The sequence below is a fragment of the Agrobacterium sp. CCNWLW155 genome (genome assembly GCF_036888815.1).
GTDB lineage: Bacteria > Pseudomonadota > Alphaproteobacteria > Rhizobiales > Rhizobiaceae > Agrobacterium > Agrobacterium radiobacter.
Map to the genome: position 1 here is coordinate 114,456 of NZ_JBAKFW010000010.1, position 56,781 is coordinate 171,236.

Annotated in this window: 54 protein-coding genes (2 of these 54 running past the window's edge); 22 read left to right on the forward strand and 32 right to left on the reverse strand. The window is 58.2% G+C overall.

The genetic code is table 11. From position 1 onward, the window contains the following. The 3 genes from V6S97_RS23180 to htpX all read right to left on the reverse strand — a co-directional run. Positions 1-922: the 5' portion of a heparinase II/III family protein gene (locus V6S97_RS23180; protein WP_161974182.1), read on the reverse strand. Its footprint begins 746 nt before the window's first position; only the first 922 of its 1,668 coding nucleotides appear in the window; it begins with the start codon at positions 920-922; the stop codon falls past the left edge of the window. A 125-nt stretch (positions 923-1,047) separates the two neighbouring features. Continuing rightward, positions 1,048-2,433 (reverse strand): RsmB/NOP family class I SAM-dependent RNA methyltransferase, encoded by a 1,386-nt coding sequence (locus V6S97_RS23185; RefSeq protein ID WP_003505318.1) that lies wholly within the window; start codon positions 2,431-2,433, stop codon positions 1,048-1,050. Then, positions 2,430-3,395, reverse strand: a complete 966-nt coding sequence (gene htpX / locus V6S97_RS23190; RefSeq protein WP_003505319.1) for a zinc metalloprotease HtpX — start codon at positions 3,393-3,395, stop codon at positions 2,430-2,432. The genes V6S97_RS23185 and htpX overlap by 4 nt, the downstream gene beginning before the upstream one ends. A 116-nt stretch (positions 3,396-3,511) precedes the next feature. On the opposite strand from htpX, the gene V6S97_RS23195 reads away from it, so the two are divergent. After that, a complete protein-coding gene (locus V6S97_RS23195; RefSeq protein WP_003505320.1) occupies positions 3,512-3,721 on the forward strand; it encodes a DUF1674 domain-containing protein in 210 nt (69 codons plus the stop codon). 59 nt (positions 3,722-3,780) lie between these two features. On the opposite strand, the gene V6S97_RS23200 is transcribed toward V6S97_RS23195, so the two are convergent. From V6S97_RS23200 to hemE, 8 genes are all read right to left on the reverse strand, one after another. Next, positions 3,781-4,662, reverse strand: coding sequence for a ParB/RepB/Spo0J family partition protein (locus V6S97_RS23200; RefSeq protein ID WP_334427796.1), 882 nt, complete (start codon positions 4,660-4,662; stop codon positions 3,781-3,783). A gap of 30 nt (positions 4,663-4,692) precedes the next feature. After that, positions 4,693-5,487 (reverse strand): ParA family protein, encoded by a 795-nt coding sequence (locus V6S97_RS23205; RefSeq protein WP_003505322.1) that lies wholly within the window; start codon positions 5,485-5,487, stop codon positions 4,693-4,695. A 19-nt stretch (positions 5,488-5,506) separates the two neighbouring features. Further along, complete coding sequence (gene rsmG, locus V6S97_RS23210; RefSeq protein ID WP_003505323.1) at positions 5,507-6,124, reverse strand: 16S rRNA (guanine(527)-N(7))-methyltransferase RsmG; 618 nt, start codon at positions 6,122-6,124, stop codon at positions 5,507-5,509. Positions 6,125-6,138: 14 nt separating this feature from the next. Continuing rightward, entirely contained in the window at positions 6,139-8,019 is a 1,881-nt protein-coding gene (gene mnmG / locus V6S97_RS23215; RefSeq protein WP_334427798.1) for a tRNA uridine-5-carboxymethylaminomethyl(34) synthesis enzyme MnmG, read from the reverse strand. A 63-nt stretch (positions 8,020-8,082) separates the two neighbouring features. Next, positions 8,083-9,414 carry a tRNA uridine-5-carboxymethylaminomethyl(34) synthesis GTPase MnmE gene (mnmE, locus tag V6S97_RS23220; RefSeq protein WP_334427799.1) on the reverse strand — a complete coding sequence of 444 codons (1,332 nt, stop codon included), beginning with the start codon at positions 9,412-9,414 and terminating at the stop codon, positions 8,083-8,085. An 87-nt stretch (positions 9,415-9,501) separates the two neighbouring features. Then, entirely contained in the window at positions 9,502-10,767 is a 1,266-nt protein-coding gene (gene rho / locus V6S97_RS23225) for a transcription termination factor Rho (protein ID WP_004444236.1), read from the reverse strand. Between the two features lie 185 nt (positions 10,768-10,952). Further along, positions 10,953-11,498: a protoporphyrinogen oxidase HemJ gene (hemJ, locus tag V6S97_RS23230; RefSeq protein ID WP_020809711.1), complete on the reverse strand. Its 546-nt coding sequence runs from the start codon at positions 11,496-11,498 to the stop codon at positions 10,953-10,955. Further along, a complete protein-coding gene (gene hemE / locus V6S97_RS23235; RefSeq protein ID WP_031233715.1) occupies positions 11,495-12,529 on the reverse strand; it encodes a uroporphyrinogen decarboxylase in 1,035 nt (344 codons plus the stop codon). The genes hemJ and hemE overlap by 4 nt, the downstream gene beginning before the upstream one ends. A 409-nt stretch (positions 12,530-12,938) precedes the next feature. On the opposite strand from hemE, the gene V6S97_RS23240 reads away from it, so the two are divergent. From V6S97_RS23240 to dnaQ, 5 genes are read left to right on the forward strand one after another with little or no spacing between them, the layout of a single operon-like run. After that, the gene (locus V6S97_RS23240; protein WP_003505331.1) at positions 12,939-13,760 is read left to right on the forward strand and encodes a pyruvate, water dikinase regulatory protein; all 822 of its coding nucleotides are present in this window, start codon (positions 12,939-12,941) and stop codon (positions 13,758-13,760) included. 31 nt (positions 13,761-13,791) lie between these two features. Beyond that, entirely contained in the window at positions 13,792-14,391 is a 600-nt protein-coding gene (locus V6S97_RS23245) for a Maf-like protein (RefSeq protein WP_020809712.1), read from the forward strand. Beyond that, positions 14,384-15,244: a shikimate dehydrogenase gene (locus tag V6S97_RS23250; RefSeq protein WP_031233717.1), complete on the forward strand. Its 861-nt coding sequence runs from the start codon at positions 14,384-14,386 to the stop codon at positions 15,242-15,244. The genes V6S97_RS23245 and V6S97_RS23250 overlap by 8 nt, the downstream gene beginning before the upstream one ends. Further along, a complete protein-coding gene (coaE, locus tag V6S97_RS23255) occupies positions 15,244-15,852 on the forward strand; it encodes a dephospho-CoA kinase (protein WP_020809714.1) in 609 nt (202 codons plus the stop codon). The genes V6S97_RS23250 and coaE overlap by 1 nt, the downstream gene beginning before the upstream one ends. Next, on the forward strand, positions 15,845-16,543 hold the full coding sequence (gene dnaQ / locus V6S97_RS23260) for a DNA polymerase III subunit epsilon (protein ID WP_020010703.1): 699 nt from the start codon (positions 15,845-15,847) through the stop codon (positions 16,541-16,543). The genes coaE and dnaQ overlap by 8 nt, the downstream gene beginning before the upstream one ends. 96 nt (positions 16,544-16,639) lie before the next feature. Here the strand turns inward: dnaQ and secB are convergent, their stop codons facing one another. Beyond that, entirely contained in the window at positions 16,640-17,122 is a 483-nt protein-coding gene (gene secB / locus V6S97_RS23265) for a protein-export chaperone SecB (protein WP_004444254.1), read from the reverse strand. 102 nt (positions 17,123-17,224) lie between these two features. Next, positions 17,225-17,773: an FxsA family protein gene (locus V6S97_RS23270; RefSeq protein WP_003505340.1), complete on the reverse strand. Its 549-nt coding sequence runs from the start codon at positions 17,771-17,773 to the stop codon at positions 17,225-17,227. A 140-nt stretch (positions 17,774-17,913) separates the two neighbouring features. On the opposite strand from V6S97_RS23270, the gene V6S97_RS23275 reads away from it, so the two are divergent. The 5 genes from V6S97_RS23275 (at position 17,914) to gyrB (ending at position 23,241) form a co-directional block, all read left to right on the forward strand. Then, positions 17,914-18,612 carry a Tim44/TimA family putative adaptor protein gene (locus tag V6S97_RS23275; RefSeq protein ID WP_003505341.1) on the forward strand — a complete coding sequence of 233 codons (699 nt, stop codon included), beginning with the start codon at positions 17,914-17,916 and terminating at the stop codon, positions 18,610-18,612. Continuing rightward, a complete protein-coding gene (gene mltA / locus V6S97_RS23280) occupies positions 18,609-19,718 on the forward strand; it encodes a murein transglycosylase A (RefSeq protein WP_003505343.1) in 1,110 nt (369 codons plus the stop codon). The genes V6S97_RS23275 and mltA overlap by 4 nt, the downstream gene beginning before the upstream one ends. Further along, positions 19,718-20,287, forward strand: a complete 570-nt coding sequence (locus V6S97_RS23285; protein WP_003505344.1) for a Smr/MutS family protein — start codon at positions 19,718-19,720, stop codon at positions 20,285-20,287. Before mltA ends, V6S97_RS23285 begins: the two co-directional genes overlap by 1 nt. Continuing rightward, positions 20,284-20,649 (forward strand): helix-turn-helix domain-containing protein, encoded by a 366-nt coding sequence (locus tag V6S97_RS23290; RefSeq protein WP_003505345.1) that lies wholly within the window; start codon positions 20,284-20,286, stop codon positions 20,647-20,649. The genes V6S97_RS23285 and V6S97_RS23290 overlap by 4 nt, the downstream gene beginning before the upstream one ends. Before the next feature lie 156 nt (positions 20,650-20,805). Then, the gene (gene gyrB / locus V6S97_RS23295; RefSeq protein WP_003505346.1) at positions 20,806-23,241 is read left to right on the forward strand and encodes a DNA topoisomerase (ATP-hydrolyzing) subunit B; all 2,436 of its coding nucleotides are present in this window, start codon (positions 20,806-20,808) and stop codon (positions 23,239-23,241) included. Positions 23,242-23,346: 105 nt separating this feature from the next. Here gyrB and V6S97_RS23300 read toward each other — a convergent pair whose 3' ends face one another. After that, positions 23,347-23,949, reverse strand: a complete 603-nt coding sequence (locus tag V6S97_RS23300; RefSeq protein WP_334427801.1) for a nitroreductase family protein — start codon at positions 23,947-23,949, stop codon at positions 23,347-23,349. Between the two features lie 128 nt (positions 23,950-24,077). Between V6S97_RS23300 and V6S97_RS23305 the strand changes: the two genes are divergently transcribed. From V6S97_RS23305 to V6S97_RS23340, 8 genes are all read left to right on the forward strand, one after another. Next, on the forward strand, positions 24,078-24,920 hold the full coding sequence (locus V6S97_RS23305; RefSeq protein ID WP_003505348.1) for a fumarylacetoacetate hydrolase family protein: 843 nt from the start codon (positions 24,078-24,080) through the stop codon (positions 24,918-24,920). A gap of 124 nt (positions 24,921-25,044) precedes the next feature. Beyond that, entirely contained in the window at positions 25,045-26,277 is a 1,233-nt protein-coding gene (locus V6S97_RS23310; RefSeq protein ID WP_233282912.1) for a polyhydroxyalkanoate depolymerase, read from the forward strand. A gap of 68 nt (positions 26,278-26,345) precedes the next feature. Further along, entirely contained in the window at positions 26,346-27,113 is a 768-nt protein-coding gene (locus tag V6S97_RS23315; RefSeq protein WP_003505351.1) for a M48 family metallopeptidase, read from the forward strand. Positions 27,114-27,215: 102 nt separating this feature from the next. Continuing rightward, positions 27,216-27,878: a phosphoribosylanthranilate isomerase gene (locus tag V6S97_RS23320; RefSeq protein WP_334427802.1), complete on the forward strand. Its 663-nt coding sequence runs from the start codon at positions 27,216-27,218 to the stop codon at positions 27,876-27,878. Between the two features lies 1 nt (position 27,879). Next, positions 27,880-29,100: a tryptophan synthase subunit beta gene (gene trpB / locus V6S97_RS23325; RefSeq protein ID WP_003505353.1), complete on the forward strand. Its 1,221-nt coding sequence runs from the start codon at positions 27,880-27,882 to the stop codon at positions 29,098-29,100. A gap of 4 nt (positions 29,101-29,104) precedes the next feature. Beyond that, positions 29,105-29,944, forward strand: a complete 840-nt coding sequence (trpA, locus tag V6S97_RS23330; RefSeq protein WP_003505355.1) for a tryptophan synthase subunit alpha — start codon at positions 29,105-29,107, stop codon at positions 29,942-29,944. Between the two features lie 27 nt (positions 29,945-29,971). Then, positions 29,972-30,868: an acetyl-CoA carboxylase, carboxyltransferase subunit beta gene (accD, locus tag V6S97_RS23335; protein WP_003505356.1), complete on the forward strand. Its 897-nt coding sequence runs from the start codon at positions 29,972-29,974 to the stop codon at positions 30,866-30,868. 86 nt (positions 30,869-30,954) lie between these two features. Continuing rightward, entirely contained in the window at positions 30,955-32,334 is a 1,380-nt protein-coding gene (locus V6S97_RS23340) for a bifunctional folylpolyglutamate synthase/dihydrofolate synthase (protein WP_434057874.1), read from the forward strand. A gap of 47 nt (positions 32,335-32,381) precedes the next feature. On the opposite strand, the gene trxA is transcribed toward V6S97_RS23340, so the two are convergent. From trxA to chvI, 12 genes are all read right to left on the reverse strand, one after another. Further along, positions 32,382-32,702 carry a thioredoxin gene (trxA, locus tag V6S97_RS23345; protein WP_003505361.1) on the reverse strand — a complete coding sequence of 107 codons (321 nt, stop codon included), beginning with the start codon at positions 32,700-32,702 and terminating at the stop codon, positions 32,382-32,384. Positions 32,703-32,779: 77 nt separating this feature from the next. Next, the gene (gene addA, locus V6S97_RS23350) at positions 32,780-36,337 is read right to left on the reverse strand and encodes a double-strand break repair helicase AddA (protein ID WP_334427803.1); all 3,558 of its coding nucleotides are present in this window, start codon (positions 36,335-36,337) and stop codon (positions 32,780-32,782) included. Continuing rightward, positions 36,327-39,512: a double-strand break repair protein AddB gene (gene addB / locus V6S97_RS23355; protein WP_003505364.1), complete on the reverse strand. Its 3,186-nt coding sequence runs from the start codon at positions 39,510-39,512 to the stop codon at positions 36,327-36,329. The genes addA and addB overlap by 11 nt, the downstream gene beginning before the upstream one ends. Then, a complete protein-coding gene (locus V6S97_RS23360) occupies positions 39,509-40,246 on the reverse strand; it encodes a nucleotidyltransferase family protein (protein WP_035212847.1) in 738 nt (245 codons plus the stop codon). Before V6S97_RS23360 ends, addB begins: the two co-directional genes overlap by 4 nt. Positions 40,247-40,262: 16 nt before the next feature. Then, entirely contained in the window at positions 40,263-41,771 is a 1,509-nt protein-coding gene (locus V6S97_RS23365; RefSeq protein WP_003505366.1) for a bifunctional tRNA (adenosine(37)-N6)-threonylcarbamoyltransferase complex ATPase subunit type 1 TsaE/phosphotransferase, read from the reverse strand. Further along, positions 41,768-44,350 (reverse strand): sensor histidine kinase, encoded by a 2,583-nt coding sequence (locus V6S97_RS23370; RefSeq protein ID WP_334427804.1) that lies wholly within the window; start codon positions 44,348-44,350, stop codon positions 41,768-41,770. The genes V6S97_RS23365 and V6S97_RS23370 overlap by 4 nt, the downstream gene beginning before the upstream one ends. A 208-nt stretch (positions 44,351-44,558) precedes the next feature. Beyond that, complete coding sequence (gene ahcY / locus V6S97_RS23375; protein WP_003505370.1) at positions 44,559-45,959, reverse strand: adenosylhomocysteinase; 1,401 nt, start codon at positions 45,957-45,959, stop codon at positions 44,559-44,561. Positions 45,960-46,087: 128 nt separating this feature from the next. Next, complete coding sequence (locus tag V6S97_RS23380; RefSeq protein WP_003505372.1) at positions 46,088-46,363, reverse strand: HPr family phosphocarrier protein; 276 nt, start codon at positions 46,361-46,363, stop codon at positions 46,088-46,090. 11 nt (positions 46,364-46,374) lie between these two features. Beyond that, positions 46,375-46,776, reverse strand: a complete 402-nt coding sequence (locus tag V6S97_RS23385) for a PTS sugar transporter subunit IIA (protein WP_003505374.1) — start codon at positions 46,774-46,776, stop codon at positions 46,375-46,377. Positions 46,777-46,901: 125 nt separating this feature from the next. Then, positions 46,902-47,366 (reverse strand): HPr kinase/phosphorylase, encoded by a 465-nt coding sequence (locus V6S97_RS23390; RefSeq protein ID WP_003505375.1) that lies wholly within the window; start codon positions 47,364-47,366, stop codon positions 46,902-46,904. Further along, on the reverse strand, positions 47,356-49,146 hold the full coding sequence (gene chvG / locus V6S97_RS23395; RefSeq protein ID WP_334427805.1) for a two-component system sensor histidine kinase ChvG: 1,791 nt from the start codon (positions 49,144-49,146) through the stop codon (positions 47,356-47,358). The genes V6S97_RS23390 and chvG overlap by 11 nt, the downstream gene beginning before the upstream one ends. 56 nt (positions 49,147-49,202) lie before the next feature. Beyond that, positions 49,203-49,928: a two-component system response regulator ChvI gene (chvI, locus tag V6S97_RS23400; protein WP_003505377.1), complete on the reverse strand. Its 726-nt coding sequence runs from the start codon at positions 49,926-49,928 to the stop codon at positions 49,203-49,205. A gap of 339 nt (positions 49,929-50,267) precedes the next feature. On the opposite strand from chvI, the gene V6S97_RS23405 reads away from it, so the two are divergent. From V6S97_RS23405 to lysM, 3 genes are all read left to right on the forward strand, one after another. Then, a complete protein-coding gene (locus V6S97_RS23405) occupies positions 50,268-51,878 on the forward strand; it encodes a phosphoenolpyruvate carboxykinase (RefSeq protein ID WP_003505378.1) in 1,611 nt (536 codons plus the stop codon). A gap of 112 nt (positions 51,879-51,990) precedes the next feature. After that, a complete protein-coding gene (gene arfB, locus V6S97_RS23410; RefSeq protein WP_003505379.1) occupies positions 51,991-52,425 on the forward strand; it encodes an alternative ribosome rescue aminoacyl-tRNA hydrolase ArfB in 435 nt (144 codons plus the stop codon). A 75-nt stretch (positions 52,426-52,500) separates the two neighbouring features. Then, positions 52,501-52,950, forward strand: coding sequence for a peptidoglycan-binding protein LysM (gene lysM / locus V6S97_RS23415; protein ID WP_020010677.1), 450 nt, complete (start codon positions 52,501-52,503; stop codon positions 52,948-52,950). A 49-nt stretch (positions 52,951-52,999) separates the two neighbouring features. On the opposite strand, the gene coaA is transcribed toward lysM, so the two are convergent. The 6 genes in view from coaA to V6S97_RS23445 are tightly spaced (at most 15 nt apart) and all read right to left on the reverse strand, a layout consistent with a single transcriptional unit that may run on beyond the window. Continuing rightward, the gene (gene coaA / locus V6S97_RS23420; RefSeq protein WP_020010676.1) at positions 53,000-54,001 is read right to left on the reverse strand and encodes a type I pantothenate kinase; all 1,002 of its coding nucleotides are present in this window, start codon (positions 53,999-54,001) and stop codon (positions 53,000-53,002) included. After that, positions 53,998-54,321, reverse strand: coding sequence for a phosphoribosyl-ATP diphosphatase (locus tag V6S97_RS23425; RefSeq protein WP_003505383.1), 324 nt, complete (start codon positions 54,319-54,321; stop codon positions 53,998-54,000). The genes coaA and V6S97_RS23425 overlap by 4 nt, the downstream gene beginning before the upstream one ends. 15 nt (positions 54,322-54,336) lie before the next feature. Continuing rightward, positions 54,337-55,113 (reverse strand): imidazole glycerol phosphate synthase subunit HisF, encoded by a 777-nt coding sequence (gene hisF / locus V6S97_RS23430; protein WP_003505384.1) that lies wholly within the window; start codon positions 55,111-55,113, stop codon positions 54,337-54,339. After that, positions 55,110-55,853 carry a 1-(5-phosphoribosyl)-5-[(5-phosphoribosylamino)methylideneamino]imidazole-4-carboxamide isomerase gene (gene hisA / locus V6S97_RS23435; RefSeq protein ID WP_003505385.1) on the reverse strand — a complete coding sequence of 248 codons (744 nt, stop codon included), beginning with the start codon at positions 55,851-55,853 and terminating at the stop codon, positions 55,110-55,112. Before hisA ends, hisF begins: the two co-directional genes overlap by 4 nt. 1 nt (position 55,854) lies before the next feature. Beyond that, positions 55,855-56,505, reverse strand: a complete 651-nt coding sequence (gene hisH / locus V6S97_RS23440; protein WP_003505386.1) for an imidazole glycerol phosphate synthase subunit HisH — start codon at positions 56,503-56,505, stop codon at positions 55,855-55,857. Between the two features lies 1 nt (position 56,506). Further along, on the reverse strand, positions 56,507-56,781 hold the 3' portion of the coding sequence (locus V6S97_RS23445; RefSeq protein WP_003505387.1) for a DUF2628 domain-containing protein. It continues 220 nt past the right edge of the window; the window shows 275 of its 495 coding nt (coding positions 221-495); its start codon lies off the right edge, out of view — the gene reads right to left on this strand; the stop codon is at positions 56,507-56,509.

Below are 56,781 nucleotides of genomic sequence, written 5' to 3' on the forward strand. Positions count from 1 at the left end.
AGGGCCTGCCAGCCGTTTCGTCGTAGCGCAGCACGGAAACAAGCTCATTGGCCAGTGTGGCCGTGGCGCCATTGAACAGCGCGAGATCGCCGCCCTGATGCCGGAAGAACCGAATCGCCGGAAACATGCGGTCTATCGCCGGCACCAGACCGGAGGGGAGATCATGGCCCAGATTGATATAACTTTGTCGCAGCGGCAGGAGATCGAGCAGCAAATCCAGCATGACCCGTGGGTTACGGGAAACATGCCCGCCATCGGGCAGAATCTGGCGTTCCATTTCCTGAGCCAGCTTCATTCCGTTCCGGTTGATGCGCGACAGGCGGGTAGGCATGGCGATAGAGGCCATGGCAAGCGCGATCCTAACCCTCAGCCGCGCTTCGCCGTCAGGCGCATGTCTGACGATTCTTTCGAGATACCGCACGTGAAAGGTAAGGCTTTTCAGGAAACGGCGGTAAAAACCGGCATCAGCCTCGTATAAAACCACGGGAGAGTGCGAGAGCCAGGCTATCAACCTCTGCGCCGCGATTTCCGGCGACCAGGCGATACCCGCAAGCCGTCTGCCATGGATCACCATCCATTCGGCGACGATGCGGCGAGCCCGCTTGCAGGCCTCGCTCGATTTATCGGATCGAATATGACGCAGCCAAGTGAATGCATGCAGCCGTTCTTCGAAAACCGCCGAGGGGTAGTCCACCTGAAAGGGCGAAGCCCCGCCGGTTTCGACGACACGCCCGGCCAACGCGATGCGGCCCCGCAACAATTCCTCGGCGAAATAGGGATCGATCGCTCTGAGATCGGTCGGCGCCGCCACCAGACCATCGGGCACACGATTGGCAAATCGCGACACATGCAGGCGCAAAGGCGTAAGGCCGACACACAAATGACGATACGCCATCCGCGACAGAAGACCGGCGGCATTCATGCTGCCTGCAAAGGACCCTAACAAGCTGTGTTTCCCGTTTCACATGTTTTGTTTTTATCAGTGAACCGCGACGACCGGAACGTTTTCGATAAATATCTAATGATTCGCGAGAGCTTGGCTTTTTTCTACTTCTTACGCAAGACACTGCTAAAAAACCCATCGACGCCGCCGAACATATCAGGCGTCGTACGAAGATCGCCATCGGCGCTGATAGCCGCTTCCATTCCGGGCCAATCCTCGCGGCGGACGGCAACACGCTCCACGCCGGGATTTTCCGCCAGAACCTCGGCAATCATCTCCTCCCCTTCGGAAGGATCAAGCGAGCAATTGGAGAAGACCACGAGACCGCCGGGACCAACAAGGGTCAGCGCCTGCCGCAGCATCTGGCCCTGAAGAGCGGCCAATTTGGCGATATCGTTCTCATCCTTGGTCCAGCAGACATCAGGATGTTTGCGAAGTGTCCCGGTGGAAGAACATGGCGCATCAAGGAGAACCGCGTCAAAAAGCTGTTCCGGCTGGTACTTCAGCATATTCGCCTCCACCGTCTCGGCATTTAGGCCAAGTCGATCGAGATTTTCCCTGAGGCGACGAAGACGGTTGCCGGACTGATCCAGCGCCGTCACCCTGGCGCCCGCCAGCGCAAGCTGGGCGGTCTTGCCGCCCGGGGCCGCGCAGAGATCGGCGACACGCTTGCCGGAGATATCGCCCAGTAACCTGACAGGCATGCTCGCCGCAAGATCCTGCACCCACCATGCACCCTCGGCAAAACCCTCGAGCGATGGGATTTGTCCCTCGAATTCACCCAGTCGCACGCTGCCGTTCGGCATGAGCGTACCGCCCAGTTTCTCCGCCCAAAGAGCGGGATCCGCCTTGATCGTGAGATCAATGGAGGAGGGTGTCAGCTGCGCCTGCGAAATCCTTTGAGCTGCTTCATTTCCGTAAGCCGAAACAAGCCGCGCATAGAACCAGTCCGGCAGCACGGGAACATCGGCGACAGCCTTTTCGATCTCCGCTTTTTCACGACCGAGCCTTCTGAGAACGGCATTCACCAGCTTGACGAAACGCTTGTTGCGCGGATCACGGTGAGCCTGCTCCACGGCGAGGTCGACAGCGGAATGATCCGGCACATCGAGGTAGAGCATTTGGGCTGCACCGACGACAAGGACGTGGTGCAGCGATCGCGCGCCCTGCGGCAGCGGCCCATCGAGCAGCATCGACAATGCCGTTTCAATCCGGGGCAGGTGGCGAAGCGCGCTGTTGACGATGGCCCTTACCAGCGCCCGGTCGGCAAGCGACAGGGCTCGATAGACGGGATTGCCGTTTTCGTTATCAAGCATCCCGTCCAGCGAGGTCTTCTTTTCCAGAACGGCCGCCAGAATGCGGGTGGCGGCAATGCGCGCGGCAAGGCCTGGCTTATCCTGGAAAGACGAAGGGCCGTCTTCACGGCCCCTCCCATTTGCAGGTCTCGGTTTTCTGGACCGCGCCGGCTTATTCTGAATATCGGATGTCAAGACCACGGCCCCTTGCGCTCGTTTTCATTGCCTCGTCCCCAGCCTGTTTTGGGAACAGAGCCTGATTTGCGCAGAGGTCTATCACCCGAGGACGGCGGCGTCGATCCTCGCGGAGAAAACTCCTGCGCCATGGCGTGCAGCGCCGCCACGCGGTTTTCCGTGTTCGGATGCGTGGAAAAGAGATTGTCCATGCGCTCGCCGGAAAGCGGATTGATGATGAACATATGCGCCGTCGCCGGGTTGCGCTCGGCATCATCATTGTGAATGCGCTGCGCCATGCCCGAAATCTTCTGCAGGGCGGAGGCAAGCCAGAGCGGGTTGCCACAGATTTCCGCGCCGCGGCGGTCGGCGGAATATTCACGCGTGCGGCTGATCGCCATCTGCACCAGCATTGCCGCCAGCGGCGCGACAATCATCGCGACCAGCACACCGATAAAGCCCAACGGGTTGTTGTTGTTCTCCCGGTTGCCGCCGAAGAAGAAGGCAAAATTGCCGAGCATGGAAATGGCACCCGCCAGCGTGGCGGTGATTGTCATGGTCAGCGTATCCCGGTTCTGCACATGTGCGAGTTCATGCGCCATGACACCGGCCACTTCCTCAGGAGTTAGCCGCTCCAGCAATCCGGTGGAAGCCGCAACAGCGGCGTTCTGCGGATTTCGTCCAGTCGCGAAGGCATTGGGCTGCGGGCTGTCGTAAATATAGACCTTTGGCATTGGTAGACCGGCATTCTGCGACAGATCGCGGATCATATGAAAAAACTCAGGCGCATTGGCCTCATCAATCTCCCGCGCATGATAGGCGGCGAGGACCATCTTGTCAGAATTCCAGTAGGAGAAAAGATTCATACCGGCCGCAATAAGCAGCGCAATCATCATGCCGCCCTTGCCGCCAATCAGAAAACCGACACCCATGAACAATGCGGTCATGAAGGCCAGAAGCATTGCCGTGCGCATCATGTTCATCCGTTAAACTCTCCTTCTCACTCACCGGGAATATTCCGGGGTTTATAAAGCCCATCAGATTATATAATCTGGTAAGCGGCAAACGTATTTCAATATCCCGTCATAGGGAGGATTTCATGCAGAATGCGGATAATGACAATGCCACGGACGGCGCAGAAAGGGCCAAGCAGCTTTCGCCGGCGGCGCAACGGGCTTTGAAGGAAGCAGAAGAACGGCGCAGACAACAGGCCGATCTGCAATTGCCGCCGGAAACCGGCGGTCGCGGTGGCGCTGAACCTGTGCGTTTCGGTGATTACGAAATAAAAGGCCGGGCCATCGATTTTTGAGTCCACAAATAAAAATACCCGCCTTTGGCGGGTATTTTATAATTAAAAACAATTAGTTACTACTTCTTCTCCAGAAGGCGGCATACCGCTTCAAGCTGCTCCAACGTCCGGTAACCGATGCGGATTTGCCCGGATCCACCTTTGTGGCTGATCTTCACATCGAGTCCGAGAGCATCGGACAGGCTGCGTTCGAGCGCGATCGTGTCGGAATCCTTTTCCGCAGCAGGTCGCTTCTCCGCGACATCACCCTGCGACTTGATATCGTTCTGCGCCAGGCGCTCGGCATCACGCACCGAAAGTCCCTTGGACACGATTGTTTTTGCAAGCGTCGCCGGATCGGATGTGGAAACAAGCGCACGCGCGTGACCTGCGGAAAGCGAACCATCCGCCAGCATATCACGTACCGGATCTGGAAGCTTGAGAAGCCGAAGGCTATTGGCAACGTGGCTTCGGCTCTTGCCGATGATTTCGCCGAGATCATTTTGCGTATAGCCGTGTTCGGCGATCAGCTGTTCATATCCCATCGCTTCTTCGAGCGGATTGAGGTCTGAACGCTGTACGTTTTCGACAATCGCTAATTCCAGCGCCGTGCGATCATCCACGTCGCGAACGATGACAGGGACATCGGTAAAGCCCGCCAGCTGCGCCGCGCGCCAGCGTCTTTCACCCGCAATAATCTCGTAGCGGTTGACTCCAACTGTTCTCACGACCACAGGCTGAACAATTCCGTGCTGACGAATGGAGGCGGCCAGATCCTGCAGCTCATTCTCATCGAAATGACGACGGGGGTTTCTCTGGCTGCGAGCGATGAATTCGATCGGAATGGTACGGTCAGCATTAACAGCGCGCTGAGGCTCACCCACCGGCACTGGTTGATCCATTTCTCCGATCAATGCAGCAAGACCGCGCCCCAGCCGACGCTTGGAAAGATCATCACTCATAAGATATTACTCCATACATTCCGGCAAACGTCAGGCGGCTTTACGCAGACGCTCTCTCTGGATCACTTCGGACGCCAGCTGCAAATAGGCCTGGCTGCCGGCGCATTTCAGATCGTAAAGAATTGCCGGTTTACCATAAGAAGGCGCTTCGGAAACACGCACGTTGCGTGGAATGAGCGTGTGGTAAACCTTTTCTCCAAGATGCGTGCGCACATCTGACACAACCTGTTGCGCAAGATTGTTCCGCGCATCGAACATCGTCAGAACGATGCCCTGTATATCAAGCTGCGGATTGACCGACCCTCGAATCTGACTGACCGTGTCCAGCAGCTGACTAAGGCCCTCCAGCGCAAAGAACTCGCATTGCAGTGGCACGAGTACAGAATGCGCCGCCGTCATCGCATTCATGGTCAGAAGATTGAAAGAAGGGGGGCAATCAACAAGAATATAGGAATAGCCTCTGGCTTCCTGTGTTTCCATGGCTGCGCGCAACAGAAAAACGCGGTTGGAAACATTCGCGACCTGCATCTCGAAACCGAGCAGATCCATCGTGGAAGGCACGATATCGAGATTGGGAACTGCCGTGGGAACAGCAACTTCCGCGACTCCATGATCTCCCACCAGAAGATCATAAGACGAAAGCTTGCGCTCCTTGCGGTCGATTCCAAGGCCGGTACTCGCATTACCCTGCGGGTCCAGATCCACGATCAGCACCCGCTCACCAATAGCCGCCAGCGCGGTAGCCAGATTAATGGCGGTGGTTGTTTTACCAACGCCGCCTTTCTGGTTAGCAACTGCGATAATCCGGTTTTTTTCAAAAGTCATACCGCACCTGGCCAGTTCGTCAGCGCCTCAAAACGAGGTTGCTGATTTCAAGAACAACAGAATCTGCCTCAATGGCACTCTGATGTTTTACCAGATCAAACTCCCAGCGACCATGTGCTTTCTGCACTTCGGAATCATAATCCCGGCCTTTATTAAAATAGGCCTTCAGATTTGGATTTTTCTGCGCCCAGGGGTGAATATAATCGAAAAGCAGGTCCAGTTCGGCGAGCGCGCGTGCTGAAACGACGTCGCAATTCTTGATGACTTCAGGTGCCGTCTCGATTCTGACAGGATGTACTGCACCTCTTGCACCGGTTTCCTTCAGTGCAATTCGCAGGAATGCCGCTTTTTTATTGTTGCTTTCAACGAGATCGACCCAGCCATCGCCAAGCTCAGCCAGAAAAATTGCAGTGACGACACCAGGGAATCCGCCGCCGCTTCCAAGATCAATCCATTTTTTCGGCCGAGGAGAAAGCTGAAATATCTGCGCGCTGTCGGCGACATGCCGGCTCCAAAGCTCAGTGAGAGTGGAGGGCGCGACCAGATTTGTGGTTCTGTTCCACTTCTTAAAAAGCTCGACAAAATGTTCGAGCCTTTCCTGTGTTTCACGTGAAACACTCTGGCCGTTTATCTTCATAATCCGACTCGCTATTAGTGCATGCGCAATTTTTCATTTCGCGTTGCGGAGTCCTTCCGCAGAAGCGCGAGCAGCAGCGATATCGCAGCCGGTGTCATGCCGTCAACACGGGCGGCCTGCGCAATATTTTCGGGACGGGCCTTTTCCAGCTTTTGTTTAAGCTCATTGGAGAGGCCGGAGAGGTCCTTAAAGTCGAAATCGTCGGGAATTTTCCTGTCTTCATCCCGTTTGATATCAACGATATCAGCGCTCTGCCTCTGCATATAGACCGCATAGCTCGCTTCGATCTGCAAGACTTCGGCGACTTTCCTGCCAAGCGCGCCCAATTCAGGCCAATGTCCGGTGAGGGTCTCCAACGTCATATCAGGATAGGCGAGTAATTCATAAACGGAACGGCGCTGGCCGTCCTGATTGAGTTTCAATCCCTGTTTTGCCGCCTGGGACGGACTGATGGAGATTGCCTTCATCAACTCACGACCACGATCCAGATCGGAAATGAACTTTGCAAAGCGTTCCTGCCGCTCACGACCGACAATGCCCACCATCTGGCCGACTGGTGTAAGTCGCAGATCCGCATTATCCACGCGCAGCGAGAGGCGATACTCCGCTCTTGATGTAAACATCCGGTAGGGTTCACTGACACCCTTTGACGTCAGGTCATCGATCATGACACCGATATAGGACTCGGTGCGGCTGAAATAGACTGGATCAGCATCGCCCGCATAAAGCGAAGCGTTCAGACCAGCCACGAGGCCCTGGGCACCCGCTTCTTCATAACCGGTCGTGCCGTTGATCTGGCCGGCAAGAAACAGCCCCGGAATCTTGCGGCATTCCAGAGACGGCTTCAGCTCGCGCGGATCGACATAATCATATTCGATCGCATAACCAGGCTGGAGAATTGTAACCTGTTCAAGCCCGGGTATCGTCCTGATAAATTGCTCCTGCACGGAAGCGGGCAGGGAAGTCGATATGCCGTTCGGATAGATGGTGTGATCATCAAGGCCTTCCGGCTCAAGAAATATCTGGTGGCCGTCCCGCTCGCCGAAACGGGTTATCTTGTCTTCGATTGAGGGGCAATAACGCGGACCAACCCCTTCGATCTGACCGGAGTACATTGCCGATAGATGAATATTGTCCTTGATAATATTGTGACCAGCCGGCGTGGTGCGAGTGACGCCACATTCGATCTGGGGATTAACAATACGATCCGTCATGAAGGAAAACGGTACAGGATCCTCATCAGCCGCCTGGCGATCCACCGCATTCCAATCAATCGTACGTCCGTCCAGTCGGGCCGGGGTCCCTGTTTTCAGACGACCCATAACAAGACCCAGCCGCGAGAGCGTGTCCGAGAGACCTAGAGACGGCATTTCTCCTACGCGCCCCGCCGGAATCTTTTCGGAACCGATATGAATGAGACCACGCAGGAAGGTGCCGCTCGTCAGCACGACGGCGCCGCAAGGAATCCGGCTACCGTTTTTCATGATGACCGCCGCGACCCGATCATCGGCCATTTCAATATCGAAAGCATCACCCTCAATAATCGTCAGGTTTTCAATCCCATCGATTTCACGCTGCATCGCCTCGCGATAAAGCCGTCGATCGGCCTGTGTGCGCGGCCCGCGAACAGCGGGACCCTTCTTGCGATTGAGCATGCGGAACTGAATACCCGCCGCATCGGCAACGCGGCCCATCAAACCATCCAGCGCATCGATCTCACGAACGAGATGCCCCTTGCCGAGACCGCCGATAGCGGGGTTGCAGGACATGACGCCAATCGTCTCGCGCTTGTGGGTCACAAGGGCGGTCTTTGCACCGTGCCTTGCAGCCGCGGCGGCGGCTTCGCTACCCGCGTGACCACCACCAATAACAATGACATCGAATGACTGGTGCATATCCTTGCGCCCTGTTCCGTCAGCGTCAACATCACGGTCTCAGCCGCCGATGTTTCACGTGAATCATTTTCCTATGCAGAATTCCGAGAAGATCACGCCCAGCAAATCTTCCACATCAACACGGCCGGTGATCCGTCCGAGCGATGTGGCGGCGAGCCTCAAATATTCCGACCTTATAGCAAGGTCTGGGGTCGCGGAATTGAGCGCATCACTAACATAGTTCAGCGTCTCTTCAAGTCGTTTTTTATGACGGGCACGGGCAGGAACCAAAGTCTGGCCCGCGCCGACGCGTTTTTCTATTTCCCGCTTAAGCACCGAACGCAATTCGTTCAGGCCTATCCCTTCTTTGGCTGAGATAGACAAATCAAATTCATCGTCCAATATAGCGGGATGAGGTGCAGTTTTTGTTCTGACCCGTAGATAGCTCTGATTTTTGAATGATTCGAGAGATTGTTTCGGGATCGAATCATTATCTTGCAGCAGCAGAATAAGATCTGCCGTTTCAGCCGTCAGAACTGCACGCCGCACGCCCTCCAGTTCCACGACATCCTGTGTTTCCCGTATTCCTGCCGTATCAAATATCCGGACCAGATATCCTTCCAGATTGATATCGACACTCAAGACATCTCTCGTCGTGCCGGCAATGTCGGTAACGATCGCAACGTCTCGGCCGCTCAGGGCGTTCAAGAGGGTGGATTTACCCGCGTTCGGTTCGCCAACGAGCGCAACCTTGAACCCGTCACGGATGATTTCACCACTTCCGCCTCCCTGGAGATGATCACGGATTTCCTCGCGCAACTGCACCATTGCATCCCAAACCTGTGTCGCCACCGAATCCGGAACATCCTCCTCGTCAGCAAAATCCAGTTCCGCTTCAATGAGGGCACGAGCACGCGTCAGGCGGCTGGCCCAGCCATCATAGAGTGCCGATAATTTGCCGGTGCTCTGTTCCACCGCCAGCCGCCGCTGCATTTCCGTTTCGGCCTGCAACAGGTCTGCCAGACCTTCGACCTCAAGGAGGTCCATCTTCCCGTTCTCGAAGGCTCTACGGGAAAATTCGCCAGCGTCAGCGGGTCGAAATCCACTGAGGTTTTCGAGTTCGGTAAAAATCGAAGCCATAACCGCGCGACTGCCGTGGCTATGAATTTCGACGCAATCCTCACCGGTGAAAGAATTTGGCGCTGGAAAAGCAATTACCAGCGCCTGGTCGATCACCTCATTGTTTCGATTCCGAATCGAGCAGAGTGTGGTCTTTCTTGGTGATGGAAGTTCCCGACCCGTCAGCATCTTCAAGGCATCAAAAGCCCCTGACCCGCTGATCCTGAGAACAGCGACGCCAGCAGGCAAGGCACCGCTGGAAAGCGCATAGATCGTATCGGCGGAAGCTGGCATCATTTACCTCGGTCTAAAACAGTCAAGCCGCATCCGAGTGAACGGATACGGCTTTACAGATCTTATGATGAATCCGGCTAAAAGTTCGGATCAGGTATTCATTGATTCGAAGAAATCCGAATTGTTCTTTGTCTGCTTCAGCTTGTCGATCAGGAATTCGATGGCGTCCATCGTTCCCATCGGCGCGAGAATGCGGCGAAGAACGAAAATCTTCTGCAGATCCTGGCGCGGCACCAGCAGGTCCTCCTTACGCGTACCGGATTTGAGAATATCCAGAGCCGGGAAGATACGCTTGTCGGCAACCTTGCGGTCAAGCACGATTTCCGAGTTGCCGGTACCCTTGAACTCTTCGAAGATGACTTCGTCCATACGGCTGCCGGTATCGATCAGCGCCGTGGCAATAATCGTCAGCGAACCGCCTTCCTCGATGTTACGAGCAGCGCCGAAGAAACGCTTCGGGCGCTGCAGGGCGTTGGCATCCACACCACCAGTCAGGACCTTGCCGGAGGAGGGAACAACCGTGTTGTAGGCGCGGCCAAGACGGGTGATGGAATCGAGCAGGATGACAACATCGCGGCCGTGTTCGACCAGACGCTTCGCCTTTTCGATGACCATTTCAGCGACCTGCACGTGACGGACTGCCGGCTCGTCAAAGGTAGAGGAAACAACCTCGCCCTTCACCGAACGCTGCATGTCGGTCACTTCTTCCGGACGCTCATCGATCAGGAGAACGATCAGGTAGCATTCCGGATGGTTTGCCGTGATGGAATGGGCGATGTTCTGCAGCAGAACCGTCTTACCGGTGCGCGGCGGCGCCACGATCAATCCGCGCTGACCCTTGCCGAGCGGCGCGACGAGATCGATCACACGCGACGACAGGTCCTTCGAGGTCGGAACATCCAGTTCCATCTTGAAGCGCTCATTCGGGTAGAGCGGCGTCAGATTGTCGAAGTGAACCTTGTGGCGGATCTTTTCAGGATCGTCGAAATTGATCGTGTTGACCTTGAGAAGTGCGAAATAACGCTCGCCTTCCTTGGGGCCGCGGATCGGGCCTTCAACGGTATCACCGGTCTTCAGCGAGAACCGGCGGATCTGCGAGGGCGAAATATAGATATCGTCCGGACCGGGCAGATAGTTTGCGTTTGCGGACCGCAGGAATCCGAACCCGTCCTGCAGGACTTCAACGACGCCTTCGCCGATTATTTCGATGTCCTGGCTCGCGAGAACCTTGAGGATTGCGAACATAAGCTCCTGCTTGCGCATGGTGCTCGCATTTTCAACTTCCAGGGATTCAGCAAAAGTCAGCAAGTCGGTAGGCGATTTGCTCTTAAGTTCCTGAAGCTTCATTTCAGCCATGAAGGAAAGACCGTTTGATAATGTAATTTGGGGGAGGGCGTGTTCGCGAATCAGATGCTGAGGGAGACACCGCAGATGACTGAATAATTCACATGCCACGAAGATGAGTGGTCCGAAAATAGCGATTGAACACGGCCGCTGCAAGAGGAAAGCACGAATTCCGCGAAATTTATCGTCGCACCGTCTTAACCGAAGGGTTTCACAACCACAAGTATGACAATCAGGATCATCAGCAGGGTCGGAACTTCATTCATCAACCGCCAGTGACGGGCAGGTCTTGTATTTTCATCCCGCGCAAAACGCTTCGCACTGCGGGTGAAATAAACATGCGTCGCTGTCAAAAGCACCACCAGCCCGATTTTTGCATGCAGCCAGCCGCCGGAAAAACCATAAACCGACCATGCGAGATAAAGCCCCAATATCCAGGAAATCATCATCGCCGGGTTCATGATGACCTTGATCAGCCGCTGCTCCATGACCTTGAAGGTTTCGGATTGCTGCGAACCGACGGGTGCATCGGTGTGGTAGATGAAAAGCCGCGGCAGGTAAAAAATCGCCGCCATCCAGGAAATCACGGCGATGATATGCAGCGCCTTGACCCACAGATAGAGATCGGCCGGATCAGCATAAAATAACAGGGCGACGAAAGCGGCAAAGACACCAAGTGCAATGCCGGCGCGCAGAGCCGCGCGATTGCCGGAACGGGCGGAGGTTTGTTTTTCATCACTCATGCCCCGGCTCCACCGCCGCGCACGCGCTGCACCAGCCGGGTGACGTTTTCCGGGTCAGCCTGCGGGGTAATGCCATGGCCTAGATTGAAGATCAGCGGACCCTGTCCCAGCGCCTGCAAAACAGCGTCGATGCCATCCTGCAAGGCCTTGCCGCCCGCTACCATCAGCATGGGATCCAGATTGCCCTGCACCGGGCCTTCCTTCTGCAAGTCCCTGGCAAAACCGAGCGGCACCGACCAGTCGAGCCCGATGGCGTCAGCGCCCGTCTTGCGACGATAATCTTTGAGAAGATAACCGGCCCCTTTGGCGAAAGCGATGATCTTTGCCGAGGGCCGACGGGCGCGCACCGATGCGATAATGCGGGCAACCGGCTTTATCGCATAATCCTCGAATTCCTTCTCACCGAGCACACCGGCCCAGGAATCGAATATCTGCACCGCATCGGCGCCGGCATCGATCTGCGCCACCAGATAATCAGCGGAAACATCGGCAAGAAAAGCCAGCAGCTTTTCCATGGCGGCCGGCTCCTGATAACCGAACAGCCGCGCCGGAGCCTGATCCGGTGTTCCATGTCCCGCGATCATGTAGGTCGCAACCGTCCAGGGCGCGCCGCAAAAGCCGAGAAGCGTCGTTTCATCCGGCAAGGTCTTACGCAAACGGGAAACGGTTTCGAAAACGGGCGAAAGATGCGCCATGACATTTGCGGCATCCAGCTTCTCGATACCACTGACATCGATCGGGTCCATGGCAGGACCCTTGCCTTCGCTGAAGGAGACGTTGCGGTGAAGCGCGTCGGGTATCACCAGAATATCGGAAAAGAGAATTGCGGCATCCAGCCCGAACCGGCGAATGGGCTGGAGAGTGACCTCCGTTGCCAGCTCGGGGTTATAACAGAGATCGAGGAAACTTCCGGCACTCTTCCGCGTTTCCCGATACTCGGGAAGATAGCGCCCAGCCTGTCGCATCAGCCAAATGGGCGGCGGCGCGACCGTCTGCCCGTTCAACACCGTCATAACCTTGCGTTCGCTCATGGCACCTAGCTTCTAAAAAATAAAATCAAAGAGATTTAAAAGATTTTCTATTTCTTAGAGTCTGTGAGTAGCAAGGATTAAAATCATTCCAGTCGAAATGCCGCAGTTGCAAGGCCCATCAGGTACCTGAGGATATTGTCGATGTGCTTGCTCGTAGATAATTCGGAAAACGACAATTTACTAAATTATTTCATTTAGTTACCGCCGAACCAGAAAACCGCATATCTGTGGATAATCTGGGGAGAATTTTTGAACAACTCCACATTCTTCAAATAATTCACAGGCGCGCCGGCGATGATTGAAGCCACTTGCGGATTGTGGAAAAACACCACTTTATTCACGGCGCGGTTCGACCCGCAGGGCAATTCGGGGATTTGTCCCGGTTTATCAACAGCGGGAGAAAAACAGCGTGGAGAACAAAAAAAGCTTCTTCCATCTGCACCTGATTTCGGACTCAACCGGCGAGACTCTGATGTCGGCCGGTCGTGCCGTCTCGGCCCAGTTTCACGCCTCAATGCCGGTGGAACATGTCTATCCGATGATCCGAAACCAGAAACAGCTCGCGCAGGTGGTCGACCTCATCGACAAGGAGCCGGGTATCGTCCTCTATACCATCGTCGATCAGCAGCTGGCCGAGTTCCTGGATCTGCGGTGCCATGCGATCGGGGTGCCCTGCGTCAACGTCCTCGAACCGATCATTGGTATTTTCCAGACTTATCTCGGTGCGCCGTCCCGACGGCGGGTGGGCGCGCAGCACGCGTTGAATGCGGATTATTTTGCCCGGATCGAGGCGCTCAATTTCGCCATGGATCATGATGATGGGCAAATGCCGGAAACCTATGACGAGGCTGATATTGTTATCATCGGCATCAGCCGCACATCAAAAACACCAACCAGCATCTATCTCGCCAACAGGGGAATAAAGACTGCCAATATTCCGGTTGTTCCCAATGTGCCTTTGCCGGAAAGCCTCTATGCCGCCACCCGGCCGCTGATTGTGGGTCTGGTCGCGACATCGGATCGTATATCGCAGGTGCGTGAAAACCGGGAGTTGGGCGCGACGGGCGGATTTGACAGCGGGCGTTACACGGATCGCGCCACCATCATGGAAGAGCTGAAATATGCGCGCGCGCTCTGCGCCCGCAATAATTGGCCGCTGATTGATGTCACACGCCGCTCCATCGAGGAAACGGCCGCAGCCATCCTTGCCCTCCGCTCGAGGACGCGATAATCCGGATCGCACCATTCGGAGCAGACAGTCGATGAAACAAGAGTTGATCCTCGCCTCGTCCAGCGCATCCCGCCAGATGCTGATGCGCAATGCGGGGCTGACATTTTCGGCAATCCCGGCGGATATTGATGAGCGTGCGCTCGATGAGCAGCTGGAACGAGACGGCGCCAGCCCGGAAGAGGTCGCACTGGAACTTGCCAGGGCCAAGGCTCTTGCGGTCGGCGCGCTCCATCCGGAAGCACTGGTTCTCGGCTGCGACCAGACCATGGCGCTTGGTGCCCGTGTCTATCACAAGCCAAAAACGATGGTGGAGGCCGAAGCGCATCTGCTCTCATTGTCCGGCAAGGTCCATCGTCTGAACAGCGCTGCCGTTCTCGTCCGGCATGGAGAGGTGGTGTGGCAGACCGTTTCCAGCGCCGAGCTAGGCGTTCGAACATTAAGTGCAGAATTTGTCTCCCGTCACCTGAAACGGGTGGGCGAAAAGGCCTTGAGCAGTGTCGGCGCTTACCAGCTTGAGGGAGAGGGAATCCAGCTATTCACCTCAATCAAGGGCGATTATTTCACCATTCTAGGTCTGCCGCTTCTGCCGCTTTTATCGAAACTGCGCGACATGGATGTCATCGATGGCTGATTCACGTGAAACATTAACCATAAATGCCTTCGTTGTCGGTTACCCGATCAAGCATTCGCGGTCGCCTATTATCCATTCTTACTGGTTGAAGAAATTCGGGATTGCCGGTTCGTATAAGGCCGTTGAAGTCTCTCCTGATGATTTCACGAATTTCATTGCAGTGCTGAAGGAAGGCAAGCCGGGCACACCCGTCGGCGGCAATGTCACTATTCCCCATAAGGAAGCGGCCTATCGGCTGGCAGATAAACCCGATGCTCTGGCGGAAGAACTCGGCGCCGCCAACACTGTCTGGATGGAGGAGGGCAGTCTTCGCGCCACCAATACGGATGGTTACGGTTTCGTCGCCAATCTCGATGAACGTCATCCGGGCTGGGACAAGGCCGAGCGGGCCGTGATTTTGGGTGCCGGCGGCGCAAGCCGGGCGGTTATTCAGTCCCTGCGTGATCGTGGTATTGCCGAGATCCATGTCCTGAACCGTACCGTCGAGCGTGCGCGAGAACTGGCTGACCGTTTTGGGCCGCGGGTCTTTTCCCACCCCCAGGCAGCGCTTCATGAGGTCATGCAGGGCGCCGGGCTTTTCGTGAACACGACATCGCTCGGCATGGATGGAACAGAAGCGCCGCATCTCGATTTTTCGCCGCTGGCCGCCCAGGCCGTCGTGACCGATATCGTCTATGTGCCTTTAAAGACCCCGATCCTGAAGATGGCGGAAGAGCAAGGCATTGCGACAGTCGACGGATTAGGCATGCTGCTTCATCAGGCAAAACCCGGTTTCAGGCGATGGTTCGGCAAAATGCCTGAGGTCGATGAAACCCTGCGTTCTCTCATCATCGAGGACATGGAGAAACATTGATGATCGTCATCGGTCTTACCGGCTCGATTGGAATGGGAAAAACGACGACCGCCAAGCTGTTTGCCGGGGAAGGGGTCCCAGTTCTCGATTCGGATGAGGTCGTGCATGGGCTATACCGGACCGAAGCCGTTCCGCTGATTGAGGCAGCCTTTCCCGGTACCACCGTTTCCGGTGTGGTGGACAGGCAGAAACTCGGCGATGTCTTACGGAAGAATCCGGCTAATTTTGGCAGGTTAGAGGAAATCGTGCATCCGCTGGTGCGCAAGAGGCAGGAAGCTTTTCTGGCTGTGGCAAGGAAAGACGATCGGCAATTCGCCCTCCTCGATATTCCTCTGCTGTTCGAAACCGGTGCGGAAAGCCGCGTCGATAAAGTCGTGGTGGTAAGTTGTGCGCCGGAGATTCAGCGGGAGCGGGTTTTGTCCCGACCCGGCATGACGGAAGAGAAATTCGAAATGATCCTCGCGCGACAGACGCCCGATGCGGAGAAGCGCCGGCGTGCCGATTTTATCGTCGATTCCGGAAGTGGTGTCGAAGCAGCACGGGATCAGGTAAGAGAGATATTGCAGAAACTGGCCGCTGAGTCGCGCCGCGGAGAGATGAATGCGTGAGATCATTTTCGATACGGAAACCACGGGCCTTGAGTCGAAGCTGGACCGTGTGATTGAAATCGGCGGTATCGAGCTGATCAACCACTTTCCTACCGGCCGCACGCTGCATCTCTATATCAGCCCGGAAGATCGCAAGGTTCATCCCGACGCGCTTGCCGTTCACGGCATTACCGACGAGTTTCTGAAAGACAAACCGAAATTCGCCGAAGTCGTCGACCAGATTCGCGACTTCTTCGATGGTGCGCGCTGGGTGGCGCACAATGCCACATTCGACATGGGCTTCATCAACGCGGAATTCGCACGCCTCGGCATCGAACCGGTGTCCGCCGAACTGGTGACAGACACGCTTTCGCTTGCCCGCCGCAAGCACCCTATGGGGCCGAACTCGCTGGATGCGCTTTGTCGGCGTTATGGTATCGATAATTCCCACCGTACCAAGCACGGCGCGCTTCTCGACTCCGAACTGCTGGCCGAAGTCTATATTGAGATGATCGGCGGGCGTCAGACGGCGCTCGGTTTCGGTTCCGCCGCCAAGCAGGAAACTATTGTCATCGAGGACGATGTGCCGCTTGAGCCGCTGCAAAGACCGAGCCCCTTGCCCTCAAGACTGGATGCGGAAACGGTCGCGGCCCATGGCAAGCTCGTTCTCGGCATGGGCGACAAGGCAATCTGGAACCGCTACCAGAATTGACGCCTGCTGAGGCGTTGAAATGGAACTCTGGCCAAAGAAAAACCCGGGCAGAACCCGGGTTTTGTTTTATCTGCAATGCAGGGCGTTGGGCGCCGCTTAGTTCGGTACAGCCTGAACCTGGGCCTTGGCCTGTTCTTCGGCAACGCGCTGCGCAAACATCTGCGCGAAATCGATCGGGTCGATCATCAGCGGCGGGAAGCCGCCATTGCGGGTGACGTCGGCGATGATCTGGCGGGCGAAGGGGAACAGCAGGCGCGGGCACTCGATGAAGAGTACCGGCAGCATATGTTCCTGCGGGAAGCCGGCAATGCGGAACACGCCGCCATAAACCAGCTCGGCCGCAAACAGGACCTTGTCGCCATCCTTGGCTTCCGCATTCAGTGTCAGGACAACGTCGAAATCCGAACCGGAGATCGGGTTTGCGTTGACGTTGACATTGATGTTGATCGAAGGCGCATTCTCACGGGCCTGAAGCGAACGGGGAGCACCCGGATTTTCGAAGGAAAGATCCTTGATGTACTGGGCAAGAATGTTGAGGGAAGGACTTACTGCGCCCTGTGCACCATTTTCAGCGGTCATTACGTTTCCTCACGGCGTGAATTCGTGGAAGGCGGTCTATCATTTCGACCCGGGGCTTACAACCCTTCGTGATCGGGTCATCGCGATCCATTCCGCCCGAGATCAGGGTTTGGGCAGGTCGCGATCATCAGGTTTGCGCGACCATGGGGAACCCTTTGGCTCCTCGCGGTGAAACTCCTCCTCGTCGAGATCCACCACCTTCGAATTGCCGGCATGTCCCGGACCGTTGCGAAAGCCGGAAAAATCACCGGGCTGAGGACCGGATTGCTGGCCGGATTGCCGAAACGAACCCGCAACGACGACCCGCGGTCCGAAGGCTTTCCAGAAAAACCGCCGTACGATCGGAGACAGAAGCAGAAGGCCGAGAATGTCGGTAATGAAGCCGGGAATGATAAGCAGGATCCCGGCAACGACGCGCATGGCGCCATTCACCAGTTCATCCGCCGGCTGCGCGCCGGTGCGGCCCGCATCCTGAAGGTTTCTCACCATGCCGATGCCGCCGAGACGTAGGATCAGGAGCCCCAGAAACGACGTGAACAGGACAAGCGCCAATGTCAGCCACAAGCCGATCGCTTTGCCGACGATAATGAAGCCGGCAATTTCGAGAATGGGCATCATCAGGATGACGATGGGGAGAAAGGAAAAACGCATCTTCTAGCCTTGCGTGTGCATCTCTGGCAGATTGCCGGTTCCCGGGACACCGATGATTGAATCTGCACATTTGAATGATGATAAGATGCAGACTATATGATGGTGAGGTTTTCGAATTTAAATGGCGGTTTTGGTAAAACATGGGCTTTAGCGACTTTATCACATTGTTTTTTCTCGTTGCAGCGGTGCTGATCTTCTTTCAGCTGCGCAGTGTCCTTGGCCGCCGCACGGGCAATGAGAAGCCGCCATTCGACCCCTATAGCCCGCGAGATGTGGCAAAGGGCCCCGTTGCAGATGATAACAAGGTCGTGACCTTGCCGAAACGCAGCGAGGCAGAGGATGAGAACCGCTTTGCCGAGGCGGATGCGCTAGCGCCCGTCGATAGCCCACTCAATGCATCGCTGCGTGAGGTGATGACCAGGGACCCGTCCTTCGGTCCCAAGGAATTCCTGAACGGCGCTCGCATGGCTTATGAAATGATCGTCATGGGTTTTGCCGATGGGGATCGCAAGACGCTCAAGAACCTTCTGTCGAAGGAGGTTTTCGATGGTTTCGAAGCGGCGATTTCCGAGCGTGAAGGTCGTGGCGAGGTGGTGAAGTCCACCTTCGTGGGCATCGAGAAAGCAGATATTACCCAGGCCGGTGTGCGCGATTCCGAAGTGCAGATCACCTTGAGGATCATCAGCCAGCTGATTTCGGCGACCTATGACAAGGACGGCAAGCTGGTGGATGGCGATCCGGATACGGTTGCGGAGGTGGATGATATCTGGACCTTCTCGCGCGATATCCGCTCGCGTGATCCGAACTGGAAGCTGATCGCTACTGAATCCGAGCAATGACCGCGCCCTATTCGATCGAGGAAGTTTCTTTCAGCGACCTGCCCGGATGGCGGCAAGACGATCCGGGCAAGCTTTTTCCCGCGATGGCGACAATCCTGTCGCATCTTCGGAACGCAAAACCCTACAGGACCGGCGCGCTCGGGGTCACGGCGGCGGAACTTGTTTCGCTTCTGGAAAATGCTGAGAAAAACCCAGCAAAAAGTCCGGAACAGGCGCGCCGGTTTTTCGAAACCAATTGCGTGCCTTTCAGGATTTCTTCGGCTCCGGGAAAAAGCGGTTTCGTAACCGCTTTTTACGAACCCGAACTGGAAGTGTCATCTGAACCCGACGACATCTGGCGTTATCCGATTTACCGCCGGCCGCCCGAACTGGTGGATATCGACGATACCAATCGGCCCGCTGGCTTCGATCCGTCCTATGCTTTCGGCGGGGCGGACGAGGACGGTATTTCCTATTTTCCCGACCGCCAGGCGATCGATGAAGGGCATCTGGAGGGCAGGGGCCTTGAGATTGCCTGGGCGAAATCGAAGGTCGACCTGTTTTTCGTCCATGTGCAGGGGGCGGCACGTCTGGTTTTTCCTGACGGCGCGGTAAAGCGCATTACCTATGCGGCCAAGGCCGGGCATGCTTTTTCCCCGATTGGCCGTCTGCTTCTCGATCGCGGGGAACTTGATCCGAAAACCGTATCGATGCAGACGATCCGCAAATGGCTCGCTGACCATCCCGACAAGGTGGATGGGGTGCTATGGCATAACCGCTCCTATATTTTTTTCCGGGAGGCGGATGTCGCTGATCAGGATATGGGGCCGATTGCCGCCGCAAAGGTGCCGCTTGTCGCCGCGCGCGCGCTTGCGGTGGACAGGCTCATCCACACGTTCGGGCTTCCCTTCTTCATCCATTCACCGTCGCTAACTCATCTCGATGACGGAAAACCTTTTGCGCGGCTTATGCTGGCGCTCGATACGGGTTCAGCCATTGTCGGCCCGGCCCGTGGCGATATCTTCACCGGCTCCGGTTTCGAAGCAGGAGAGCTTGCCGGTACGGTGCGCAATGAGGCCGACTTTTATATACTGATACCGCGGGTTGCTGCGGAGAGGTATCGGTGATGAAGAGCAGTCGCAAGCTCGGCAAGGAAGAGCGCATTCTGTGGGGAAAGGTCGCAAAAACCACGCGGCCGATCTCCGGCAGACTGGAAGATTTGCTGGCTTTCGAGGACATGGAGGAGCCTCTGGTTGAACCCGAGGTTTCCCAGACCGGCAAAAGCAGCTTTCCGCGCATGCTTGCGGAGCCGGCCGAGCCGCCATCAGCGGCTCCGGACAAAAAGCCGAAAATTCATCAGCCGATGGAAAAACCGGTCAAGCGCAAGCTCACCCGTGGCCGGCTACCGCTGGAAGGGCGGATCGATCTTCACGGTATGTTCCAGAGCGAAGCCCATGCGGTGCTGCTTGATTTTCTGTTGCGCGCGCATGAACGTGGTCTCAGGCATGTGCTCGTCATAACGGGCAAGGGGCGTTCCATTGGTAGCGATGGCGCGTTGAAAAGGGCGGTGCCCATGTGGTTTTCCAAACCGGAATACCGCCACCTGATTTCATCCTATGAGGATGCATCCGCCAATCACGGCGGCGACGGCGCTCTTTATGTGCGGCTGGCGCGTCGGCGGGGTGAAAAGTCATGACGCCCTTTGCGGAGGCAGTGCGGCAGCTTCGTGAACGCAAGGGCGTGACGCAGAAACAAATGGCCGCCGCTATCGGCGTGTCGCCGGCTTATCTTTCGGCGCTCGAGCATGGCAAGCGTGGAAAGCCGAGCTTCGATCTGCTGCAGCGTATCGCCGGATATTTCAACATCATCTGGGACGAGGCGGAGGAATTGTTCTTTCTGGCCGGCTCGTCCGACCCGAAAGTGGTGATCGACACCGTCGGCCTGCCGCCGCAATATACGGCTTTCGCCAACCGTCTCGCACGGGATATTCGCAAGCTGCCGCCGAGTGTGGTAGAGGAACTGTCAGCCTTGCTGCAAAAAAGCCGTTCTTGCGATTGAAACCCCTCTATCCCCTGCTTTATTCAGCATCCTGAAGCATGCGGCCTTTGGGATTGGGTGTAGAATTTCTATAGTCGCATGTCGGATTTGAGTGATTCGCTGGCTTCAGGCCTTCTCACTGGAAACCTGGCCAGGAAAACTTTGGAAAGAGTACTTATGACCGAAACATCGTCAAGCGAAGTCGGCGCGAATGCGGAATATGGAGCCGATTCGATCAAGGTTCTCAAGGGCCTTGATGCCGTGCGCAAACGGCCCGGCATGTATATCGGTGACACCGATGACGGTTCCGGCCTGCATCACATGGTCTATGAAGTCGTCGACAACGCCATCGACGAGGCTCTCGCCGGTCATGCCGATCTGGTGACGGTGACGCTGAACGCCGATGGCTCCGTGACGGTGACGGATAACGGACGCGGCATTCCGACCGACATCCATTCTTCCGAAGGCGTTTCTGCCGCCGAAGTCATCATGACCCAGCTGCATGCGGGCGGTAAATTCGACCAGAATTCCTACAAGGTGTCCGGCGGCCTGCATGGCGTGGGCGTGTCGGTGGTCAATGCGCTCTCGGTCTGGCTGAAGCTCAGAATCCGCCGCAATGGCAAGCTGCATGAAATCGGCTTCACCCATGGCGTTGCTGATGCGCCGCTTTCCGTCATTGGCGAATATGAAGGCCGTTCGGGCACGGAAGTCACATTCCTTGCAAGCCCGCAAACCTTCACCATGACGGACTATGATTATGGAACGCTGGAGCATCGCCTGCGCGAGCTCGCATTCCTGAATTCCGGCGTGCGCATCCTGCTCACCGACAAGCGCCATTCTGATATCAAGCAGGAAGAGCTGCTGTATGATGGCGGCCTCGAAGCCTTCGTCCGTTATCTCGACCGTGCCAAGAAGCCGCTGGTGGACAAGCCTGTCGCCATCAAGGGCGAAAAGGACGGCATTACGGTTGAGGTCGCGCTCTGGTGGAACGACAGCTACCACGAGAACGTGCTCTGCTTTACCAACAACATTCCCCAGCGCGACGGCGGCACCCATATGGCCGGTTTCCGCGCGGCGCTGACCCGTCAGGTGACCTCCTATGCCGAAACTTCCGGCATCCTGAAAAAGGAAAAGGTAAGCCTGCAGGGTGAGGACTGCCGCGAAGGTCTGACGGCCATTCTTTCCGTCAAGGTTCCCGACCCCAAGTTTTCCTCGCAGACGAAGGACAAGCTCGTTTCGTCCGAAGTGCGTCCGGTCGTGGAAAGCCTCGTCAACGAAGCGCTCTCCACCTGGCTGGAAGAACATCCGTCCGACGCGAGAATCCTCGTCGGCAAGGTTGTGGAAGCGGCGGTTGCCCGCGAAGCCGCCCGCAAGGCGCGCGAACTGACGCGCCGCAAGGGTGCGCTCGATATTGCCTCTCTGCCCGGCAAGCTTGCCGACTGCTCCGAGCGCGATCCGGCGAAATCCGAACTTTTCCTCGTTGAGGGTGACTCCGCTGGCGGTTCGGCCAAGCAGGGCCGCTCGCGCGAAACGCAGGCGATCCTGCCGCTGCGTGGCAAGATCCTCAATGTCGAACGCGCCCGTTTCGACAAGATGCTGTCCAGCCAGGAAATCGGTACGCTGATCACGGCACTTGGCACGTCCATCGGCAAGGACGAGTTCAACGCCGACAAGCTGCGTTACCACAAGATCATCATCATGACAGATGCTGACGTCGACGGCGCTCACATCCGTACCCTGCTGTTGACCTTCTTCTTCCGCCAGATGCCGGAACTGATCGAGCGCGGCCATCTCTATATCGCCCAGCCGCCGCTTTATAAGGTCACGCGTGGCAAATCCGTGCAGTACCTCAAGGATGAAAAGGCGCTGGAAGAGTACCTGATCTCCATGGGTATCGAGGAAGCATCGCTGACCCTCGGCTCTGGCGAAGTGCGCGTCGGCGCCGATCTTCGCGAAGTCATTCTGGATGCGTTGCGCATGCGCTCGCTGATCGACGGGCTGCATTCCCGTTACAGCCGCTCGATCGTGGAACAGGCTGCCATTGCCGGCGCGCTGAACCCCGAGCTTTCGGCCGATGCCGCCCGCGCCGAAGAAACCGTTGCCGAAGTGGCGCGGCGTCTTGACATGATTGCGGAAGAAACCGAACGCGGCTGGTCCGGCACCGTGCTGCAGGATGGCGGTTTGCGCTTCGAGCGCATGGTGCGTGGCGTCAAGGAAGTCTCGACGCTGGATATGGGCCTGCTCGGTTCGGCCGATGCCCGCCATATCGATCAGCTCGCGGCCCGCACGCGCGATATCTACGTCACGCCGCCGGTCCTGCAACGCAAGGATGGCACGATGGAACTGGCTGGTCCGCGCGCGCTGCTGGATGCGATTTTCGCGGCCGGGCGCAAGGGTCTTTCCATGCAGCGCTACAAGGGTCTTGGCGAAATGAATGCCGAGCAGCTGTGGGAAACGACGCTTGACGCCAATGTTCGCTCGCTTCTGCAAGTCAAGGTCAACGACGCCACCGATGCTGACGGCCTGTTTGCCCGCCTGATGGGTGACGAAGTGGAGCCGCGCCGCGACTTCATCCAGGAAAATGCGCTGAGCGTTGCAAACCTCGACATTTAATCCTGTGGAGCAGTTCGCGTAACGATTCACGTGAAACGAAACTTTAACAAAAGGCCCGGCGGTCAATTTCCGCCGGGCCTTTTGTTTTGTGCGGACAAGCTGATATCAGTCGGTCTTGCCCGTGAAGCGTCCTTCAAAAGCCACGTCTGAAAGAGGCAGACGCTTGCTCGGTACTTCCCGTTCCGCCAGATCATCAGGAAGAACGGACTTGTCGGTCAACGTGCCGATGGCGACCCCGGCCTCCACCCTGTAGCCTTCCGGAATATTTAGCCTCTCAACGATTTGGTCTTTCAAGATGCCGGCCATGCCGTGGGCGTGGTACCCGAGCAGATGCGCCTGCATGGCAAGCGAAAGCCAGGCAGCACCCGCATCGAAGGAATGGGTCGCGGATGGCTTTTTCTCACCTTCGCGCGAGATGTTATGGTCGCGGGAAATGACGAAGAGCAGCACGGAGGCGTTTTTTGCCCAGCGCTGGTTTCCTTCCATCAGCAGTTCCACGAAGAGCGGCCAGTCTTCACTATCCTTGTGCGCATAGACAAACCGCCATGGCTGATAGTTGGAAGCGGAGGGTGCCCAGTGCGCCGCATCCAGAATGGTCATCAGATGCTGGGGCGGCATGGTGTTGCCGTCGAAGGCGCGGGGAGACCAGCGATCAAGGAAGAGGGGATCAACGGGATATTCGGATTGCCGGGAATTGCTGTTCGTCACGGGCCATGTCCTTTTGATTGACGGGAAGGAAAAGGTATTTTTCGAAACTTGGCGCAGTCAAGGGGTGACAAGTATGAATGCATCGTTCATATATGCATCACCTTGTCTGACAACCGGGAGAGAGTTCCATGAAATTGATGCGTGTTGGCCAGCCCGGCCAGGAAAAACCTGCAATCCTCGACGCGGAAGGAAAAATCCGCGATCTGTCCGCCCATGTGAAAGATATCGGCGGCGACGCCATTTCTCCCGAGGGCCTCAAAAAGATCGCCGCGATCGATCTGAGCACGCTTCCAGTCCTGAACGAAGACCGCATCGGCGCCTGCATTGCGGGAACCGGAAAATTCATCTGCATCGGCCTTAATTTCTCCGACCATGCCGCCGAAACGGGTGCCACCGTACCGCCGGAACCGGTCATTTTCATGAAGGCGACCTCGGCCATCGTCGGTCCGAATGACAACGTCACCATTCCGCGCGGTTCTGAGAAGACCGACTGGGAAGTCGAGCTCGGTGTTGTCATCGGCAAGACCGCCAAATATGTCTCGGAAGCCGATGCTCTTGACTACGTTGCCGGCTATTGCGTTTCGCATGATGTTTCCGAACGCGCCTTCCAGACGGAGCGTGCCGGCCAGTGGACAAAGGGCAAGTCCTGCGACACCTTTGGCCCCATCGGCCCCTGGCTGGTGACGAAAGAGGAAATTACCGACCCGCAGAACCTCGGCATGTGGCTAAAGGTGAACGGCCAGACCATGCAGGACGGCTCCAGCAAGACCATGGTTTACGGCGTCGCCCACGTTGTCTCCTATCTCAGCCAGTTCATGTCGCTGCATCCCGGCGATGTCATTTCCACCGGCACCCCTCCCGGCGTCGGCATGGGCCTGAAGCCGCCGCGTTACCTGAAGGCGGGTGATGTCGTGGAACTCGGTATCGAGGGCCTCGGTTCCCAGAAGCAGACCTTCGTCGCCGACATCTGATCGCAACGGCGTTCAACGGAAAGTGAGGCGCTGGCGGGAAACCGCCGGCGCCTTCGATTTTGTGCACCTGCGAAAAGCTGCTATGGTTGAAAAAAAGAGCGTGATCGCGAGGGAGGCGTCATCAGTGTTCTACCATCTTTATGAAATGAACCATGCGGCCATGGCGCCGCTGCGCGCCGGTGCCGATATGATGCGCCAGGCCTGCAACAATCCTATGAACCCGCTTTCCAGCACGGCCTTCGGAAGAAGCCTCGATGCCGGCTTCGAGGTTTTCGAACGCCTGACGCGCCGTTATGTCAAACCGGAATTCGGCCTTGCCACGACTATTGTCGATGGAGAGACCGTTACCGTTGCTGAAGAGACCGTCTGGTCGCGTCCGTTCTGCAATCTCGTCCATTTCAAAAAAGAGATCGATCCTGCCCGCCAACCTGAGCCGAAGGTGCTGCTGGTGGCGCCGATGTCCGGCCATTATGCGACCCTGCTGCGCGGCACCGTGGAGGCGCTGCTGCCTTCGGCCGATATTTACATTACCGATTGGGTCGATGCCCGCATGGTGGCAACGAGCGATGGGACCTTCGATCTCGACGATTACATCAGTTATGTCATCGAGATGCTGCGCGAGATAGGTCCGGGCGCGCATGTGGTCGCCGTCTGTCAACCGTCCGTGCCTGTTCTGGCCGCCGTTTCGCTTATGGAGGCCGATGGCGATAAATTTGCGCCGGCATCTATGACGCTGATGGGCGGTCCAATCGATACGCGCATCAATCCCACAGCCGTCAATGGTCTCGCCAAGGCGAAGCCGATCGAATGGTTCCGCGATAATGTCGTCATGCAGGTGCCGTGGCCGCAGCCCGCTTTCGGCCGCAATGTCTATCCCGGCTTCCTGCAGCTGTCCGGTTTCATGTCGATGAACCTCGACAAGCACATGACGGCGCATAAGGATTTTTACCTCAACCTCGTCAAGAATGACGGCGATTCCGCCGAAAAGCACCGCGAATTTTACGATGAATATCTGGCCGTCATGGATCTGACGGCGGAGTTTTATCTGCAGACGGTGGAAACCGTCTTCATCGACCATGCGCTTCCGAAGGGAAAGATGCTGCACCGGGGCAGGGCGGTCGATCCCGCCGCCATTCGCAATGTCGCATTGTTCACCGTGGAAGGGGAGAATGACGATATTTCAGGCGTCGGCCAGACAAAGGCGGCCCATGATCTCTGCAGTAACCTGCCTGAAGACAAACGCGCCCATTACATGCAGCCGGATGTCGGCCACTATGGCGTCTTCAACGGCTCACGCTTCCGGAAGGAAATCGTGCCGCGCATGCTGGATTTTATCCACAAACACCAGACTGCCTGACGTAAGATGGTGGGTGGTGTCATGCATTTGCGTGGCCAAGCGACGGACGAATCGGCTATGAAGGGTTCATGTTTTCGCTCCTCAGAAAATCCCTGAAGTCACCGGCGCCAAAGAAGGTTGCGCCGAGCCAGCGCACCGTCGCGGTGGCGGGCCGGCAGGTGCCGATCACGGTCAGGGAAAATCCGCGGGCCACGCGCATCACCTTGCGCATAGAACCAGGCGGCCGGGCGTTGAAGCTGACGATCCCGATGGGCCTGCATCACCGCCAGGTGGATGATTTTCTCGAGAGGCATCAGGGCTGGCTGGAAGGCAAGCTTCTGAAATTCAGCCTCGATGACGGTTTGCGTCCGGGCGCTACCATCGATATCAGAGGCATATCCCACCGCATTGACCATACCGGCAGCCTGCGAGGGCTGACACATATCGCGAAAGACGCCGATGGCGTCGACGTTCTGAAAGTCAGCGGCGCGCCGGAACATCTGAGACGACGGATCGCGACATTCCTGAAAAAGGAAGCGAAGGCCGATCTGGAACGGCTCGTCGCCGTTCATGCCAGCGCTGCCGGCCGGCCGGTGCGGTCCATCAGCATGAAGGATACACGCAGCCGCTGGGGCTCCTGTTCCCATGATGGAAACTTGAGCTTTTCCTGGCGTATCGTCATGGCCCCGGAAAAGGTCATCGATTATCTTGCCGCCCATGAGGTCGCGCATCTGAGCGAAATGAACCACGGTCCGAAATTCTGGGCCTTGTGTGAAAAGCTGTGCCCGCACACCAATGAGGCCAAGGACTGGCTGAAACGCCACGGCTCCAAACTTCACGCCATCGATTTCGATTGAAACCTGCGGCACGGATCGCCATCTGGATTCACGTGAAACATTCCATCGGGAATGGGTTCGATTTGGCTCGACTCTTGTCGCATTTCATGTCAGGTCGCGGGTATGAAACCGGATATCAAGATTTGCGGATTGAAGACACCGGAAGCGCTGGAGCGCGCCGTCAGGCGCGGTGCGTCCCATGTCGGTTTTATTTTCTTTGAAAAAAGCCCGCGCAACATCGAGCCCGATATTGCCGGCAGGCTGGCGGAAGCCGCCCGTGGCGCCGCCAAGGTGGTCGCGGTCACCGTTGATGCCGATAATGATTATCTCGATGAAATCGTTGATCTCGTAAAACCGGATATCCTGCAGCTGCACGGTAGTGAAAGCCCAGAACGGCTGCTGAACATCAAGGCGCTTTATGGCCTGCCCGTCATGAAGGCGATTTCCATTCGCGACGCCGCTGATCTTGCCAAAATCGACCCTTATATTGGAATAGCCGATCGTTTTCTGCTGGATGCCAAGGCGCCGGCGGGCTCCGACCTGCCGGGTGGTAATGGCGTCTCGTTCGACTGGACCATCCTGCGATCACTTGACGAAAGCATCGATTACATGCTTTCCGGAGGGTTGAACAAGGACAATGTCGCTGAGGCTCTGGCGGAAACCAAGGCAAGCGGACTAGATTTGTCGTCCGGTGTCGAAAGCGCGCCGGGCATCAAGAATCTGTCCATGATCGATGCATTTTTTGATGTGGTGAATGATTGGTCGAAAGGCCCAAAGGGAGCTTGAAGTGAACGACGCGCCAACACCCAATTCTTTTCGTGCTGGTCCTGATGAGGACGGCCGTTTCGGTATTTACGGAGGTCGCTTCGTTGCCGAAACGCTGATGCCGCTCATTCTGGATTTGCAGGCGGAATGGGACAAGGCCAAGACCGATCCCGCGTTTCAGGCGGAACTCAAGCATCTCGGCGCGCACTATACCGGTCGCCCGAGCCCGCTTTATTTCGCGGAACGCCTGACGGCGGAACTCGGCGGCGCGAAGATCTATTTCAAGCGCGAGGAGCTGAACCACACCGGCTCGCACAAGATCAACAATTGCCTCGGTCAGATCCTGCTTGCCAAGCGCATGGGCAAGACCCGCATCATCGCGGAAACCGGCGCCGGCCAGCACGGCGTTGCCTCCGCAACGGTGGCAGCACGTTTCGGTCTTCCCTGTGTCGTTTATATGGGCGCGACCGACGTAGCCCGTCAGGCCCCGAACGTCTTCCGCATGAAGCTTCTGGGCGCCGAGGTGAAACCGGTGACAGCAGGTCATGGCACGCTCAAGGACGCCATGAACGAGGCCCTGCGTGACTGGGTTACCAATGTCGAGGATACCTATTATCTGATCGGCACCGCGGCCGGCCCGCATCCCTATCCGGAAATGGTTCGCGATTTCCAGGCGGTCATCGGCGAGGAAGCCAAGGCGCAGATGCTGGAGGCGGAAGGCCGCCTGCCGGATCTGGTCATTGCGGCTGTCGGCGGCGGTTCGAACGCCATCGGCATCTTCCATCCTTTCCTCGATGACAAGAATGTCCGCATCGTCGGCGTCGAGGCGGGCGGCAAGGGCCTTTCCGGTGACGAGCATTGCGCTTCGATCACGGCCGGTTCGCCGGGCGTGCTGCATGGCAACCGCACCTATCTGCTTCAGGACGAGGATGGCCAGATCAAGGAAGGTCATTCCATTTCCGCCGGTCTCGATTATCCCGGCATCGGCCCGGAACATTCCTGGCTGAACGATATCGGCCGCGTGGAATATGTGCCGATCATGGACCATGAGGCGCTGGACGCCTTCCAGATGCTGACCCGCCTCGAAGGCATCATTCCGGCTCTCGAGCCGAGCCACGCTTTGGCAGAGGTCATCAAGCGCGCGCCAAAGATGGGCAAGGATGAAATCATCCTGATGAACCTCTCCGGCCGTGGTGACAAGGATGTCCACACCGTCAGCAAGTTCCTTGGAATGGATGTATAAGATCATGACTGCACGTATGGACAAGCGCTTTGCCGATCTGCGCGCTGAAAATCGCCCGGCCCTGATTACCTATTTCATGGGCGGCGACCCGGATTTCCAGACCTCGCTCGGCATCATGAAAGCGCTGCCGGAAGCCGGTGCTGACGTCATCGAACTCGGCATGCCCTTTTCCGACCCGATGGCGGATGGTCCGGCCATTCAGCTGGCCGGCCAGCGCGCGCTGAAGGGCGGACAGACGCTGAAGACCACGCTCGATCTCGCCCGCGAGTTCCGCAGGCAAGACGATGCAACACCCATCGTGCTGATGGGCTATTATAATCCGATCTATATCTATGGCGTCGAAAAGTTTTTGGACGACGCGCTGGCGGCTGGCATCGATGGCCTGATCGTAGTCGATCTTCCGCCGGAAATGGACGATGAACTCTGCATACCGGCGCTTGCGCGCGGCATCAACTTCATCCGTCTCGCTACCCCGACTACGGATGGCAAGCGCCTGCCGACCGTCCTTAAAAATACCTCAGGTTTCGTTTATTACGTTTCGATGAACGGTATCACCGGTTCGGCGCTTCCCGATCCCTCGTTGATCTCGGGCGCTGTCGGTCGTATCAAGGCGCATACGGAACTGCCGGTCTGTGTCGGTTTTGGTGTCAAGACGGCCGATCATGCAAAAGCGATCGGCGCGGTGGCAGATGGCGTTGTGGTCGGTTCGGCCATCGTCAACCAGATTGCTGGCAGCCTGACCAAGGACGGGCAGGCGACCGCCGATACCGTGCCGGCCGTTACGACGCTGGTAAAAGGACTTTCAACGGGCGTGCGTGCGTCGCGCCTTGCCGCTGCGGAATAAGCGCGCGGCCCAGTCAGGAGTAGACAGTTGAACTGGATCACTAATTACGTTCGGCCGCGGATCAATTCCATGCTTGGCCGCCGCCCGGAGGTTCCGGAGAACCTGTGGATCAAGTGCCCGGAAACGGGCGAAATGGTCTTCCACAAGGACCTGGAAGACAACAAGTGGGTCATCCCGGCTTCTGGTTACCATATGAAGATGCCGGCCAAGGCGCGCCTTGCCGATCTTTTTGATGGTGGCGTCTATGAGGCCCTGGTCCAGCCGAAGGTAGCGCAGGACCCTCTGAAGTTCCGCGATTCCAAGAAATACACCGACCGTCTGCGTGACAGCCGCACGAAAACCGAGCAGGAAGACACGATCCTTGCCGGTGTCGGCCACTTGAAAGGCCTGAAGATCGTTGCCGTCGTGCATGAATTCCAGTTCATGGGCGGTTCGCTCGGCATTGCCGCCGGCGAAGCCATCGTCAAGGCCTTTGAGCGTGCGATTTCCGAGCGTTGCCCGCTCGTCATGTTCCCGGCCTCCGGCGGGGCGCGCATGCAGGAAGGCATTCTTTCGCTGATGCAGCTGCCGCGCACCACGGTTGCGGTAAACATGCTGAAAGAGGCAGGCATGCCCTATATCGTGGTTCTGACGAACCCGACGACGGGTGGCGTCACGGCCTCCTACGCTATGCTGGGTGACGTGCATATCGCCGAGCCGGGCGCCGAAATCTGCTTTGCGGGCAAGCGTGTGATCGAGCAGACCATTCGTGAAAAGCTGCCGGAAGGCTTCCAGACCTCGGAATACCTGCTGGAACACGGCATGGTGGATATGGTCGTCGACCGCCGCGAAATCCCGGACACGCTGGCCAATCTGCTCAAGATCATGACCAAAGCGCCTGCTGACAACGCAAACGCCGTCGTACCGCTGGCGGCTTCGGCCTGAGGAAAAAAATATGTCGCCCGGAGGCATAAACTGCCTTCGGGATGATGCTATACGTTGCATGATTTCATTTTTGGTGCGGCGGACAAATGGCAAGCAAAACGCCTGAAAGGCGAACGGAAGACATGACGAAGCCCGCGATCGGTGAGGCCGAAAAGATCATTGAGGAGCTGATGCAGCTCCACCCCAAGGGGTTCGATCTTTCACTCGACAGAATTTCCCGTCTTCTCGAAAAACTCGGCAATCCCCAGAACAGAATGCCGCCGGTGATCCATGTGGCCGGCACAAATGGCAAGGGTTCGGTCACGGCCTTCTGCCGTGCCCTGCTGGAGGCGGCAGGGCTTTCCGTCCACGTGCATACCTCGCCGCATCTTGTGAACTGGCATGAGCGGTACCGTATCGGCGTGGCCGGCGATAAAGGTCGTTATGTTGAAGACGAGATCTTTGCGGACGCGCTGCGCCGCATTGAAACTGCCAATGCCGGTCAGATGATAACGGTTTTCGAAATTCTGACTGCGGCGATGTTCGTGCTTTTTGCGGAACAGCCCGCCGATGCCGCCGTCGTAGAGGTTGGCCTAGGCGGTCGATTCGATGCAACCAATGTAATCAACCACCCAGCCGTCTCCGTCGTCATGCCGATCTCGCTCGATCATCAAGCCTATCTCGGTGACCGAGTGGAGCTGATCGCCGCCGAAAAGGCCGGCATCATGAAAAAGGGTTCGCCCGTCGTCATCGGTCATCAGGAATATGATGCGGCGCTCGAAACGCTGGTTGCCACGGCGGAGCGGCTCGGTTGCCCGGTATCCGTCTACGGGCAGGATTTTTCCGCCCATGAAGAATTCGGCCGCATGGTCTATCAGGATGAATTCGGTCTGGCCGATGCGCCGCTGCCGCGGCTTCCCGGCCGTCACCAGCTTGCCAATGCCGCCGCCGCGATCCGCGCCGTCAAGGCCGCCGGTTTCGAGGTGACGGAACGGATGATCGAAAAGGCCATGACCACGGTGGAATGGCCCGGCCGTCTGCAGCGTATCCTGTCCGGAAAAATCGCTGAAATGGCCCCTAAGGATGCGGAAATCTGGGTCGATGGCGGTCATAACCCCGGCGCGGGCGAGGTTATCGCCGAGGCGATGGCTGGCTTTGAGGAAAAGATGGCACGCCCGCTCTTCATCATTGCGGGCATGATCAACACCAAGGATCCGGTAGGTTACTTCAAGGCCTTCGCCGATATCGCCGAATATGTCTTCACCGTGCCGATCGGCGGCACGGATGCGGCGATCGACCCCGTGGTACTTGCCCATGCCGCCTTCGATGCTGGCCTCGTGGCAGCGCCAACATCGTCTCTCACGCATGCCTTGGAGGAGCTGTCGCGCCGCTTCGATCCCGAGGGACCAGCGCCGCGCATCCTGATCGGCGGCTCGCTTTACCTTGCGGGCAATGCGCTTGCCCTGAACGGCACGGTTCCTCAATAAAAAAGCCCGGCATCACTGCCGGGCTTTTTTCATTCCATCGATATTGCTTATGCGGCGCCGGAAATCCAGGCGGAAAGCGCTGTCTTGGGAGCAGCGCCAACCTTGATATCAGCCACTTCGCCGCCCTTGAACATGGCAAGGGTCGGGATCGAGCGCACGCCGAACTGCGCTGCCAGTTCCGGGTTTTCGTCGATGTTGAGCTTTGCGACCTTGACCTTGCCGGCCAGCTCGGACGAAATTTCCTCAAGGCTTGGCGCGATCATCTTGCACGGGCCGCACCATTCGGCCCAGAAATCCACCACGACGGGTTCGGCGGATTCGAGGACTTCGGACTGGAAGTTGGCGGCATCGACTTTTACGGTAGCCATATCTGGCTCTCCTTTCAGCTAATCTTTTCCGCTATCGATGTGATGCGGGCGCGTCGGAATTTCAATGCCCCGGTATCTCACTTTGTCTTTATTGCGGCAAGGGCCTCTCTCATCGCATCGTCTTCGACTGCCACAAAAGTGGCATTTTCCGTATAGATCAGCGCACAGACAAATTTCTTGCCGGGATAGAGCGATGCTAGAATTTCGCGATAGATGGCAAGCTGCGCCGTGTGGGAGAAAGGTATTTCACGCGCTTCGCGCGGCGGCACGCGGTTGGTCTTGTAATCGACCAGAATGACGCGATCACCAACCACGGCCAGCCGGTCGACGCGGCCGGAGACGGCATATTGCTGCCTGCCGATCGTCATCGTGCCCATGATCGACACTTCCGCGCGGCTGTTGGCGGAGAAGGCCGGTTGTACCGCCGGTTCGGACATGACGCGCAGAACCGCTCGTATCAAATGTTCGCGCTCGGCAGCAGGCCAAAAACGAGCCGCACGCTCGGCATAACGGCGCGCAGCCGCTTCCCGCTCCTCCTCGGTAAAATCCGGCAGGGCTTGCAGCATGCGATGCACTAGCCTACCGCGCTGCAGCGCCAGCGACGAGACATCGGTTTTCTCGCCGAAAAGCGGCGAACGCACGGCGAGATCGTCCGCGCCGTCATCAATGATGGTGCCGGCACCGGACGGGCTGAGCGGTCTCGGCAGGGAGGGCAGTGCCGGCAAGGGAGCGAGAAGTCCCGCCGGAAGGGCGTATTCTTCCTGCTGCTGCGTTTCTGGTAGCTTTTGCGGGACAGATGTCGTGCGAGCCTCGGATTTACGCCAGACAAGCCCCTGCCATTCCTCGCCATCCGCCATGAAAAGCTGCGGCTTGCAATGGTCTTCATTGTTGGCAAGCGCCGCCTTGACGATGGCATGCCAGCATTCGGGATTTTCCTTCTGGCCGCGATAACCGCAGACGACGAGATGATCAGCAGCGCGCGTCATCGCCACATAAAGCAGCCGTCGATATTCGTCTTCGGCGGCCGTCTTCAGTCGTTCTTCATCCGAGCGGATGAGATGGTTGGAAAAACCGCTGCCGGGTAGCCACACCGGGAAGGCGTCCTCACCCGCTTCGACGAAGCGCAGTTTCGGCACATGGCTGTGGTTGAAGGCTTTCGAACCGCCATCAACGACAAAAACAACCGGCGCTTCCAGGCCCTTGGAGGCGTGCACGGTCATGATGCGCACTTCGCCGCGATCCTTGTCCTGCTCGCGCTTCACTTCAGGAGAATCGGTTTCCAGCACGGACAAAAAGGCCTGCAGGCCGGGCAGGCCGGTTCTTTCGTGATCCAGCGCAAAGGACAGGAACTCATCCAGAACGTCGCTCGCCTCGTTGCCAAGCCGGCCGAGGAATTTTTTGCGCCCGTCATGCAGGGTCAGGACCGCTGCAAAGAAATCATGCACCGTGGCCGTTTTCGAAAGCACGATGAAGCCTTCCAGTTTGGCGGCAACGGTGGAAAGGTGACTATTCTCTTCCTGCGAAAGGATTTGCAGCCGTTTCCAGACGCTTTCCGTTTCCGATCGCGTGGCGGCAATGTCGAAAACGTCATCTTCTGTCAGGTTGAAGAGCGGACTTTTCAAAAGTGCGGCGAGTGAAAGGTCATCTTCGGGCAGGACAACGAAATGGCCGAGCGCCAGAAGGTCCTGCACGGCAATGTGGTCGGTCAGGCGAAGACGGTCGGCACCGGCAACGGGAATGTTCTTGCGCCCTTTCAACTCCCGGGTCAGCGCATTAACGAAGGCATGGCGTTTTCTGACAAGCACCAGAATATCGCCGGGCTCGACGGTACGCTCGACACCTTTTTCGATAATGGTTTCGTTTCCGATCATATCGGCGATGCGCGCGGCGATACGGCGGGCAACGATGGTGGCCGGCGCACTTTCCCGCAGCGCATCGAAGGGGGCAGTCCAATCCTCTTCGTCTTCAGTGGTTTCCGGCGCCACCATGTCCCACACCTCCACAGTGCCCGGATGACCGGCCCGGTTGGATCGGTGTTCCACCGGTTCGTTATCGGCGCTGAGACCGCTGGCGTTATTCGGGTCTGAAAACACCTGGTCGACAGCGGCCAGCACATCCTGCGTGGACCGGAAGGATAGCGGCAGGCGGATGCGGTGAAAGGCCTGCTCCACAGAATCGACGCGCCTTTTGGTCTCTTCGCGCTCCTGCGAAAACCGTTCCGGCCGCGCACCCTGGAATGAATAGATCGACTGTTTTTCATCGCCCACGGCAAACAGCGTGCGCCGTCCCAAGCGGGCGCTCTCGCCCGTGAAGAAATCCGCCGCCAGTGACTGGATGATCGACCATTGCACCGGGCTCGTATCTTGCGCCTCGTCGACCAGAATATGGTCGATGCCCTGATCCAGTTTGTAATGCACCCAGGCGCCCGCCGTATCGCGGTTGAGGAGGTTGGCGGCGCGCTCGATCAGATCTTCGAAATCGAGCTGGCTTCGCTGTTTCTTCAGGTCTTCGAAATCGCCGATCAGCCTTTCGGCCAGAACAAGGGCGCATTTTGTCGCCGCCAGCATCCGCACCAGACGATAACGGTTGCGGCAGGAAACAACATGGTCACGCGCCAGCGTCAGCGCATCGAGAAGTTCGGGGGCAGATTTCTGCATGCCCTTGTTGATGACATAGGCATCCGATTTCTTTTCCCCCTTGGCTGTCAGCAGCGCCGCTTCGATGAATTCCATCCGCTGGACGGGGTCCGGTTGGCGTTTTACTTCCCTGAGCGCATAAGCGACATCGATGACGCGTGTTCCGCCCACCTCGTCGGCAAGGGCCAGATAGGTATCGAGCGCGAGGCCGGAGAGGCCGGGCAGAGGCCAGAAGGCGGCTGCCGCGGTTTCTTCGGTTTCCCCATGGCCGATCTGCATCGCCTGCCGCAACCGGGCATCGATGCCGCCTGACTGTTTGGCGTCCAGAAGAAAGGCGCGAAGGGCGCTGCGGTTGGCGATGATGGCGGAGAGCAGTGATTCCAGCCCGCTTTCGTCGGCGAGATCAAGCACATAGGCAAGTGACTGCGCCAGTTCCGCATCGCTTTCTGTCGAAACCGCCGTCAGAAGCGTACGACGCGCCTCGGCCAGCAGCGTGGTCGCGGCGCGGTCATCGAGAACGGAGAAATGGCCGGCGACATTGGCTTCCAGCGGAAACTGGTGCAGCAACGCCTCGCAGAAGGCGTGGATGGTCTGGATTTTCAGCCCGCCCGGTGTTTCCAGCGCCTTGGCAAACAGCCTGCGCGCTTCGGCAAGCTTGATGCGATCCGGCGCCTTGCCTTCGATGGTGGCGATACGGTCCTTAAGATCGGAATCCGGCAAAGTAGCCCATTCCGCCAGACGGTCGAAAACACGGCTCGACATTTCCGACGCCGCGGCCTTGGTATAAGTGAGGCACAAAATCGCCGAGGGCCGGCAGCCGGCCAGAAGCAGGCGAATGACGCGCTGGGTCAGGACATGGGTCTTGCCTGAGCCGGCATTGGCCGACACCCATGCGGAACTGGCGGGATCGGAGGCAAGCCGCTGCCGGGCGCTGGTCCAGTCGATCCAGCTTTCAGGCGTGTCGGCGGCGGGGCCGGCGTCGAAGGGATCAATCGTCATCGCCGTCTCCCGGTTCTGCCGTCGACCATTCCGAAACGCGGGCGAGGTGGTCATATTCCCCGCCATAGGATTGCTGCTCCTCAGGCACCAGCCGTGAGGCAAAACCATTCTCGCCTTCGCGCAGAGAATGAACGAATTTGGTGAGCTGTTCGATCGATTCCGTGGCGAGCTCAATCGCCGATTTCGGCGGTCTTTTGCTGCTTCGGCTGGAATGTTCGTTATTGACCTGATCGGCAAAGAAGCGCTCGCCCGGCCGCAGGCGAACATAGATGAGATTGTCAGGCGTGGGCGAACCGGCTTCGCGGAAGGCGCCGCGCATCAGCGCTGCGGCTTCCAGCGCAAGCTGTGGATCAAGCAGCGCGCGCGCCTGATTGACGGAAGGCGCAAGCCCCGTCTTGTAATCGATAATATCCGCGTGGCCGTTCGTCTTGATGTCGATGCGGTCGGCGATCCCGGTCAGCCTTATGCCCGCCTCGGCGATTTCCTGCCCGGCGCGTGCCTCGAAAAAGCTGTGGCGGATGGACGGATGCCTTTCCTTCTCCCAGTCGATGAAGGCGCGGGCCACCGCCGCAAAACGCGGCCGCCAGATGACATCCACATGGGGAGGCAGGTTTTCCGCGTCGAAACACTCATCGAGAATGCGTTGCATGGCCGCGAGCGAGGCTGGCGTGCCGGGAATATGCGCCTCGCGGGAATAACGCTCGATGATCGCGTGATAGAGCGTGCCGCGATCGGCGGCGTTCGGATCGCGGTTGAAGGGGGCAAGCGGGTCCAGTTTCAGGATGCGTCGCGCATAGATCGAATAGGGGTCGCGGCGCAGGCGGCCCACTTCGCTGAAGGAATAGCGCGTTGGCTGCAACTCGGCCGGCGGCTTCGGGGCAGGGCGCTTTGCCGCTTCCTGATCGATACTTTCATCCATCAATCCTGCCCAATGGCGATAGGTCTCGCCGCGCTTCTTCAGGCTTTCGGCAAATTTCTCGCCGCCCAGCGCCAGAAGACGCTGCAGCCAGCGTGAGGCGACGGCGGGTGTCGAGCCCTGCCTCAGCGCGCGGGTGTAAAAAATCTGCCGGGTGCCATTTGCCATCTCGAAATCATGCGCCAACTGGCCGATACGCCGTTCCGGCGGCTCCAGCCCGATCGCGGTCTTCATGGTGCGGGACAGAAACGGATTATTCGCTGTCTGGCCGGGCCACAGCCCTTCATTGAGGCCGCCGATGACGACGGTGTCGACACTTTGCAGCCGTGCCTCGAGTGCGCCGAAGATGAAAATGCGCGGGTGACGCATCGATCGTGGCTTGATCGATTCACCGGCCACCAGTGCCGCAAAAATATCGATCCATTGCGGTCCGTCCGCGTCGAGGATCTCGCCGCTTTCCATCAATTCGCCGAACAGCTCGGAAAGCTTGTCTCCCGCTTCACCGGACCAGAGTGCGGCAAGATCGTTGTTTTCATCCGCACAGATGGCTTCGATCACGCGGCCCGTCCGCTCCGCCCAGACGGACAGTGGCAATTTATCGGTGAAGGCGCGGCCGGATCGATCTCTGCGGATAAAGGCGGAGCCGAGCGGCTCGGTCGCAACGGCGATCCGCCGCGCCAGATCGCGCCCGGCCTCCGCGCTTGCCTGCGGCAGGGCCAGCCGCCAGGCGGGCGGGTGCCGGTCATCGCGCTGCACCACAAGCTGTGCATCCAGAACCGCTTCCAGATTGCCGATTTCGGTTTCCACACGGCCGCCGCGCAGCGCAATCAGCTCCAGCGCTTTCGAGGCTTTCGCGAAAGCTTCATCGGAAAGCCCGAAACGGCTGAGCGGATGTTTCAGGAGGGAAATAATTGGCACGGGGTCTCCGGGCCTGAGGATGGCCTCCAGCGCCAGTTGCGTCAGCCCGGCTTGCGGGGTGGCGGAAAGCGGCGTACCGGCCGAGTCGTCGGCTTCGATGCCGAAGCGCTGTAACTCCGTCGCCACGCGTCGCGCCAGTCCGCGGTCCGGTGTAATCAATGCTGCCTGCGATGGACGGCCAGCACCCGGTGCTTCAAGGGCCAGCCGCAAAGCCACTGCGATGGCCGTTGCCTCCTCGCGCTCATTGGCGGCTTCAATAAGCGTGGCGGTTGCGAAAGCATCGTCGAAAAAGCCGGGTTGCCTGTCTTCGCGCCAGCGATTCCAGTCGCTGGTGGATTTGGCCGGTGCGAGTGCGGCCGAAAACACCGCTGCGCGCTTTTCCAGATCGCCGTCAATGGCGCCAATCTGATCCACGTCATCGCGCAGGATGCCGAGCTTCTGCAACAGCATATAAAGCCCGTATTGCGAATGGGTGCGGCTCGAAGGATCGGTGGGGTCCTCGGCAATCGCCTGCCATTGTTCCTCCGGCATGGCGAGATCGAGGCCAGGAAGCACAACGGTGCCTTGCGGCAGGGCGGCAACGGCGGCGATGAGATCGGCTGCCGCAGGAATGGAGCCCGTCGACCCTGCGACGATGATGGGTCCCGTATCCGGCAAATTGGCAAGCCGGTTAGCTTCCGCCCGCAGGATGGCGTTGCGATGCCGGCCGGCGGAGGAACGGTTGAGTTCGGCAAGCCGCGCCGGCCAGAAGACGCTGGCGATCCGCAGGAAGTCCGCAGTCAGCTGCCACCATTGAGCGTGATCGCCAGTATCAAGATGCTGAAGCGCTTCCCAGTCCTTTTCTTCGGTATCCATCGCATCGATCACCTCGCCAAGCGCACGCGCCAGCCATATAGCATCGGCGGGGCTGGCGGGGGCGACAAGCGGCGAATCGGAATGGATGGCCCGGATGGCGTCCGGCAGGCTGTTGCGCCAGGCGAGAATGAGACGCGCCAGTTCGATGAGCCGGCCGGTGCCGGAAATCGGTGGCGCCAGATCCATGATCTCAGGGTTTTCGATCTCGAAGAAGCCGCTATCGTCATCCGTCTCACCCAGAGGCCGGATCAGCGGCAGAATGGCGGATCGGCCGCCTAGAAGATCGACGAATTCGGAGCGCAGCACGCGGGCGGAGCGCCGCGTCGGCACATAGATCGTCACCTTGGCAAGCGATAGCGGATCGGCCGGGTCGTATTTATAGCCTGATGTCAGCGTCCCATCACACAGCGTTTCCGCGAGCGTCCTGAGGAACGGTGTTCCCGCGGCGATCGTCAGGACGCGCTTTGCGTGGTGAGTAAGGGTCATGCAGAGCGTTTTTCCCTGAATTGCCGGATAATGCTTTCGGCGTCTTCTATTGCGTCGGGCGTGCCGACCGTAATCCAGTGGCCATCCAGAGAAAGCCCGAAAAGCCGGTCTTTTCCGATGGCGCGATCGAAATAGATATTGAGGTTGAAGGCATCCACCGGCGCATCGTCCAGCAGTCGCGAATCCATGGCGATGGCGCCCGCATAAACTACCGGGGTTGGGTCGCCATCGCGATACCGCGCCAGTTTTCCGTCATCCGCCAGGTTGAAATCCCTCTTCCCATTGTGTCCGGTGGTGCGATCCATGTCGACGCAGAGCAGCGCCATATCCATGCGGGTGGGATCGAAGAATTGCGCAAGCTTGCGCAGGTTGCTAACCGCATTCAACTGTTCGCCGATCCAGAAAAGATCGGCATTCATGACGAAGACCGGGCCGGGTTCCAGAAGCTTCAGGCCCTTGGCAAGTCCGCCACCGGAATTCATCAGCTGCGACTGCTCGTCGGAAATCAGGATTTCGGCGTCGGTGCGGTTTTCGAGATGAGCAATCATCTGTTCGGCGTGGTGATGCACATTGACGACGATTGTCTCGGCACCGGCTTCGACAAGGGAATCGAGCGCGTAGTCGATCATCGGCTTGCCGGCGATTTTCACGAGCGGCTTCGGGATCGTATCCGTGATCGGGCGCATCCGCGTGCCAAGCCCGGCGGCCAGCACCATCGCGTTTTTGATCGTCATCGTGGTCAACCGTCTTTCAGTCGTTAAATTCGATGCCCATGCGCAGGCACCAGTCTCTGAGCGGTGCGAGTTCCGGATGCGAAAGCGCTGCACTGAGATAGCGGAACGTCCTCGGCATATGTTTCATATAACCGGGTTTTCGATCCCGTTCCAACAGCCTCACCCAGATACCGGCAAGCTTGCAGTTGCGTTGCGCCGACATGATGGCGAAAGCCTTGAGGAAAGCGGCCTCATCGAAAGGCGTGCTTCTTCTGTTCTCGAGATAGTGCGAAAGCAGGCGCGCTTGCAGTTCGGGGGAGATGGTAACGCGGGCATCCTGCACGATGGAAGCGACATCATAGGCGGTCGGGCCGATCATCGCATCTTGAAAATCGATCAGGCCGACTTGCCGTATGCCGCTGTTTTGCGGCTGCCATATAAGGTTGGGTGAATGGAAATCGCGCAGCACAAGTCCCGTCTCACAGTCGGCGAGCTGGTCGATCAGCCTGTCCCATTGAGCGTAATAGTCGCTCTTTTCGCTATCGGTGAGGGGCTTGCCGCGTTTATGCGGCAGATACCATTCCGCCAGCAGCGAAACCTCGATCTTCATCGCCTGCCGGTCGAAGGGGGGAACCTCATAGGCGCTGCCGTCACCCACTGGCAGCAGGTCGGGCCGCGAGGCCTGGTGAAGGGCCGCGAGACAGGCGACGCTTTGCAGATAGCGGTCCTCTATCGGCGTCCCGTCAGGCGCCAGCACGCCCTCTCGCCCGAGGTTTTCCAGCAGGAGAATGCCCTGATCGGTATCCGCCGCCAGAATCTCCGGCGCGCAAAAGCCGCTATTTCTCAGATAATTGCCAATAGCCACGAAGGAGCGCGCATCCTGAGCAAGATGGGCGATTTCCGCATAGGTCTTGCCTTCAGCGACGATCGCCCCTCGCATGGGGCGCCGCCAGTCCATTAGGATAAGATCCGGCCCACCAGTTGAAACGGTCTCATAGGCGCGTGTGGAAGCATCGCCGCTTAGAAAGCGCCGGGCCGCATCGCCCCTGCCATTTTTCGCGAGAAATGCGCGGATGGCGAAAACCCGCTCAAGCGGTGCTTTCAGTTTTGCCGGAGCCTCGATGGAGGCGAGCCGCCCTTCGCCGGAATGTGTCAACGTAAGGGTTACGGTCTGTTCCGGCGGCAGAATATCAGTGGCGATATCCGGCCACTCGATCAGGCAAATGCCGTCCTCCAGCATCTCATCAATGCCGAGCTCGTCCAGCTCGGAAACATCCGAAAGCCGGTAAAGATCAAGATGGGCGACGGGAATGCGGGCGTCATAAGTCTGGATGATCGTGAAGGTGGGGCTCGGCACTTCGAGATCAGGCTCATCCGCCACTGCGCGGATGAAGGCTCGGGCGAGCGTGGATTTGCCGGTGCCGAGATCGCCGATGAGTGCGAGACAATCGCCGGGTTTCAAGGCCAGTGCGAGGTCTTCACCGAGCCTGATGGTGTCCTTTTCTCCCTCAAGGGGAATGGTGATCGGCAAGATGTCTTCGCTCATTCTGCGGCGATGGAATGCGGCCGTGTGCCGGAAGGAATGCGGCACGTGACGATGGTGCCGTTGCCGGGTCGGCTGTCGATGCTGACAGTGCCATGGTGCAGGCTGACGAAGCTTTCCACGATGGAAAGGCCAAGCCCTGCACCGGTTCGCCGCCCGCCATTGCCGCGCGTCGCGAAGCGGTCGAACACGCTCTTCAGCATGTCTTCAGGAATACCCGGACCCTTGTCCGCCACCGAGAACACGAAGTCACCTTCGCTGCGCTGGCAGGAGAGCTGAACCGAAGACCCTTCCTGGGCGAAATTGATCGCGTTGGTCAGCAGCTTGATGAGAATCTGCTTCAGCCGCTGGTGATCGGCCACGAGACTGCCGAGATGGGCCGGTGCAACGATCTCGAGCGAAATGCCGCTTTCCTGCAGCCGGTCGGCGATCTGCACCGAAACGTCTTCAAGCAATTCGTTCAGATCATTATCCGAATAATTGAGCTGCATGATGCCCGCGTCCACCGTCGCGAGATCGAGAATATCGTTGACGATGGTCAGGAGAACCGAGGAGGAGGTGGAAATATGGTCGAGATATTCGGCCTGCCGGTCCGTCAACTGGCCGATGCCGGGCGTCTTCAGGAGGTCGGTGAAGCCGATGATATTGGTCAGCGGCGAGCGCAGCTCGTAGGAAACATGCTGCACGAAATCGTTCTTCAGCTCGTCGGCCTTCAAAAGCGCGTCGTTCTTTTCCTTGAGCGCCCGCTCGGCCCGCACGCTGTCGGTCATGTTGACGAAGGTCAGCATGGTCTGTGAATCGGGCAGCGGAATGATGGCATAGTCGAGCACAAGGCCGGAAAGCAGTTCCAGCGTTCCCTGTCGCGAGGGCCGCTCATCATCGAAGCTGGTAATGAACTGGCTGAAGGCGCGCCAGCCGTCCGGCCTGTCATAAGATTGTGTGCAGGCGGTTTCGATGGCGCGGATATGGGTGCCAGTCTCAGCCTGTTCCGCGGTCACGCCCCAGAGCGCCCGGAATGCCGGGTTGGAGAGGCGAATGCGCCCATCCGCACCGAACACGGCGACACCTTCGGCCAGATGGTCGATGGTTTCGCCCTGCACCTTCACCAGCGTGTTGTAGCGCATCTGCAGGTCGACCTGCTCGGTCAGGTTCTCGAAAACCCAGGTCGCGCCGCCCTGTGGATGGGCGGTTGCAATAACCCGCAGGGTCTGGCCGTTCGGCAGGTGCCAGAGATCGGTCTTGGTATCCAGCGAACGGTAGACGGAAAGCGCCGCCTCTTTCCAGTTCTTCCAGTTCAGCTGCTCCGGCAATTTGCCGGCGGTGCGCAGCCTGTCCAGAAGCTCGGAATTATCAGGGCTGGATTCGAGGAAAACGAGGTCGAAACCCCAGAGAGCCGCGAAAGCCTGATTGTAGAATTGCAGCCGCTGCCGGCCGTCGAAAATGGCGACGGGCGTTGCCAGATGATCGAGCGTTTCAGCGTGACTTTTCAGAACCCGCTTGAGTTCCTCGCTGATGGTTTCGGCTTCCGTTGCGTCGATAGCGATGCCAGCCGAACCGCCGGCTGTCTTGATATCCACGACGTCAAAGAAGGTGCGGTTTCCGGAAACAACCGTCGAAATACGGTCGTGATAGGGTGATTCCGGTGTCGCGGCCGCGCGTATCTTCTGCCGGGTAACCGTGTTCAGCAGCTCGCGTTTTTCATGAACGGCCTGGTCGGCGTCGCGTGCATCCACAGCATGCGCATAAGCGTGGTTGACCCAGGTGAGTTCGCCTTCGCCATTGCGCCGCCAGACGGGTTGTTCGATGGAATCCAGAAGCTCCTGAAATGTGGAGACCGAAGCGATCAGGCGCTCGCGCTCCACCTGCAATTCAGCGAGTTCCGCGCGCAGATTGTTGAGCGCGATGAAACGGGCAAAGGCATTGCCGCCGGAAACCCGGCCTTGAACTTCAATGACTTCGCCGCGCTGTGTTTCAATGGTTAGATCGAAACTCTGCGCATGGCTGCGGAGTTTTTCGATGGATTTTTCAAGCTGGCTTGCGGATGCCGGTTTCAGCCAGCGGCCAAAGGCCAGAAAATCGTGATCCGCCTGCGGCACACCGGTTTCTGCCGGCAGCTGTCCCAGAAATTCGGGGCGCTTATCCGCGCCGTCCCAGATGACGATGCGGCGGCTCTTGTCGGAAATCAGCGCCTCGTATTTCGCGATCTTGTGGTGGGACTGGGCAAGCGCCTGACGGTATTCGCTGCTCTCCGCCTCGATATTGCCGCGCTGCCGCACCAGCCAGACAACGGAAAACAGCGTTGCCGAAAGCATGCCGACGAAAAGCGAATAGGTGATTGTTTCTCCGGATGAAAATAGTCGCGCGCCGGTCTTTGCCACAAGCCCGTCCTGCGCCAGCGCCATGCTTGCCGAGCCGGCCAGAACCGTGCCCGACATCAGGACAGGAAGCCTCGCAACGCCTGTCCGAACCGCACTGAATACCAGCCGGCAACGCGTAAGAGCCGCGCTCAATGCCACGCCAGCATGCGTGTTTTCAACGCGTTGAACTGTCTGCTCGCGCAGATCCGAATTGTGAACCGTCATCCCCGGTCTGTCTCCGTCCTATGTGCCGCATCTTCGACAAGACATCCCATTTCGTCCCCGCCGCCCTTTGGCGTGTCCGAATCAAGTTCGATGACAATACCGTCTTCATAAATCTGCGGAAAGGGAGCGCGCAAAAAAGATGCCGCGCACTTTGTCAAGTGCGCGGCATCTAGATGTTGTGTAATTTCAGTGGATATTAACTATGATATTAATATCTGTAGTGTTCAGCCTTGAACGGACCTTCCTTCGAGATGCCGATATAATCAGCCTGAAGGTCGGAAAGTTCGGTCAGGCGCACGCCAAGCTTCTCGAGATGAAGGCGTGCGACCTTCTCGTCGAGGTGCTTCGGCAGCACGTAAACCTCGTTCTTGTATTCGCCCTGCTTGGTGAAGAGCTCGATCTGGCCCAGCACCTGGTTGGTGAAGGACGCCGACATCACGAAGGACGGGTGACCGGTGGCGTTGCCGAGGTTCAGCAGGCGGCCTTCGGACAGCAGGATGATGCGGTTGCCCTTCGGGAACTCGATCATGTCGACCTGTGGCTTGATGTTTGTCCACTTGAGGTTACGCAGCGAAGCAACCTGAATTTCATTGTCGAAATGGCCGATATTGCCGACGATGGCCATGTCCTTCATCTCGCGCATGTGCTCGATGCGGATAACGTCCTTGTTGCCGGTGGTGGTGATGAAGATGTCAGCGGAAGACACAACGTCTTCCAGGCGAACGACCTCGAAACCGTCCATGGCGGCCTGAAGCGCGCAGATCGGGTCGATTTCCGTGACCTTCACGCGGGCGCCAGCGCCCTGCAGCGAGGCGGCGGAACCCTTGCCGACATCGCCGTAACCGCAGACCACGGCAACCTTGCCAGCCATCATCACGTCGGTTGCGCGGCGAATGCCGTCTACCAGCGATTCCTTGCAGCCGTATTTGTTGTCGAACTTGGACTTGGTGACGCTGTCGTTGACGTTGATGGCCGGGAAGGGCAGCAGGCCCTTCTTGCTGAGATCGTAAAGACGGTGAACGCCGGTCGTCGTTTCTTCCGTTACACCCTTCAGCGCGTCGCGCTGTTTGGTGAACCAGCCAGGCGAAGCCTTGAGGCGCTTGTTGATCTGCGCGAAGAGGATTTCCTCTTCTTCCGAACCGGGATTGGACAGAACGTCCTCGCCGGCTTCAGCGCGTGCGCCGAGCAGGATATACATGGTGGCGTCGCCGCCATCGTCAAGGATCATGTTGGAGAGGCCGCCATCGGCCCACTGGAAGATCCTGTCGGTATATTCCCAATATTCCGTCAGGCTTTCACCCTTGACCGCGAAGACCGGAATGCCGGCCGCCGCAATTGCCGCCGCCGCATGATCCTGCGTCGAGAAAATGTTGCAGGAGGCCCAGCGAACATCCGCGCCCAGTTCCTTCAGCGTCTCGATGAGAACGCCGGTCTGGATCGTCATGTGAAGAGAACCGGTGATACGTGCACCCTTCAGTGGCTTGCTTTCGCCGAATTCCGCGCGGCAGGACATCAGGCCCGGCATTTCGGTTTCGGCAATGTCCAGCTCCTTGCGGCCGAACGCGGCAAGGTTGATATCGGCGACGATGTAGTCCTTCTCAAGGCTCATGAAGTTCTCCAGATCAGAAACGCCGCGCCTTGCGGCCCGGCTTTTAAACGTAGCAGCGGTTTAGCAGGCCACGAACGATCTGGCAATGATGATATAAAGAAGTCTTTATGTCTTTATATGGTGCCGGCTCAGGCTTCTTCACCGAAGCGGTCGGCGACCAGCGCCTCGAGCGCTTCGATCGCTTCTTTCGCCTGATTGCCGCTCGCCTCGACATAGACGCTGCATCCGGGGCTTGCGGCCAGCATCATAAGACCCATGATCGAGGTGCCGCCAACGGTCATGCCGTCTTTGGAAACCGTGATCGTCGCGTCGAAACCTTCGACCATCTGCACGAATTTGGCGGATGCCCGGGCGTGAAGACCGCGTTTATTGATGATCGGTAGTTCCCGGGTAAATGGCGACATGGGCTGACTTCTTATTTACCGCTCAAAACGCGGCTGGCGACGTTGATATATTTGCGGCCGGCATCGGATGCATCCTGAAGGGCCTTGTCCATGTTATCTTCGCTGCGAACGCCGGCAAGCTTGATCAGCATGGGAAGATTAACCCCGGCGATGACTTCGACATTGCCGTTGTTCATGACGGAAATCGCGAGATTGGAGGGCGTGCCGCCGAACATGTCCGTCAGGATGATGACGCCATTGCCATCATTGGCACGCGCAACGGCGTCGATGATGTCCTGCCGGCGCTGATCCATGTCGTCTTCGGGACCGATACAGACCGTCTCGATCAATTTCTGGGGACCGACGACATGCTCCAACGCATGGCGAAACTCCTCAGCCAGCTTGCCATGGGTGACAAGCACTAGTCCGATCATGAAATGCTCCCTTGCACACGCACTCTCATTGCCGACTATCGCAACGCGGCAATCCTGTCCATCGGTGGGATTTCATCTTGATGAGGAAAATGCGAATCGCAAGCCTAAAATCGCCTGAATCACGGTCACTTCACATTCGTTTTAAAAAGATTCTGAGCAAGTGCAGCAAATTTTCCATAGGGCGTAAGACTGGAAAGCGGAATACGTAAGAGCGGAAGATGCCCGCCGCAGGGTAGCAACAACACCTCGTCATCTTCTGGAAGTCTTGGATTTTCAGGTGAAAGAACTGTCGTGACGGCAAAATGTAGTGGCGCGCGCGCAATGCTTTTCAACGAAACAATGCCGCTGCCGCGCAATTCCAGCAGGCCGGCGATTGTTTCCGGCCGCTCGGCGATGATGGTTTCGCCGTCGCGATACACGAAAATCTGATCGTCCGCGATCAGTGCGGCCGGCAATCCGCAGCGTTCAGCCTCCGTCAGGAAGCTGAAGGCAAGCTCGCTTTTGCCGCTGCCCGATGGTCCGGCAAAGAGGATGCCGGTGTTTTGAACGACGATGGCAGTGGCGTGAAGGTTGAAGCGTTCAGCGTTCATGGGTTTCGGCCGCCGGCAGCGACAGGGTGAAGCGCGCGCCGGAAATCACGCCATATTTGTCAACGACATTTTCCGCCCGGAGACTGCCGCCATGGGCTTCGGCGATCTGCCGGCTGATGGAAAGGCCAAGGCCTGAATTCTGGCCGAACCCTTCGCTCGCCGGCCGGTCGGTGTAAAAGCGCTCGAAGATCCGGTCGATATCTTCCGCCTGAATGCCGGGGCCGTTGTCCTCCACTTGCACGATGCAGCGATCCTTGTGACGGGAAAGGCGCACGGTGATGCGCCCGCTTTCCTCGGCAACAAAGGAGCGCGCATTCTCGATGAGGTTGGTAACGATCTGGCCGATACGGAGATCGTGGCCGTTGACCACGAACGAGGTCTTTGCGCCCGCTTTCCGGTCGACAGAATAGTCGATCGTCACGCTTTTCTTTTTGCTGCTTATCTGGCGGGATATTTCCACCAGACCCTTCATCAGAACATCGAGATCGAGCGGCGAGGCGTCGGCGCGCGCCAACTCGGCATCGAGCCGCGACGCATCCGAAATGTCGCTGATCAGGCGGTCTAGACGGCGGACATCGTGGAAGATGATCTCGGTCAGACGCTGCTTGGACTCTTCGGTCTTGGCGCGCGGCAGGGTTTCCACGGCGCTGCGCAGCGAGGTCAGCGGGTTTTTGAGTTCATGGCTGACATCGGCGGCGAAACTTTCGATGGCATCGATACGGTCGTAGAGCGCCGTCGTCATTTCACGCAGCGCAATCGAAAGGTTGCCGATCTCATCCTGGCGCGCCGAGAAATCCGGTATTTCCTCACGCGTCCTTGCGCCGCGGCGCACTCGGATCGCGGCGGCCGAAAGGCGCCGCAGCGGCGTGGCGATGGTGGAGGACAGGAGCAGTGACAGCACGATATTGACCAGGGTGGCGATGCCGAAGACGCGCATGATCGCAAGGCGCTCCGCATGCACGATCTTGTCGATATCGCCCGCCTGCGTCGACAGAAGCAGAACGCCGAGCACGGCCCGGAAGCGCTGTACCGGCACAGCCACAGAAACGATCAGTTCGCCCTTTTCGGTGACGCGCACGACAGCGCCGCGAACACCCGTCAGCGCATTCATCACTTCCGGATAGATCGAGCCGTCGCCACCCGGCGCTTCCTTATATTGCGGCAGGCTGCTGGGCTGCAGCATGCGGTTGAACATGCTGGTGAACCAGTCGCCCCAGGTCTGCGTCTCCGGCGTCACTGGCGGCAGATCGAAGCGCAGAACCTGACCGCGCGAATAAAGATGGCGGGAATCGAGCAGCAGGTTGGCGTCGGCATCGAACAGCCGTGCGCGGGTACGCGTCGGCGAGATCAGCCGCCGCAGCACCGGCGCCACCCGCTCCGGATTGATCGGGAAACTCAGGTCCTCGTCATTGGGGGCGGGGGTAATGCTCTGCCCCGCCTGCAATTCGAGCAGCTTTTCCGGATTGATGGTGATCGAATTGGTATCGACGGAGGCGGAAGCCGAGACCGCACCGGCAATGATTTCGCCCTGCGTCAACAGGCTTTCCACCCGTGCGTCGATCAGCCCTTCGCGGAACTGGTTGAGATAGAGAATGCCGCCGACCAGAACCACCGTCGCCGCAACGTTGAAGAAAAGAATGCGGCGCGTGAGGCTGGAAAACACCGCATTGCCGAAAATGCGCCGGATGATCGTCAGCGGATGGATACGATGGCGGCGTTCGCTGCCGCGTTCTTCGGCATCGTCACTATCCGAGACGGTTTCCGGCGTTTTCTTCAACACGTATTCAAGTCCTCACCACCACTCTTCGGGTGGTCTCTTCCGATTTGCGCGCCGGTTCAGGCCGCTTCGCGGAAGCGATATCCTACGCCATAAAGCGTTTCAATCATATCGAAGTCGCCATCGACGAGTTTGAACTTCTTGCGAAGACGCTTGATGTGGCTGTCGATGGTGCGGTCATCCACATAGACCTGTTCGTCATAGGCCGCATCCATCAGCGCGTCGCGGCTTTTCACCACGCCGGGCCGCTGCGCCAGCGAATGCAGGATGAGGAATTCGGTGACCGTCAGCGTCACCGGCTCACCCTTCCAGGTGCAGGTGTGGCGTTCCTGGTCCATGGCGAGCTGCCCGCGCTCGAGCGTGCGCGCCTGCTGATCGGCGGTCGGCTTCAGCACGCTGCCGGTTGCGGCGGAAGCCTCGCGGCTGCTGGCGCGGCGCAGGATGGCTTTCACGCGTTCCACCAGAAGGCGTTGCGAGAAGGGCTTGGTGATGAAGTCGTCGGCGCCCATCTTCAGGCCGAACAATTCGTCGATCTCTTCATCCTTGGAGGTGAGGAAGATAACCGGCAGATCCGACTTCTGGCGAAGACGCCGCAAAAGCTCCATGCCGTCCATGCGTGGCATCTTTATATCGAAAATGGCGAGCTGCGGCGGACGGGCGATCAACCCGTCAAGCGCGGAAGCGCCGTCCGTATACGTTTCGACCCGGTAGCCTTCGGCTTCGAGCGCGATCGATACCGAAGTCAGAATATTCCGGTCGTCGTCGACAAGCGCGATCGTCTGCATATAGTTGGTCTCCATCGTCATTTTCTCGTAACTCCCGACATTCACCCAGCCAAGGTTGTGCGCCGCGAGCCACTCTCTTGAGTATAAAGGTGGAACAAATTGTGGCAAAGGAAAACTCGCTGCCAAATCGCCGGGCTGGAGCGAGGGGATTTTGTGGAAAGGCCGCAGTTGGATTTTAATGCGTCTTCAACCGATTTAAAAAGAAATAAAATCTTTTAAATCGATTAATATATTGAAATCACTAAGTTTTTTAAAGTCTGGCTCTTGCGTTTCCAAAAGCCGCCACGTATTTTCCGTGGAAATTTCAACGGCCTTATCGTCATTAACAAGGAACGCGTCATGAACGAGCTTGGGGTTCATAATCCTGCCAATGGAGTTGCGGAACTCGGACTGGGTGACGCCTCCCGCGTCTTTTATAACCTCAATGAGAGCGAATTATACGAAGAAGCGATCCGCAACGGCGAGGCCGAACTGACCATCGATGGTGCGCTTCGCGCCGTCACCGGCCAGCATACGGGTCGTTCGCCGAAGGACAAATTCGTCGTCCGCGATGCCTCCACCGAGAACACCATCTGGTGGGACAACAACAAGCCGCTGTCGCCGGAAAATTTCGAGTTGCTGCGTCAGGACATGCTGGCCCATGCCGCCGGAAAGACGCTTTACGTGCAGGATCTGATCGGCGGCGCCGATGAAGAAAATGAACTGCCGACACGCGTCGTCACCGAGCTTGCTTGGCATTCGCTGTTCATTCGCAACCTTCTTATCCGACCGAAGCAGGAAAAACTGGCGGGTTTCAAACAGAAGCTCACCATCATCAACCTGCCGAGCTTCAAGGCCGATCCGGACCGTCACGGCGTTCGTTCGGAAACCGTCATCGCCTGCGATCTCACCAATGGTCTTGTCCTCATCGGCGGCACCTCCTATGCCGGTGAAAACAAGAAGTCGGTCTTCACAGTCCTCAACTATCTCCTGCCGGCCAAGGGCGTCATGCCCATGCATTGCTCGGCCAATGTCGGTCCAGAAGGTGATTCCGCCGTGTTCTTCGGCCTGTCCGGCACCGGCAAGACCACGCTGTCGGCCGATCCGTCGCGCACGCTGATCGGCGATGACGAGCATGGCTGGGGCGAGCACGGCATCTTCAACTTCGAAGGTGGTTGCTATGCCAAGGCGATCAAGCTTTCGGCTGAAGCCGAGCCGGAAATCTACGCCGCGACCCGCCGTTTCGGCACAGTTCTCGAAAACGTGGTGCTGGACGAAAACCGCGTTCCCGACTTCAACGACAACTCGCTGACGGAAAACACCCGCAGCGCCTATCCGCTGCACTTCATTCCGAATGCATCGGAAACGGGCATTGCCGGTCATCCGAAGACCATCATCATGCTGACGGCAGATGCCTTCGGCGTGTTGCCGCCGATCGCCCGGCTGACGCCGGAACAGGCCATGTACCACTTCCTCTCCGGTTACACCGCAAAGGTTGCCGGCACGGAAAAGGGCGTGACGGAGCCGGAAGCGACGTTCTCAACCTGCTTCGGCGCACCCTTCATGCCACGCCACCCGGCGGAATATGGCAACCTGCTGCGCGAGCTGATCGGCAAGCACGGCGTGGATTGCTGGCTGGTCAATACCGGCTGGACCGGCGGTGCCTACGGCATCGGCAAGCGCATGCCCATCAAGGCGACCCGCGCGCTTCTGACGGCAGCGCTGACCGGCGACCTGAAGAATGCGGAATTCCGCACCGACGCGAATTTCGGTTTCGCAGTGCCGCTGTCGCTTGATGGCGTCGACAGTGCGATCCTCGATCCGCGTTCGACCTGGGCCGATGGCGCAGCCTATGACGCGCAGGCGAAGAAACTGGTGTCGATGTTCGTCACGAACTTCACCAAGTTCGAAGATCACGTCGATAGCAAGGTTCGCGATGCTGCACCGGGCCTGCTGCTTGCGGCTGAATAAATAGAGCCTCATTCGTGAGGAGGAGGGGACCCGGCCTTGTGCCGGGTTCTTTCGTTTTCTCCGCTGTTTTCATTTTTTGCGATCTGTGGCATCACCGGCGCGGAGAAAGATCATGGCCAGCGACCCGCTTTACATCAGCAACCGTATCACCATCGCCGGCTGGGAGCTGACGGAGCAATTCGTGCTGGCCGGCGGGCCGGGCGGCCAGAACGTCAACAAGGTCTCGACGGCGGTTCAGCTGTTTTTCGACATTGCCAATTCACCGTCTCTTTCGGACCGGGTGAAGACCAATGCCCTGCGCCTCGGTGGCAGGCGTGTGTCGAAAGAAGGCGTGCTGATGATCGAGGCGAGCCGGTTTCGCAGCCAGGAGCGCAATCGCGAAGATGCGCGCGAACGGCTGAAGGAGCTGATCCTCGAAGCCGCCGCCCCGCCGCCGCCGGTGCGTAAGGCCACCAAGCCGACCAAGGGCTCGGTCGAGCGCCGCCTGAAGGCGAAGTCCGGCCGCTCCGATATCAAGAAAATGCGCGGCAAGCCCTCGGGCGAATAGGGGCCAAATGTTTCGCGCTTGTCATAGAGCTTCAAATATCGTCTGGTAAGCCTCCCTACAACCAAGGAGGGTGCTATGGGTCTGTTCAATTTCATCAAGGAAGCGGGAAAGAAGCTCGGTATCGGCGGCGATGATGCGCCCGATGTCGAAGCGGTCAAGAAGGAACTCGCTTCCCACGATCTCGGCACGGACAAGGTTCAGGTCGAGGTGGTAGACGACAAGGTCGTTCTGAAGGGCGAAGTGGCCGATCAGTCGGTCTTCGAAAAGGCGGTTATCGCGGTCGGCAATACGCTCGGCATTTCCAAGGTCGAGGCGGGTGAGTTGAAAGTGGCCGAAGCGCCCGCGAAGGAGCCGGTGTTCTATACGGTCAAGAAGGGCGACAATCTCTGGAAGATCGCTGAAGCGCAATATGGCAAGGCCAATGGCGCGAAGAACAACATCATCTTCGAAGCGAACAAGCCGATGCTGACCCATCCCGACAAGATTTATCCCGGCCAGGTTCTGCGTATTCCCGACCTTGCGTAGTAGCGGCTCTTAACCGCTGCAATGGAGATGCCGCCTTGTGCGGCATCTTTCACAATTTGCGAAGCGCCACCGTATCGATCAGGTGGTTCTTGCCTTTGCGCAAGATAAGATCGGCGCGCGGGCGCGTCGGCACGATGTTCTGGCGCAGGTTCTTCAGGTTGATGTTCTGCCAGAGGCCTTCGGCAATGCTGAGCGCGGCTTCTTCACTGATCGAGGCATAACGGTTGAAGAACGAATTGGGATCGCGGAAGGCGGTTTTTCTGAGATTCATGAACCGGTTCACATACCAGTTGTGAATGAGGTCCTCGTCCGCGTCGATATAGATCGAGAAATCGAAAAAGTCGGAAACGATCGGCACAATCCGCCCCCCCGCCGGCAGGTCGCGCGATTGCAGTACATTAATGCCTTCGAAGATCAGAATATCCGGCTGGTCGATGACAGTGAACTCATTCGGCAGAACGTCATAGGTCAGGTGCGAATAGCGCGGTGCTTTCACATTGGGCTGGCCCGCCTTGATCGCCGACAGGAAACGCAGGAGCGCGCCGATATCGTAGCTTTCGGGAAAGCCCTTGCGCTCCATCAGGTTTTCGCGCCGCAGAACCTCATTCGGATAAAGAAATCCGTCTGTCGTGATGAGATCGACCTTCGGGCTGGAGGGCCAGCGCGCCAGAAGCTCCTTCAGGATACGCGCCGTCGTCGATTTGCCAACCGCCACAGAGCCGGCAATGCCGATGACAAAGGGCGTCTTGTTGACGTCAGCCATATTGAGAAAGCGGTTGCGCTGCTCGAAAAGCAGCTGTGACGCCTCGACATGCGAGGATAAAAGGCGCGACAGCGACAGGTAAATGCGCCGCACTTCGTCCAGATCGATCGGGTCGTCCAGCGAGCGCAAGCGTTTGACCTCATCGGCGGAAAGCGTCAGTGGCGTGTCAGCGCGAAACTTCGCCCATTCTTCCGAACTGTAGAAGTGGTATGGCGAATATTCATCCGGCCGGAAATGATCGAGTGTGCTCGGCATGCCTCTCTCCCCGCTGCCTGCCTCGACATTCATGATGTCGGCCTCGCCGCCTTTTCCGCAAGGCCGGTTTGACCGGTCCGGCGCTCCAGCTCGGCAAAAACCTCGTCCAACGGAATGTCGGCAATCTTCAGCACCACCAGCAGATGGTAAAGCAGATCGGCGGCTTCGTTCTTCAGCCCGTCGCGATCTTTCGCAATGGCTGCGATGACGGCTTCCACCGCCTCTTCGCCGAGTTTTTTCGCCGCGCGTTCCTGGCCGGCAGCAACCAGCTTGGCCGTCCAGGATTCGTCAGGAGAGGCAGCGGCACGGGTCGCGACGATGCGTTCCAGATCGGAAAGGGAAAATGCGCTCATGAGAAGTTCCTGCAATCAGTCGAGACGCATGGCGATGCCATGCTCGGCCATGTAGCTCTTGGCTTCACCGATCGAATAGGTGCCGAAATGGAAGATGGAGGCGGCAAGTACCGCAGTTGCATGGCCATCGCGAACGCCAGCCACCAGATCATCCAGTGTTCCGACGCCGCCCGAGGCGATGACGGGCACGCGAACCTGATCGGCAATGCTGCGCGTCAGGCCGATATCATATCCGCTTTTGGTGCCGTCGCGGTCCATCGAGGTGACGAGCAATTCACCCGCGCCGCGTTCGACCATTTTGATGGCGAATTCCACGGCGTCGATCCCGGTCGGCTGGCGTCCGCCATGGGTGAAGATTTCCCAGCGGCCGGCTTCCCCATCCTTCGAAACGCGCTTGGCGTCTATGGAAACGACGATGCACTGGTTGCCGAACTTGTCGGCCGCCTGCGCCACGAAGTCAGGATCCTTCACCGCCGCAGAATTGATGGAAACCTTGTCGGCGCCGCAAAGGAGCAGCTTGCGGATGTCAGCAACGGCGCGGACCCCGCCGCCGACGGTCAGCGGCATGAAGCAATGATCGGCGGTGCGCGAGACGACATCGAAGATCGTATCGCGATTGTCCGAGGAGGCGGTGATGTCGAGAAAGCAGAGCTCATCCGCTCCCGCCGCGTCATAGGCTTTCGCCGCTTCGACGGGGTCACCGGCATCGATCAGGTCGACGAAGTTCACGCCCTTGACGACGCGGCCGTCTTTGACATCAAGGCAGGGAATAACACGGGCTTTGAGGGTCATGCGCGTACCTCCTTCGCGGCCTTGATGAGGGCAAGCGCCTCGGCAGGGTCGATGCGCCCATCATAAAGCGCGCGGCCTGAAATCGCACCCTCGAGCTTTGCGGCATCCGGCTGCAACATGCGTTTGATGTCTTCGATGGAGGCAAGGCCGCCGGAGGCGATGACCGGGATGGAGACGGCATCCGCCAGTTCCAGCGTCGAGGCCCAGTTGATGCCGGCCAGAATGCCGTCACGATCGATATCGGTGTAGATGATGGCGGCGACGCCGGCACCTTCAAAGCGTTTGGCCAGTTCGATGACGCCGAGTTCGGACGCTTCCGCCCAGCCTTCCACGGCAACCTTGCCACCCTTGGCATCGATGCCGACGGCGACCTGGCCGGGGAAACGCTTGCAGGCTTCCAGAACGAGAACCGGATCGCGCACCGCCACGGTGCCGAGAATGACACGCGCAAGCCCACGGCTCAGCCACGCTTCAATATGATCGAGCGTGCGGATGCCACCGCCGAGCTGCACCGGATTTTTCGTCGCTTTCAGAATGGCGTCGACCGCCTCGCCATTGACTGTCTGGCCGGCGAACGCGCCATTGAGATCAACCACATGCAGCCATTCGAAGCCTTGGTCCTCGAAGGCCTTCGCCTGTGCGCCGGGGTCCTCGTTGTAGACGGTGGCCTGGTCCATATCGCCGAGTTTCAGGCGAACGCACTGGCCGTCTTTAAGGTCGATTGCGGGAAAAAGAATCATGTCAGGGCTTCCAGCGCAGGAAATTGGAAATCAGGGCAAGGCCGAGCGTCTGGCTTTTTTCCGGGTGGAACTGCGCGCCCGCCATATTGTCGCGACCGACGAAAGCCGTCATCGCGCCACCGTAGTTGGTGGTGGCGATGACATCCGTCGAGTGCTTTGCCGACAGATGATAGGAATGCACGAAATAGGCGTGCAACCCATCCGCTCCGGTCTTGATGCCGTCGAAAAGCGGGTGAGCGTGGCGGATTTCCAGCGTGTTCCAGCCGATCTGCGGGATTTTGAGGCTGGGGTCGGACGGCGTCATTTCCACGACGTCACCCTCAATCCAGCCGAGTCCGGTACTGACAGTCTTTTCGAGTCCGCGCGAGGACATCAGCTGCATGCCGACGCAGATGCCGAGGAAGGGGTGCGCTTTTTTCTCGACGGCTTCGATGAGCGCCTCATGCATGCCGGGAACGGCTTCGAGACCCGCCCGGCAATCCGCATAGGCACCAACGCCCGGCAGGACGATGCGGTCTGCCGAGGCGACGTGATCCGGCTTGTCGGTCAGGTCGATGGTTGCATTGATGCCGGCTTCGCGGGCGGCACGCTCGAAAGCTTTGGTGGCCGAACGCAGATTGCCCGAACCGTAGTCGATGATCGCGACACGCATGTCAGCGCCTTCCATTCAAGTCGAAAAGAAACGATCCTGCGGGATCGTTGACGAAGTTTTTGTCGCCTCTATTTTGCGGCGAAGGAGACCAGACCGGCTGGGACAGCTGTTCCGCCGTTTCGGCGGTTTCGGAGAGACCGGAGAAATATATGTCTTCGGCGCTCGAAAGATCAGGGGCGGAAACGACTGACGTCAGCTTCCAGCCTTTGCGGATCAGGTGCCGGACGAGAAAATCGCGTCCCTCCAGCGCCGTGATGAGCCCGATGGTGAAACCGC

What these genes read in the sequence shown, in the direction of transcription:
- htpX (WP_003505319.1), bottom strand. Translation starts at nt 3,395, where the DNA reads ATGAACATGATGCGCACGGCAATGCTTCTGGCCTTCATGACCGCATTG.
- V6S97_RS23195 (WP_003505320.1), top strand. Translation starts at nt 3,512, where the DNA reads ATGCAGAATGCGGATAATGACAATGCCACGGACGGCGCAGAAAGGGCC.
- V6S97_RS23200 (WP_334427796.1), bottom strand. Translation starts at nt 4,662, where the DNA reads ATGAGTGATGATCTTTCCAAGCGTCGGCTGGGGCGCGGTCTTGCTGCA.
- V6S97_RS23205 (WP_003505322.1), bottom strand. Translation starts at nt 5,487, where the DNA reads ATGACTTTTGAAAAAAACCGGATTATCGCAGTTGCTAACCAGAAAGGC.
- rsmG (WP_003505323.1), bottom strand. Translation starts at nt 6,124, where the DNA reads ATGAAGATAAACGGCCAGAGTGTTTCACGTGAAACACAGGAAAGGCTC.
- mnmG (WP_334427798.1), bottom strand. Translation starts at nt 8,019, where the DNA reads ATGCACCAGTCATTCGATGTCATTGTTATTGGTGGTGGTCACGCGGGT.
- mnmE (WP_334427799.1), bottom strand. Translation starts at nt 9,414, where the DNA reads ATGATGCCAGCTTCCGCCGATACGATCTATGCGCTTTCCAGCGGTGCC.
- rho (WP_004444236.1), bottom strand. Translation starts at nt 10,767, where the DNA reads ATGGCTGAAATGAAGCTTCAGGAACTTAAGAGCAAATCGCCTACCGAC.
- hemJ (WP_020809711.1), bottom strand. Translation starts at nt 11,498, where the DNA reads ATGAGTGATGAAAAACAAACCTCCGCCCGTTCCGGCAATCGCGCGGCT.
- hemE (WP_031233715.1), bottom strand. Translation starts at nt 12,529, where the DNA reads ATGAGCGAACGCAAGGTTATGACGGTGTTGAACGGGCAGACGGTCGCG.
- V6S97_RS23245 (WP_020809712.1), top strand. Translation starts at nt 13,792, where the DNA reads ATGAAACAAGAGTTGATCCTCGCCTCGTCCAGCGCATCCCGCCAGATG.
- V6S97_RS23250 (WP_031233717.1), top strand. Translation starts at nt 14,384, where the DNA reads ATGGCTGATTCACGTGAAACATTAACCATAAATGCCTTCGTTGTCGGT.
- coaE (WP_020809714.1), top strand. Translation starts at nt 15,244, where the DNA reads ATGATCGTCATCGGTCTTACCGGCTCGATTGGAATGGGAAAAACGACG.
- dnaQ (WP_020010703.1), top strand. Translation starts at nt 15,845, where the DNA reads ATGCGTGAGATCATTTTCGATACGGAAACCACGGGCCTTGAGTCGAAG.
- secB (WP_004444254.1), bottom strand. Translation starts at nt 17,122, where the DNA reads ATGACCGCTGAAAATGGTGCACAGGGCGCAGTAAGTCCTTCCCTCAAC.
- V6S97_RS23270 (WP_003505340.1), bottom strand. Translation starts at nt 17,773, where the DNA reads ATGCGTTTTTCCTTTCTCCCCATCGTCATCCTGATGATGCCCATTCTC.
- V6S97_RS23275 (WP_003505341.1), top strand. Translation starts at nt 17,914, where the DNA reads ATGGGCTTTAGCGACTTTATCACATTGTTTTTTCTCGTTGCAGCGGTG.
- mltA (WP_003505343.1), top strand. Translation starts at nt 18,609, where the DNA reads ATGACCGCGCCCTATTCGATCGAGGAAGTTTCTTTCAGCGACCTGCCC.
- V6S97_RS23285 (WP_003505344.1), top strand. Translation starts at nt 19,718, where the DNA reads ATGAAGAGCAGTCGCAAGCTCGGCAAGGAAGAGCGCATTCTGTGGGGA.
- V6S97_RS23290 (WP_003505345.1), top strand. Translation starts at nt 20,284, where the DNA reads ATGACGCCCTTTGCGGAGGCAGTGCGGCAGCTTCGTGAACGCAAGGGC.
- gyrB (WP_003505346.1), top strand. Translation starts at nt 20,806, where the DNA reads ATGACCGAAACATCGTCAAGCGAAGTCGGCGCGAATGCGGAATATGGA.
- V6S97_RS23305 (WP_003505348.1), top strand. Translation starts at nt 24,078, where the DNA reads ATGAAATTGATGCGTGTTGGCCAGCCCGGCCAGGAAAAACCTGCAATC.
- V6S97_RS23315 (WP_003505351.1), top strand. Translation starts at nt 26,346, where the DNA reads ATGTTTTCGCTCCTCAGAAAATCCCTGAAGTCACCGGCGCCAAAGAAG.
- V6S97_RS23320 (WP_334427802.1), top strand. Translation starts at nt 27,216, where the DNA reads ATGAAACCGGATATCAAGATTTGCGGATTGAAGACACCGGAAGCGCTG.
- trpA (WP_003505355.1), top strand. Translation starts at nt 29,105, where the DNA reads ATGACTGCACGTATGGACAAGCGCTTTGCCGATCTGCGCGCTGAAAAT.
- V6S97_RS23340 (WP_434057874.1), top strand. Translation starts at nt 30,955, where the DNA reads ATGGCAAGCAAAACGCCTGAAAGGCGAACGGAAGACATGACGAAGCCC.
- trxA (WP_003505361.1), bottom strand. Translation starts at nt 32,702, where the DNA reads ATGGCTACCGTAAAAGTCGATGCCGCCAACTTCCAGTCCGAAGTCCTC.
- addA (WP_334427803.1), bottom strand. Translation starts at nt 36,337, where the DNA reads ATGACGATTGATCCCTTCGACGCCGGCCCCGCCGCCGACACGCCTGAA.
- addB (WP_003505364.1), bottom strand. Translation starts at nt 39,512, where the DNA reads ATGACCCTTACTCACCACGCAAAGCGCGTCCTGACGATCGCCGCGGGA.
- V6S97_RS23360 (WP_035212847.1), bottom strand. Translation starts at nt 40,246, where the DNA reads ATGACGATCAAAAACGCGATGGTGCTGGCCGCCGGGCTTGGCACGCGG.
- V6S97_RS23365 (WP_003505366.1), bottom strand. Translation starts at nt 41,771, where the DNA reads ATGAGCGAAGACATCTTGCCGATCACCATTCCCCTTGAGGGAGAAAAG.
- V6S97_RS23370 (WP_334427804.1), bottom strand. Translation starts at nt 44,350, where the DNA reads ATGACGGTTCACAATTCGGATCTGCGCGAGCAGACAGTTCAACGCGTT.
- ahcY (WP_003505370.1), bottom strand. Translation starts at nt 45,959, where the DNA reads ATGAGCCTTGAGAAGGACTACATCGTCGCCGATATCAACCTTGCCGCG.
- V6S97_RS23380 (WP_003505372.1), bottom strand. Translation starts at nt 46,363, where the DNA reads ATGTCGCCATTTACCCGGGAACTACCGATCATCAATAAACGCGGTCTT.
- V6S97_RS23385 (WP_003505374.1), bottom strand. Translation starts at nt 46,776, where the DNA reads ATGATCGGACTAGTGCTTGTCACCCATGGCAAGCTGGCTGAGGAGTTT.
- V6S97_RS23390 (WP_003505375.1), bottom strand. Translation starts at nt 47,366, where the DNA reads ATGAACGCTGAACGCTTCAACCTTCACGCCACTGCCATCGTCGTTCAA.
- chvI (WP_003505377.1), bottom strand. Translation starts at nt 49,928, where the DNA reads ATGCAGACGATCGCGCTTGTCGACGACGACCGGAATATTCTGACTTCG.
- V6S97_RS23405 (WP_003505378.1), top strand. Translation starts at nt 50,268, where the DNA reads ATGAACGAGCTTGGGGTTCATAATCCTGCCAATGGAGTTGCGGAACTC.
- arfB (WP_003505379.1), top strand. Translation starts at nt 51,991, where the DNA reads ATGGCCAGCGACCCGCTTTACATCAGCAACCGTATCACCATCGCCGGC.
- lysM (WP_020010677.1), top strand. Translation starts at nt 52,501, where the DNA reads ATGGGTCTGTTCAATTTCATCAAGGAAGCGGGAAAGAAGCTCGGTATC.
- coaA (WP_020010676.1), bottom strand. Translation starts at nt 54,001, where the DNA reads ATGAATGTCGAGGCAGGCAGCGGGGAGAGAGGCATGCCGAGCACACTC.
- V6S97_RS23425 (WP_003505383.1), bottom strand. Translation starts at nt 54,321, where the DNA reads ATGAGCGCATTTTCCCTTTCCGATCTGGAACGCATCGTCGCGACCCGT.
- hisF (WP_003505384.1), bottom strand. Translation starts at nt 55,113, where the DNA reads ATGACCCTCAAAGCCCGTGTTATTCCCTGCCTTGATGTCAAAGACGGC.
- hisA (WP_003505385.1), bottom strand. Translation starts at nt 55,853, where the DNA reads ATGATTCTTTTTCCCGCAATCGACCTTAAAGACGGCCAGTGCGTTCGC.
- hisH (WP_003505386.1), bottom strand. Translation starts at nt 56,505, where the DNA reads ATGCGTGTCGCGATCATCGACTACGGTTCGGGCAATCTGCGTTCGGCC.